The organism is Ornithinibacillus scapharcae TW25 (genome assembly GCF_000190475.1).
GTDB classification, from domain to species: domain Bacteria; phylum Bacillota; class Bacilli; order Bacillales; family Amphibacillaceae; genus Ornithinibacillus; species Ornithinibacillus scapharcae.
Genome location: NZ_AEWH01000012.1, coordinates 1 through 57671, shown reverse-complemented (window position 1 = coordinate 57671; position 57671 = coordinate 1). Strand labels below are relative to the sequence as shown.

Genomic DNA, 57671 nt, shown 5'->3' with positions numbered 1-57671 from the left:
CCATTATTAAGTTGGAGGGAGCCATCATTTAATCGGGCAACGCCAAGTTTCATTTCGTCCATTTTATCTGCAAACAGCTGCATATTGGTATACCAATCATTTTGCCCGTTTCCGACTTGAATTGCTCCAGCATTTATTTCGTGTAATCCATTAGTTAGAATACTTATCCCGTTTTGTACATCTAATTGACCACTATTAATGATAGATAGACCATTAGCTAAATTGTTAAATACGGGATCGGTGGAATCAGCAATTTGCTTTTCCATATTGCTATCTGATAACTGTTTAGTTAATTCCTTTTGGTATTGATCAAATCCTCTATCAATACTTTGGGTGGATTCAGCAACTCCTGCAGCAACTCCCGCTCTGATACTTGGTTGTAGCGATTGATATAAATCATCCGTCAATTCCTCTTTAGAAGTTGTGTTAGTTGCAAAAGCGGATAAGATAGCTTCTTTTTCTTCTACTTCATAAGAAGTTAATAGCTGATCTAGTTGTTCCAGTTGTTGTTGTTGACTACTTAAAATGTTACCAGCAATTTGTTCCGCAGTACCTTGCGCAAGTCCTTCAGATAAATTAGGAACTAGCTCATCAGATAGTCCAGAAGTAATGTTAGCATGTAGTTGATTGATGCCCGCGCTCATTTCTCCAGAGCTACCTGCTAATTGTTCACTTATACCACTTGCAAGTTCAGTAGGAAGTGATGCTTGAAACTGTTTTAAACCTTCTAGGACTTCCTCCGTACCTACTATAAGCTGTGGAATATTTTCATTAAGTGTTACCGCACCACTTGTAGCATCAGCGAGTCCGTCTACTAAAGAATTGGTACCATTATTTAGTTTTGCTGACCCACTTAATAATTGTCCACTGGCATCCGTTAATTGTCCTACACCTGTTAAAAGCTCTTCTGTACCATTGGTTAAATCACTCATACCAACCTGAGCCGTACTAATCCCATTTTGGAATTCAATGGACTTCGATGCCAATATCTCTAGATTATCTCTAATTTCAGTTGCTCCACCTTTTAAATCAATTGCACCATCGTTTAATTGCTTCGATCCATCACTAGCTTCCTTAAACCCATCAGACATTTCGGTTACTTTAGAAAATAACGTTTCGGCATATGTCTTGGAAACTTCATGTGACATGGTGGACTGTATTTGACTAATGGCTGTTTCACCAATTTGACTAGCTAAAAAATTATAGCTGTCATTAGAAATGTACTCTAATTGAAGCTTTTGTGGATCCTGGTCCAGCAATGTTGTTGCATTTTGTGAAAAATTCTCTGGAATCTTGATAACCATATAATAAGTTAAATCATCCAAGCCTTTCATCGCTTCCTTGTCCGAAATAAAATGAAAGTCAAAAGCTTCACTTTCTTCCAGACTGTTGACTAACTCATTACCAAGGTGGAGACTGATATCTTCCATCATTGCACCTTCATCATTATTAACTACCGCTACTGGTAGCTCATCCATCTTTGCATACGGGTCTAAGAAAGACCAAAGGAACATTCCAGCATAGATTAATGGTACTAATAAGATGGCAATGATTGGGATAAATAATTTCTTGTCTTTTACAATACGTTGTAATTCCTTGCCGAATAATTTAACACCATTCATTCTAAATCCTCCTTACGGTATGAATAAGTGACCAAAACAGTATTTCGGTCAAATTGGTGGAAAATAATAGGATCATCTAATTTGATAATCCTGGTAGTTGCTTCTCAATAAAGCAATAATGATTTAAACACCATTATCTTTTAAAGACAAACCTTCAAAAATGTATATTTTTAGTAGTTCAGCAATTTCTTCTTTGGAAAGAGAAGGATTATTTCTCTCCCAATCAAAAATTAATGCAATATACATTTTTAAAATAATAAATGCGGTAATTTTTGAATTGCACGGAACGATATAGCCTTTACGAATAGCGTCATCTAGAATATGACTAATATAATTTATAATGGCATCTTCAAAGAAATTTAATGCTTCCACTACTTCTGGTGTACCTAGTTTTCCTTCTTCAAATAGTTTTATGGCTAATTGATGCTCTAGTCGATACTCCAACATTTTGTAAATAGCACGATGGACATATTCCTGAAAAGACAAGTTTTCTTCATAAGTCTCTTCTGCCGCAATCTTCATTTCCCTAATTAAATCTTCCATAATTAATCGGAAAAGCTCTTCTTTATTTTTAAAGAAAGTATAGATTGTCCCTTTACCGACATTAGCTATTTTGGCGATTTGTTCCATCGTAGTAGCTTTATAGCCAAATAAAGCAAAGGATTGTGTAGCAGCCTCAACAATTTTCTTCTTTCGATCAATCTCCATTTACTCACCACCTATTTGACCGTTTGAATAAATTGGTCATTTAGTTCATTGAATAGAGTACTACGTTTGTTTTGCTATGTCAAGTTATTACTTCGATTTACACTTCATTGTGCTTCTATGCCAAATACTTTACCATAATAGAACCGATATTTACTAGAAAGTGAAGTAGAAATTGAACAATACAAATACTAGAAGAAGAGCCCTAAAAAACTAAAAAGAGGGACCATTAAGGTCACCTCTAATTGTTACTGTGCTAACAAAATATCAATTGACTCAGTCCCGAAGAAACCTGTTTGCGCTCTTAAGACAGTCTTCGATAGGTCAACATCAGCCGCTACTTCGAACACTACTTTACCAGTTTTGTCTAGGTTTGGATTAATTTGTTCTAGAAAGAATTCGGATGCTGCATCTCCGAGAGCCATCGTCACCTCAACACTTGTTGACGGGTCATACTCTACACCATCATCTGTCACTATTTTAAAGAAGCTTGAATTTATTGTGATTGCCTCGCTTTTACCATTTTTGACATTCACATCGACAATAACGAATTTTCCTGAAGTAGTTGCATTCTCAATAAATTGATTATCAGATTTGATTTCTGTTGCTTCCTCAACTCCGTTGACAGTAAAGGTTACATCGCCAGTTGTAGCTGGTTCACCAATTTTAGCTGTCTTGGTTCCTGTATCTTCTTCAACCGCTTCATCATTATTACCTTCTTCTGTTCCCTCGTCAACAGCGTCGTTTGTATCCTCGTTTTTATCTTCGGTTGTTTCGGTATTGGTGTCATTAGTATTGTCGGCTGTACCGTCCTCATCATCTCCACCACTAGTTGCAATGATAATAACCACAATAATAACTAATAACCAGAACCAGAACTTTTTGTAAAAAGGTTTTTTTTCATTACTCAACCTAAAATCCCTCCTGAAAAAACTTGATGTTCATGACTACAAAATGTCGTCTTCCTTAGTAATTGCAGAAATGCAGATCTTTATTCAGAGGATTTCTCATGCCAATTCCTTATTTGTAGTATAAACTTTATAAAAAATAGAAGATGATGTAGGGAATGAGTATAAGGTTGCATGAGGTTGGGAGGTTCTGAAGGAGATAATTCTCTCATGTCGTCCATTACAACAACAAAAGTGACAGATTCGGAAGCAACATATTTAACCATAACCCCAGTAGTAAGTCTCTACAAAATATTCAGTTACGATAGTGTAGAACGCACGATTAGTAGGGAGTTCGAACTAATAAAGGATCCATTTATGCTAGATCCAATTGTGGTTCCATTAAGGAAAGAAGATATAGGTAAATGTTATTGTCTAATGTAGGGATAGTAATTGAATTTTCATTACTATCCCTTCTTCACAGTTAAGTTATATTATTGTGAAAGCTATAACCCCTTCAACCTTTCCTTCGCCTCTTTATCCCCTTTTAAAGCTGCTTTTTGATACCAAGACTTTGCTTTTTTTATATTTACTGGTGTACCTATCCCATTTTCATAACATAATCCGAGATTAAATTCACCGTAGGAATCTCCACGCTCTGCGGCCATTCTGTACCAGGAAAGAGCTTCTTCTCCGTTTCCATCTTCTACTGCTTCATGACCTAGTCGATTGGCAGCAAATACATCGCCACTCTTAGCTGACTTGACGAACCATTCTCGAGAAACTTCTAAGTCTTTTTCTGTACCAACCCCATTCTGATACATATAACCAAGGGTATACATTGCCTCAGGCACCCCAAGTTCAGCTGCTTTCATAAACAATTCCAATGCTTTTTCTTCATCTTTCGGGACATATTCCCCTCGTAAGTACATATCAGCATAATTGTTCATCGCATCAGCATGTCCTTTTTCGGCAGCTTGTTTATAACAGTTGTAGGTTTTTTCTAGGTCTTGATCCACTACGGTACCGACAAAATAATAATTGCCTAACCAGTACAATGCATCAGAATTACCTGCCTGAGCCGCAACAAGGAACCATTCAAATGCCCAGTCATCATGTTCGATTGTTTTATAAAAGTGTGCGAGTTCGATTTGAGCTTCAAGATTTCCTGTTACTGCTTCCGTATATAGTGTAACTACTTGTGCAAGTTCATCGTCATCTATGTAAATAACAGCTAAATCATCGCTAGGATTTAAGGATTCTGTTAAAATACGTGCTATGTCACGTATGATGATGTATCTATAATCCTTATGAAAGCTCGTCACACCATTAAGTTGTCTATATAAAATATATATATCATCAGGTAATTCGTCAGAACGAACACATTCGTCCATAACCAATAACAAGTCTTTTAATAACTGCTTACTGTTTTGTAATCCTTTTACAATTTCTTTTGATTTATAATACCCTTTTGTTGCTAATTCCATCGCTAAGTCCTGCAATTCCACCAAGAAGACACCTTCCATTAATTGTTTTTATAGAGTATCTCATATTTTCACGATTACCGCATTAAACAAAAAATTTAGGAAAAAACCCAAGTTCTTACAGCTAATGAAAATATAAAATGTGGAAATACTAGTACATATATCGCTTACATAAAAATGATTCGCCATTCTTACACTTTTTAGAAGAATTCTACTTTTGGATAACCCCTTTACGAGGAGTTTTATTTGTCCTAAAATGTCTAAGTTAGCTCCTTGAGAGTTTTCAGTTAATTTACTAAATTTAAAAAATCAGGAGGCTTTACACTACATGAAATCACATGATAAGGATGCCATCCTAAAAACGATACCTCAAAAAGGTTTCTTTGGTCATCCGAAGGGTTTATCAACACTATTTTTCACTGAGTTCTGGGAACGTTTCTCATATTATGGTATGCGAGCGATCCTTTTATTCTATATGTACTACGAGGTTTCCGATGGTGGTCTAGGTATTGACCAAACAACAGCGAACTCTATAATGGCGATTTATGGATCGCTTGTATATATGTCTGGAATCATCGGTGGATGGATTGCTGACCGAATCTTAGGTACAGCACGGACTGTATTCCATGGTGGAGTGCTCATCATGATTGGTCATATCATCTTAGCTTTACCAGCAGGAGCACCTGGATTATTTATTTCCATGTTCTTCATCATCATTGGTACAGGCTTATTAAAGCCAAACGTTGGTGGTATGGTAGGGGATCTCTACAGTAAAACAGACCCACGTCGTGACTCCGGTTTTAGTATTTATTATATGGGTATCAACATGGGGGCGTTTATTTCTCCATATATCGTTGGAACACTTGGTGAAGAAGTTAACTTCCACCTAGGTTTTGGTGTTGCAGCAGTTGGTATGTTAATTGGTTTAATCGTATTTGTTATCACTCGTAAAAAATATCTTGGACTAGCTGGTTCTTATGTACCGAATCCATTACAAAAAGAAGAAAAAGGACGTATCACAAGAATTGTTCTTCTTGCAGTAGTTGCACTTGGACTTATTGGTTGGTTAGGTGTTTCAGGTGGCTGGTTAACAGTTGAACGTGTAATTTTTGCAATTAGTATTCTAGGGGTAATTATCCCAACCGCATACTTTATCTTTATGTACCGCAGTCCAAAGACAACATCCGAGGAAAAGTCGCGTTTACTAGCTTATATTCCGTTATTCGTAGCGGCAATGATGTTCTGGGCAATTCAAGAACAAGGTTCTACTATCCTTGCAACATATGCGAATGAGCGTACAGACTTAAACTTCCTAGGAATTGAATTAAAAGCATCATGGTTCCAGTCCCTTAACCCGTTATTTATCATTATGCTAGCACCGTTATTCGCTGGTATGTGGGTTAAGCTTGGTGATAGACAACCTTCTGTTTCTCAGAAATTCTCATTTGGACTAGTATTTGCAGGACTATCATTTATCGTGATGATGATTCCAGCATACTTCAATGGAACAGAATCATTAGTTAGCCCAATGTGGTTAGTTCTAAGTTTCTTCCTTGTTGTATTAGGTGAATTACTACTATCACCAGTCGGTTTATCTGCATCAACAAAACTAGCACCAGCAGCATTTGCTGCACAAATGATGAGCTTATGGAACCTTTCTAACTCATCAGCACAAGCTATCAACGCACAGGTTGTTAAATTCTACTCAACCGAAACAGAAGTAATGTACTTCGGTGTAATCGGTGGTATTGCTATTGTACTTGGTATCATTCTGTATTTGGTATCACCTAAGTTGAAAGAATTCATGAAGGGCTTAAATTAAGTTGATGGAAAGTTGACTCCTTATTGGGGTCAGCTTTTTTAGTATGAGTGAGTGGAAGTGGCTATCAACTTCAAACGAGCTCCAATGTAGGCAGGAAATGCAGGTGATAGCAGTAATCAAAGGCAAAAGAGATTCAAAACAGGCAGAAAATGGAGTTGATAGCAGTTATCAAAGACAACGGAGGATCAAAACAGGCAGAAAATATGATGAGGATTAGTATCCCTAAACATCCGCTCCTTTAATAGCTCACTCAGTAATAATTATGTTAAAGTAATAATATGGAAAAAAGCAAGGAGAGAGAAAAATGCAACCAACAACACGATACACGAAAAACTATCATATTGATCTTGGTGATGTTGATTTTCAGAGAAAGTTAAAATTGAGTGCACTGTTTAGATATTTTCAAGATGCCGCCAATCTGGCAGCAGAAAATTTGGGAGTAGGTATTACGCAATTGTTCGAAAAATACGGTGTAGCCTTTGTTTTAATGCGGATACGGGTCGATATCATTCGTACGCCTATGCTGGATGAGGAAATAACCATTGAAACATGGCCATTAAAGCCAGGAAAGCTAGAGTTTGAGAGAGACTATATAGTACGTGACAAGAATGGGGAAGTTATTGCCAAAGCGGTTTCCGTATGGGTAATCATGGATTTAAACAAACGTCGCCTGAAACGTAGTGAATCGATCAACCTAGAGTATCCTGAATTAATTGAGGAACGTGCTATAGATGTGGCATTAGCAAAATTAAAGGCAACCGACGAACTTGAAACAGTGTATCATAAAACGATTGGTTATAGTGATATCGATTTTAATGGACATCTCAATAACTCAAAGTATATTGATTACATAATGGATTGTTTTGCCTTAGAGGAACATCAACGTTATCATACTAGTTCAATAGAAGTAAATTATCTAAATGAGGTCATGCCTGGCGATACGTTATTAATAAAGAAAGATGTATCTAAGTTAGAAGATAATTTTGTTCTTGTGGAAGGTATTCGTGAAGAGGACGGAAAAAGTGTGTTTCGATCTCAAGTTAGTTTAGAAGAAAATGCGTAACAAAAAGAATTGGTGAGCTATACTAGCTTTCCAATTCTTTTTTCTACGATGATAAAATTCTATGAAAAAAAACTAGAATCAGTTAGAATGATTTAGAAAACAACAGGGGGGTTTACGATGAAGAAAAAATTAACCGCTTTCATAGTATTGTACCTAGTCTTTAGTGTACCTGTAGCGATACAGGCAGAGGAGAAGAATACGTGGGAAGATGAGATTATTTATTTTATTATGATTGATCGCTTCAATAACGGCGATGCTTCCAATGATTTTGAAGTCGATATAAATGATCCAGCTGCCTATCATGGAGGGGACTTTCAGGGTATTATTGACAAGCTAGACTATATAAAAGAAATGGGTTTTACCGCAATCTGGCTGACTCCAATCGTGAAAAATGAACCGAAAGGCTATCACGGATATTGGACCGAAGATTTCTATGAGGTAGAAGAGCATTTTGGAACCCTAGAAGAATTTAAAACATTAGTAGAAAAAGCACATGAAAAAGATATCAAAATCATTCTGGACTTAGTAGTCAATCACACTGGTTATCAACATCCATGGTTGAATGACTCAGAGAAGCAGGATTGGTTCCATGAAGAACAGTCGATTATTAGTTGGGACAATCAAAAAAATGTGGAAGATGGACGATTAGCTGGTTTACCCGACTTAGCACAAGAAAATCCGGAGACCCGAAAATACTTACTTGATATGGCGAAATGGTGGATTGAGGAAACAGATATTGATGGCTACCGATTAGACACGGTTAAACATGTTCCAAAGGATTTTTGGGAGGAGTTTTCTCAAGAGGTAAAATCAGTGAAGGAGGATTTCTTTTTAATCGGAGAAGTTTGGCATAGTGATCCAACGTATGTAGCGGATTATGCGAAGACAGGCATTGATTCTTTTGTCGATTATCCATTCTTCAATGAAGCTACGAGGATATTTAGTAAGCCAGACCAACAAATTGGAAAATTTATGGATGGTATCTGGAAGCGTAATGTAAGTCTTTATGAAAATCCTTATATTTTAGGAAATTTTATTGATAATCATGATAATAAACGTTTTACTAGACTAGTAATTGAAAAGGATCAAGAACCTGTAAGTAGATTAAGACAAGCACTTACGTATATGTATACCGCACCAGGAATTCCAATTATCTACTATGGTACAGAAATTGCAATGGATGGTGGTAATGATCCGGATAACCGTAGAATGATGGAGTTTGAGGACCATGAATTAACGACTTATATCTCCAAATTAGCTGATATTCGGAACAAGCACTCGGCACTTACAAGTGGAGATGTTGAGTTGGTCTATGATCAAAATGGAATGACAGTTTTTAAACGTTCATCGGAGGGAGAACAACTACTTGTTGCAATCAACAACACAACAGAAGAACAAACGATTACATTGTCTCATGAGGTGCTAGAGGAAGGTCATGAGTTGCAGGCGCTGCTTGGTGAAGAAAGTGTAACCGGTCAATCAGATGGATATACCTTCACTATCCCTAGTGAAAAATCCGAAATTTATCAGATAAAATCGGGAAATGAGCAAACGATTGCACTACCTTGGATGATAGCTGGAGCCACTGTCATACTAGTTGCTGGAGTGATCTTTATTCTACTCAGGAAGAAGCGGTAAATGAAAAAACCGAACTAATTCGAATTAGTTCGGTTATTATTTGATTAAGTACATTCGTTAACACTATTAAAACTCAAATATACGGAAACCTAGAGCATCGACTTTAATAGTAGAATCAAGTGTCAATTCCTTCTTTGTATCATGTTGAATGTTCCATTCCTGAACCGTCACATTGCCAAGATCTTCATTTGAAATCTCAAGAGCCTTATTACTATTATTTACAATAAAACGAAGACGTTTTTCCGCGTTAAACTTATCATAAACAATATATCCTTTTTCACTATCCGCATGAATAAAGCGAATATCGGCATGATTTCCGAATACCGGCTCAGTTTTACGCCATTTTAATAGTGTTTGAACATATTGGAATAAATCTCTATCTTGCTTTGATTTATCCCACTCCATACAAGCACGACAGCCTGGATCTTGGCCACCTGCCATTCCAATTTCATCTCCATAATAGATACAAGGAGCACCAATGAAGCTTAATTGGAATAGATACAGTAGCTTCACACGATCACGATTTCCATTAGCAAGTGTTAAAATCCGCGGAGTATCATGACTATCTAATAAGTTAAAGGCAACTTCATTCACATTTTTAGGGTACATATGAAGAACCTTCACAATCGAATCCGTAAATGCTTCAGCAGAGATACTTTCTTTCGCAAAGAAATCAATTGCACCATTTGTGAAAGGATAGTTCATAACCGCATCGAATTGATCTCCTTGCAACCATGGCATAGAATCATGCCAGATTTCGCCTAATATATAGGCGTCCGGTTTAACCCCTTTGACAACTTTACGGAATTCTCTCCAAAAAGCATGGTCTACTTCATTTGCTACATCTAAACGCCAACCATCAATGTCAAATTCCTCAACCCAATAACGAGCAACATTTAATAAATATTCTTTTACCTCAGGGTTTTCTGTGTTCAGTTTCGGCATAGAAGAAACAAATCCAAACGCGTCATAGTTCGGTTTTGGTTCTGTCACAACTGGAAAGTCCCAAAGATGGAACCAATCTTTATACTTCGAATCTTCCTGTTTTTCCAATACATCCTGGAATGCGGGGAAGTAAAAACCGCTATGATTAAATACGGCATCTAACATGATACGAATGCCTCGTTTATGACATTCCTGTACTAATCGGCGAAATGTTTCTTTATCTCCAAACTGAGGGTCAATTTCCATATAATCAATGGTGTCATATTTATGGTTTGAGTATGCTTTGAAGATAGGAGTGAAATAGATTCCACTAATCCCTAACTCTACTAAGTGATCTAGATGATCCATGACACCTTGGAAGTCTCCACCAAAGAAGTTTGCTGGTGTAGGGTCAGCACTTCCCCATGGGAGAGTACCTTCTGGATTAATAGAAGGATCTCCATTACCAAATCGCTCAGGGAAAATTTGATACCATACTGTATCTTTTACCCATTCTGGCGCGCTAAAGACATCAATGTTATTGACAAATGGGAAGCAAAAATAATTCGCTATATCGGTTGGTGCACTAGAGAAGAAACCGCCTTCCATATAATAGAGAATTTCATTTCCATCCGATAATTCGAATCCGTAGCGCATACGATGAAATTCAGGCTCAACTGCTATCGTCCAATAGTCATAGAGTGATGTGGAACCAGATTTGACCATTGGTTTCGTCAGTGTTTGCCATGAATCATCTTTCCAGTCATACGGGTCTCCGAAAATGAGCTGAACACTAGTTAGGTCATCCTTTTTACTTTGAAGCATAATGTGCAATGTGTCCTTGTCATAGGCATAAGCGAAATTGTTTTTTGGTCTGTGGAAAATAGCTTCTTTTAACATGTAAAACCTCTCCTTTTTAACTGTTTTTAGCAAAACAACCCCGTTTACCAGAGAGTAAACGGGGTTGTTGTTTGAAACAAAGCATTGCCCTTAAATTTATACTTTTAATCTACTGGAACAAGATTCTAAAGTCAACTACCAAACTAGATAATATAATTTACCAAAAAATGTTTTTTAAAAAATGAGTGAAAACGATTGCACAAATATTAAAAAAGGGTTACAATTTCATTGTAAGGTTGCGCAAACGTTTTCATTACTGAAAATGTGAACTGTATAAAGGGGGCAATATATGGTTAGTGACATTTAGTCATGGAGTACCTTACTAGATTATGAGATTGCTAGATTCACTTTACATTAACCTTTTAGCTTACAAAGCTAAAACAGAAAGAGAGGAAGACAAATTATGAAACTTAATTGGAAAAAGCTTGCTTTTGCTGCAATTTTAGCTAGTTTACTAGTATTAGCTGCTTGTGGTGGCGATGATAAGGAAAAAGACAGCAAATCTGCTGACGGTGGAAAAGAAACCGCTGGAACACTTGAAATTGGTGTTGAAGCTGGATATATCGATTATGTAAAAGAACTTGTCCCTGGATTTGAAGAAGAAACTGGTATTAAAGTAACTGTAACGGAAAGAGATTTATTCGAAACTTTGGAAGCACTTCCATTAGATGGACCTGCTGGTATAGCTCCTGACGTTATGATTGCTCCTTACGATAGAGTTGGTAACCTAGGTCAACAAGGTCACTTAGCGGAATATACTTTCCCTGAAGATGGTCGTTATGATGATTTAGATAAACAACAAGTAACAATTGACGGTAAAACTTACGGTGCTCCATTCGTAATTGAATCACTAATTCTTTACTATAACAAAGATTTAATTGACCAAGCTCCTGAAACTTTCGAAGAATTAGAAGCATTAGCTGAAGATGATCGTTTCGCTTTCGAATCTGAAGAAGGAAGAAGCACAGCTTTCTTAGCTAACTGGTTAGATTTCTATAGCACATACGGATTACTTTCTGCTTACGGCGGATATGTATTCGGTTCAGACGGTACTGATCCATCTGACATTGGTTTAAATACTGAAGGTGCAATTGAAGGTATCGAATATGCTACAGAGTGGTTTAACAAATGGCCACAAGGTATGTTAGATTCAACAACTGCTGGTAACTTTATCGATGAGCAATTCACAACTGGTAAAGCAGCAGCTATCATTGGTGGACCATGGTCTGCTTCTAATTACAAAGATGCTGGTGTAAACTATGGCGTATCTATGATTCCTACATTACCAAATGGTGAAGAGTACCAACCATTCGCTGGTGGTAAAGCATGGATCGCAAGTAACTATGCAAAAGATAAAGACGCTGCAAAACAGTGGTTAGATTATGTAACAAACCAAGAAAATCAACAAAAACTTTATGATGACAAAGGTGAAGTTCCTGCTAACCAATTAACAAGAGTAACAGTTGCTGAGGCTGGAGATGAGCTAACAGCAGCAGTAATTAACCAATACAATACTGCAATTCCTATGCCAAACATTCCACAAATGGCAGAAGTTTGGACAGGTGCTGCAACACTAATGTTCGACGCGGCTTCTGGAAACAAAACAGCAGAAGAAGCAGCTAACGATGCAGTAAACGTTATTAGTGAAAACATCTCTCAAAAATACTAATAATGTAACGTTAAACTTTGGCAGAGATACGCTCTCTGCCTCAGTTTATTTATTAAGGGAGTGAGATACAGTGGAATACGTAGAAAAAGATGATAAACAACGAGTAAAGAAGGCAACATTGCTCTCTATCATTCCAGGTTTAGGTCAAATATATAATAAACAGATTTTCAAAGGTATTATCTTTCTATTAATTTTCGCTCTATTTATTATAGAGATGATCAACTTTGGTGCCGGTGCACTAGTAGGCTTAGTAACACTAGGAAGCACTCCTGGTCTGGACCATTCACTATTTATTTTAATTGAAGGTTCCTTACAACTATTAATTCTTCTATTATTTATACTTTTTTACGCGATTAATTTAAATGATGCTAGAAAAGTTGCTAAATTATGGGCGGAAGGTAAAAAAGTAAATACCTCGATGAAATCCGTTCTACTAAATGTGGCAGATCAAGGCTTTCCATACTTATTTACAATCCCTGCTTATGTAGCGATGATTTTTGCAATTGTATTTCCAGTATTAGTAACGATATTTATTGCATTTACGAATTATGATTTCTATCACATTCCACCAGCGAAACTGATTGACTGGGTAGGATTTTCAAACTTTACAGATGTATTTTTCTTAAGTTCTTATCGTGATACCTTCTTAGCGGTATTTGGTTGGACGTTAATTTGGACTGTAGCAGCAACAACACTTCAAATTGTAATCGGAATTTTTACAGCTCTAGTATTAAACCAGAAGTTTATTAAATTTAAACGTGTATTTGGAATCATCTTCCTTTTACCATGGGCAGTACCTGCGTTTATTACCATTATGAGTTTTTCAAATATGTTTAACGATAGTATTGGTGCGATTAACACACAAGTAATCCCACTAATTGATGCATTAATTCCTTTTGTAGATATCGGAAGTCTTCCATGGAAGACAGATCCATTCTGGACTAAAGTAGCAATTATTATGATTCAAGGGTGGCTAGGGTTTCCGTTTATATATGTGCTTGTATCTGGGATTCTACAATCTATTCCAGAAGAGCAATACGAGGCTGCAAGAATAGATGGTGCTGGTTTAATTCAGCGTTTCAGACATATTACAATGCCGGCTATCTTTGCCATCGCTGCACCTATTTTCATTACACAGTACACTGGTAACTTCAATAACTTTTCGATGATTTACCTATTTAATGAAGGTGGACCAGGAAGTATTGGAGCCGGAGCAGGTTCAACAGATATTCTTATATCTTGGATTTATAAACTGACAACAGGAACGTCACCACAGTATTCCATTGCTTCTGCCGTGACATTATTTATTTCCTTATTTGTCATTGCCATTTCGTTAATGGTATTTAAGAAAACGAAAGCATTTGAAATGGAGGATTAGTGATGAACAGAATAGTAAAATCTCAAAAAACCTCCCGGTTAATCAATAAAATATTTACGTATTTCTATCTATTATTATTGGCTGTAATCATTATCTATCCATTGTTGATTACAGCAAGCTCTGCATTTAAAGCAGGTAACGTTACTGCCTTTAACTTAAACTTTGATGCAGAATGGACTTTAAGTAACTTCCAACGATTATTTACCGAAACCTTATACGGTGATTGGTATATGAATACGTTAATCATTGCTTTGGTTACGATGATCGTACAAGTAACATTCATTACATTAGCAGGTTATGTATATAGTAGATATCGCTTTGTAGGTAGAAAGAAAAGCTTAATTTTCTTCCTAATCATTCAAATGGTACCAACTACAGCAGCTCTAACTGCATTCTATGTAATGGCATTGTTAATGGGAGCTTTAGACCAAAGCTGGTTCTTGATGTTCCTATACATTGGTGGTGGTATTCCGATGAATACATGGCTAATGAAAGGTTACTTCGATACGGTTCCATATGACTTGGATGAATCAGCAAAACTTGATGGAGCGGGTCACTTCCGTATCTTCATTCAGATTGTACTACCATTAGTAAAACCAATGATCGCAGTACAATCTTTATGGGCATTTATGACTCCGTTTGGAGAATACATGCTAGCAAAATTCTTACTACGTACACCGGAAAACTATACGGTAGCAATTGGTCTGCAAACATTTATTAACAACCCACAAAACCAAAAGGTTGCATTGTTTGCAGCGGGAGCAATTTTAATTGCTATTCCAATAACCGTATTATTCTTTATGCTACAAAAACATTTTGTAGCCGGTCTAACTTCAGGTGGTACAAAAGGGTAATAATAAGAAATGGATTTAATCTCAGAGAGAAATGAAGTGAACAACATGAAAAAAGATATATTTCCAATCAATTATTTCAAAAGCATCCTAACAATAAAGCGAGTATTTACTGGGAGAAAGCAATTAAACTGGTTCCAGCTTATCATCGTACTCCTATTTATTAATGGTTTGATGATGGTTCCACTTTCCGTAAATATGGCTAAGATCGATTCTTATCCAGTAGAAGAGACGTATCCGAATGCGTTTGCTTTACTTGATGAGTCTGTTGTAGATGAGCTTGAAAGTGTTGAGTATTCTGAAGGGAAACTATCGTTACCAGACAGCTTCTACTTAGAAACAGAAGATGGCATAGTTGGGGGAAATATATCTTCCTCTAAAGAGGAACAAGCATTAGAGGCTGAAAATGCATTAATTTTTCAAGAGAATGAATTTGTGATAAAAGATCAGGATAATGCGGTATCAACTGTACGCTATACGAACGACTTTTCGATTGAAAGCATCACAACAGTTGAACAATTACAGGATGAATTATCTAGACAATGGTTTATTCAAAATAAAGGCTTTATTGTCGGAAGTTTATTAGTTTCTATTTTTATTCTATTGCTAGTTAGCATTGTCGTTATCAGCTTAGGATCCTCGTTCTTTGTATATCTGACGAAAAGAGGACAAATCTCTACAATTCAAACATACAAAGAATCGGTTAATTTAGTTGTCAACGCGATGGGGTTACCTACTCTAATAGCGATGGTCATCGGCCTAGTCCAATTCAATATCATTACAATGATCATGATTCAATCATTCGGATTCATCATCCTGCTATTACTAGTATTTACAAAGACCAGATTCAGCGATGATGTGCTTGAAGAAGAAGAGAATCGAAAACGATAGATTATAAATGAATGAAAAATTAGAGGTGATTGTTAAGAAGGTATCTTATCAATCGTATGAATAAATAATGAGGTCGGGATAATAAAATTTCCAACTAGCAAAATACGTGTAATTAGAGTTTAGTGTAGAACCCCGCTCCGGAAATATACTTCGCTTTCCGCGGGCGGCTGGTGAGCCTCCTCGTGCTAACGCACTGTGGGGTCTCACCTATGCCTATCCTCCCGCAGGAGTCTTCGTATATTTCCGGAGCTGATTTTGCGCTTTGACCGTCTTTCTAGTTGAGAAGGGGATTTATCCCAACCTCATCCCATGCACCTAGAATAATGATGAGCAAGGAGAATTGTTATGAAACAAGTATGGTGGAAAGAAGCTGTGGCTTACCAAGTATATCCACGTAGCTTTATGGATTCAAATGGAGATGGCATTGGTGATATCCAAGGTGTTATCTCTAAGCTAGATTATTTGAAGGATCTCGGAATTGATGTCATTTGGATGAGTCCAATCTATAAATCTCCTAATGATGATAATGGATACGATATCAGTGATTACCAAGACATTATGGATGAATTCGGTACTATGGAAGACTTTGATTTACTACTTGCTGAGGTTCATCAGAGAGGCATGAAATTAATCATGGATTTAGTTATTAATCATACTTCAGACGAGCATCCATGGTTTATTGAATCTCGTAGTTCTAAAGATAATCCTTACAGAGACTATTATATTTGGCACCCAGGAAAAGATGGTAAAGAACCAAATAACTGGGAATCTATATTTAGCGGCTCAGCATGGCAATTCGATGAGCATACGAAAGAATACTATATGCATGTATTCTCGACCAAACAACCAGATTTAAATTGGGAAAACCCGAAAGTTCGAAATGAACTTTATGAAATGGTGAATTGGTGGCTAGATAAAGGAATTGATGGCTTCCGTGTCGATGCAATATCTCATATTAAAAAAGTACCTGGATTTCCGGATATGCCAAATCCAGATAATTTAAAGTATGTGCCGTCCTATGAAGGACATATGAATCGAGATGGAATTCATGTGTTTTTAGAAGAATTAAAACAAAAAACATTTGCTAAATATGACATTATGACAGTTGGAGAAGCGAATGGTGTAAGTTTAGAACAAGCTGATGATTGGGTTGGAGAGAAGAACGGTAAGTTCGATATGATCTTCCAATTTGAACATTTAGGCCTTTGGGGTAAAGATACTGATAATGGTATCGATTTACCGGCATTAAAGAAAACATTGACTAAGTGGCAGGTTGGTTTAGAGGGAATAGGCTGGAATGCATTATTCCTTGAAAACCACGACCAACCACGATCAGTATCAACATGGGGTAATGATAAGGAATATCGAGTGGAATCAGCTAAATCTTTAGCAACCATGTATTTCCTGATGCAAGGTACACCATTCATTTATCAAGGCCAAGAAATTGGCATGACCAATGTTCAGTTCCCATCTATCGATGATTATGATGATGTAGGAATGAGAAATTACTATCATGAGGAAATCGCTAAAGGAACACCTGTACAAGAAATAATGGAAGTAATTTGGAAAACAGGCCGTGATAATTCAAGAACACCAATGCAGTGGAATACAGAAAAGAACGGTGGCTTCTCAACAGGTAATCCTTGGATGAAAGTTAATCCGAACTATACAGAAATCAATGTAGAAGCTGAATTAAAAGATCCAAATTCCATTTATCATTATTACAAAAAGCTAATTGAAATTCGCAAAGAACATCAAGTATTTATCTATGGAAGCTACCACCTTATTCTAGAAAATCATGATAAGGTATACGCTTATACTAGAAGATCAGGAGATGAAATGGCATTAGTCATTACAAACCTCTACCCAGAAGAAACCGAAATAACATTGCCTTCAGAATTAAAAGGCAAAAATAAAGAACTTCTTCTAAGCAACTATGAAAATTCAGTTGAAAAAGTACTTAAACCATATGAAGCAAGAGTGTATAAATTAGTTTAATAGTGAAATCCACTTAGGCAATGCCAGCCTAAGTGGAATTTTAACATTAATAGGTTAAATTAACGGACAATATTGGATTTATAGGGGGTATATCATGTTAGGAGATACGAGCTTTGCAATACATCCGGGTAAAGAAAAAAAAGATGGAGCAGTTATCTACCGGGATATCGGCGATCTAATTGATTTTAACAAAGAAGGAATGACATACAACTTCCTTTGTTCCAATGGAAACGTAGCAGTTCAATTCTATACGGAATCGATTGTTCGAGTAACCATGAATCCTAAAAAGAATCCAGTGTTAAACCAATCAAAAGCAGTGATTGTGAATCCACAATCTGTAGCAGTTAAAGAAGAGGATACGGAAAGAAAACTATCACTTAAGTCTTCGGAAATAACGATTCACATTCAAAAATCACCATTTCGCATTATGATATCAGATTCGAATGGTAGAGTAATCGTTTCAGAAGATAAGCATGGAATGGCATACCGAGAAAATGGGGAAGTAATTGCATTTAAACAGATGTATGATCAAGACCATTTTTATGGATTTGGTGAAAAATCTGGTCACCTAAATAAACGTGGTGAGAAGCTAGAGATGTGGAATACCGACGTGTATGCACCGCATAACCCAGAAACAAATGCACTCTATGAATCGATACCGTACTTCATGACATTGCGAAATGGAAAAGCACATGGAATTTTCTTTGATAATACGTTCCGAACATTTTTTGATATGAAATCATCGGAGGAAAATTACTCCTTCTCTGCTGAAGGTGGTCAACTAGATTATTATGTGATGGCAGGTCCACATCCGAAAATGGTGTTGGAACAATATACGTATTTAACAGGCAGAATGCCATTACCACCGAAATGGTCTCTTGGTTATCACCAATCTCGTTATAGTTATGAGACAGAAGCAGAAGTAAGAGAACTGGCAAACAACTTTATTGAAAAGGATATCCCTATTGATGTAATTCATCTAGATATCCACTATATGAATGGTTACCGTGTCTTCACATTTGATAAGGAACGCTTCCCAAATCCAGAAAAGTTAATCGCTGACCTAAAGGAAATGGGGATTCGGGTTGTTCCTATTGTAGACCCTGGGGTGAAAAAGGATTCCGAATATCCTATCTATCAAGAAGGTGTTCTAGAGGATAATTTCTGTAAATATATCGAAGGCGATATTTATTATGGAGATGTTTGGCCAGGTAGTAGTGCCTTCCCTGATTTTACAGAAGAAAAGGTTCGTAAATGGTGGGGCGATAAACATGCATTCTATACAGACCTTGGAATTGAAGGTATTTGGAATGATATGAATGAGCCAGCCGTTTTTAACGAGACGAAAACAATGGATGTTGACGTCATGCATCGTAATGATGGGAATCCAACAACACACCGCGAATTGCATAATGTGTACGGACTTTTAATGGGGAAAGCAACGTATGAAGGAATGAAAGAAAACCTAAATGGGAAACGTCCATTCCTATTGACACGTGCAGGATATGCTGGAGTTCAGCGTTATGGTTCGGTATGGACAGGGGATAATCGTAGCTTCTGGGAGCATCTACAAATGTCCTTGCCTATGGTGATGAACTTAGGCTTATCCGGTGTAGCTTTTACAGGTCCAGATGTTGGAGGTTTTGCACATGATACGAATGCAGAACTATTAACGAGATGGACACAAGTCGGTGCATTTACACCATTCTTTCGCAATCACTCAGCAATTGGATTCCGTTATCAAGAGCCATGGCAATTTGGGGAAAAATATGAAGCTATCATGAAGAAATATATTCAGATGCGTTACGAATGGATGCCACAATTGTATTCGTTATTTTATCAAGCTAGTAAGCAAGGTTTACCGGTAATGCGTCCATTATTAATGGAATATCCAGATGATGTAAAAACGTATAACTTGAATGACCAGTTTATGCTTGGAGATAACATCATTATGGCACCAATATTACAGCCTTCCGTAACAGACCGAGTTGTATACCTACCTGATGGGGAATGGGTTGAATATACAACAGGCCAAAGTTTTGAAGGTAACCATGTACATCTTGTACATGCGGAATTAGAAGATTTACCTATCTTTGTTCGTAAAGGTTCCGTATTGATGCAAGGAGAATGGAACTCTAACCAACAGAAAGAAACGAAGAAGCTCACCATGAAAGTATTCGCGTCTGAGAAGGAAGAAACATATCGATTTACCTTCTATGATGACAACGGGGAAACATTTGATTATGATAATGGAGAGTATGTAAAATTAGAATTGGAAGTTCATTCAACTGGCGAAACAGTAAATATACAAGTAACGAAAGAAGGAAACTTCCTTCCGGCATATCATGAAATCAAAATTGAAGTAGTTGGGGCAGAAAAGAGCGTATTCGTAAACGGCAACGTTAGCTCTGTCATTAATCTATTGAACTAGAGTAAAGTAGAGGGTGAGTTAAATGGTAACAATTAAAGATGTCGCAAAAGCAAGTGGGGTTTCACCCTCTACAGTTTCTAGGGTTATAGCGAATAACCCTAGAATAAGTCAGGATACGAAGAAAAAAGTTCGGAAGGCTATGAAGGATCTAGGCTATCATCCAAACATAAACGCGAGAAATCTAGTAGCGAAATCTACTAAAGCAATTGGTGTCATTATGCCATCTTCCGCAAATAAAGCACTACAAAATCCATTCTTTCCTGAAATCCTTCGAGGAATTGGGTCTGTAATCCATGACTTAGAATATTCTATGTATCTATCTACAGGTGAAACAGAGAAAGAAATTTTAAGTGAAGTGCAGCGAATGGTCTATGGTAGTTATGTGGATGGTGTCATTCTTCTATATTCTCGTATCGATGACAAGGTAACTAGCTTTTTAATGGAATTAGATTTTCCATTTGTTATTGTTGGAAAGCCATATGAAAATGAAAACGTCATCACACATGTGGATAATGATAATTATAAAGCTGGAAAAGAAATTACCGAACATCTAATTCAGATGGGCCATAGACGTATAGGCTTTATAGGGGGATCAAGGGATTTATTTGTGACTCGTGATCGTGAAAATGGTTATCTAGCTGCTTTAGAAGAAGCTGGGATTGAAGATAATAATTCCTACAAGATTCATACTGAATTCCTTGAGTCTGGAGGAAGAGAAGCAGTAGAGCATCTCTTATCCTTAACAACAAAGCCTACAGGGCTCGTAGTTAGTGATGACCTTATCAGTCTTGGAATTCTTAGTATGCTAGATAAAAATGGAATACGTATTCCACAGGATATATCTATCGTAAGTTTTAATAATGTTTATCTATCTGAAATAACAAGACCAGCTCTTACAACAGTTGATATTCAAATACAAGAACTGGGTGCCCAATCCGCAAAAGCAATCATAGAAAAAGCACAAAATAGAAATGAACCATGTAAACGGATTATCATTCCGCATAAAATCGTTTATCGTGATTCCGTAAGCAAGCTATCTTAGAAGGAAAACCTTCTGAGGTAGCTTTTTTGTTAACATGAAGAAAGGATGTATTTTATATAATTAATAATATATATGAAACAAATGGTTTATGGACAGTTTGGGGATAGTGCGCATAAAGATGGAGAATCGCGCGAAAAGATGATAAAGATACGCGGGAATGCCCCCAGGTCGCTCGAGTTAACCTGACCCCGCGCGAAGTCTCCCAAAAGAGGCGCGAGGCACAGGAAAAGTCGCGCGCAATTAGCCTGAAGGCGTAACTAAGATAGGGCTTCGCTCGACTTTGTATTATGCTTGCGTGAGAATAGACTTTCGTCGCGTGGAAATTCCTACGGGTCGCTTGATTCTCCAAAAAATTCGTGCGTCCTGCTACAAACCAACATATCCCAACGTCAACATTCCTAATTCAAAAGAGGAAAGGAGACAGCCAATGAAACTCGGTTTAGAGGTCTTCTTAGAAGCTCATACCCATCCATACAAGAAAGCAAGAATTGGATTATTAACTAATTTAACCGGAGTTAATCATAACTTGGATACTACTATCGATTTATTTTATCATCATCCAGATATTCATCTAACTGCTCTATTTGGTCCTGAACATGGAATTCGGGGAGAAGTACATGAAGGGAAGTTAATTAAATCAGGTATGGATAGCTACACTGGGGTTCCAATCTATAGTCTTTATAATGGGGACAAAAAGCCGAATACTGAAATGCTTGAAAATGTAGATGTTGTCTTCTGTGACTTACAAGATATTGGCTCTCGTTATTATACCTTTATTTATACGTTAGCTAATATGATGAAACAATGTGGACAAGAGGGAAAGAAGGTAGTTGTTCTTGATCGGCCTAACCCTATAAACGGTGTAACGATAGAAGGAAATCTAGTTCAAGAAGGATTCCGCTCTTTTGTAGGGCAGTTTCCAATTCCAGTACGTCACGGGATGACAATTGGTGAACTGGCACTCCTGTTTAAAAATGAGTTTCATATTGACTGTGAATTAGAAGTTATTCCGATGGAGGGCTGGGAAAGAAAGGCGTATTTCGATCAAACGGATCTCTTTTGGGTATCTCCTACTCCAAACACAACGACGATGGATATGTGTATTCTTTATCCAGGTACTTGTTTGATAGAGGGCACGAATTTATCAGAAGGCAGAGGAACGACTAAGCCGTTTGAAGTGATTGGTGCACCGTTTGTGAATGGGAGGGAATTAGCGAATGAGATGAATTCGTACAGAATCAAAGGCGTGCGTTTCCGGCCGACAGTCTTTCGACCAATGTATCAGAAGCATAAAGGGGAAGCTTGTGAAGGCATTCAAATCCATGTTTCCGACCGGAATTCGTTACAATCCTTTAAACTAGGACTTCAGCTACTTGAATCACTCTATAAACTTTATCCGGGGCAACTTGCATTTATTAAACCCGGTAGGCATTATTTCTTGGATTTATTAATGGGAACAGATCAATTCCGGTTACAAATAGAACAAGGAGACACAACAGGTTTCCATAGCAGACTACAAAAGGAACTCATAGAATTTCAGACTATTAGAAGTAACTACTTATTATATTAAGGTGGGATTCGGGTGAAGTATTTTATTGGGATCGATGGTGGTGGAACCATGACGCAAGTTGCCATAGCAGACACAGAAGGAAATATTCTATTCAATCATATTTATGGTAGTACGAACCCGAATGGAGTTTCCAAGGAGAAATTAGAATCAACATTTAATACTATTTTTCGTAATATAGAAAAAAAATTTCCCCTTCAACGAGTTAAAAGTGTTTTTGCTGGGATAGCAGGAGCCGGAAGCAAGAAAACAGAGTTATTTCTTAAAAATAAAATTACTAATTACTTCACTACTGATACGAAAATAACCGTTACGGTTGATACTATTAACGCTCTTTTTTCGGGTACATATGGTAAACCTGGGATTGTTCAAATCTGTGGAACTGGCTCCATTACATATGGTATAAACCAGAACAAACAACATGGAAGGGTTGGCGGTTGGGGGTATCTTTTAGGTGATGAGGGGAGCGGCTATGATGTAGGAAAAAGAGGGATTTCGGAAGCGCTCAAATTTGCCGATGGGCGAAACGCTGAAACAATATTATTGCACTTATTACTTCAGCGTTTTAAGGTGAATGATACTCGAGAGTTAATCGATTACATCTACCAATCTCCTAATCCGAAAAGAGTCATCTCTGAAACTACGCTACTAGTATTTAAAGCTTACGAAGAAAACGATCCGATAGCTGTGAAAATTTTAAGAGATGTTTCTAAAGAAATTGGAAAAAACATTCGAGCATTGGATAAAAAGCTCTTTCATGAGCAGGAACAGGTGGACGTGATTTTATGTGGGGGACTATTTAACAATCGAAATATCTTGCCAAAACTTCTTAAGAAAGAGTTAGCAAACAATCTAGACAAATATAGACTAGTGTTACCAGATATACCACCAGTTGCTGGTTCGGTAATTGGAGCATTTCTTGAACATCATATGCTAAAAGATATGGTCAAAGAAAATATAATAAAAGGGATGAAAGAGGCTGCAATGTAGCAGCCTCTTCCGTTTTAGTACCGTTCTTCTAATGTAATCCCCTGATAATAGTGTTTTAGGATTTCATCATAGGTGTGCCCTTTTACAGCCATTCCCATTGCACCAGTTTGTGCTAGACCAACCCCATGCCCCCAGCCTCCACCATATGCCTTAAAGCCAGAGAGTTGCTTGGTTTTCTTATCGACTACAGGTTCGAGGTAGAACAAGGTACTTAATAGCACACTCTGTCCGCCATCAGCGTTGATATATTTGAGTGCCCAGCGAATACGATCTTTATATTCATAAAAAGTACCGTTTTCAGTTACAAATTCAATTTCTAGAGCTCTACCAGAGTTCGCTCGTTCTAACACGTTGATTTCATAGACCTCTCCAACATCTGTACTATAATATTCACTTAATACATCACTGATTTCTTCCTTAGTCCATTCAAAATACCAACGATGATATTTCGACCAATCTGCTTCGAAATCGCCTTTCCGTTGTGCTCGAAGTGATTTTGGATTCGCGTGATTTTTAAACACTTCTAAACTAGGTACATTATCCTTCCCTTTTCCTAGTTGGGAATCTGGTACACCTCTTAAATATGGTATTGGATCAGAGTTCCAAACATCCTCGTTATTAGCAGTGAACCCGCCACTAGTAGAATGGTAGACAGCATCGATTAACTTTCCATTGTATGTGGCTACCACCCCTTCTGTTTCTTGAACAGCTTGCGTAGAAATTGGGTGTTCGGCATCATATCCACCATACACTTGATCTGATGTGGTTGGAAGTAAGTCATAGCCGTCATCGCTCCGTTTTCCAAGCCCAGATATGGCGTAGGTCCTTGCCGCAACCGATTGGGATTTCTGTGCTTCTAATTCCCCGTAGGGTACTGGAGGTAACTCTCTCGGTACAACGCCATATAAATATTCTTCTAACGGAAGCTCATTTATGCCTGCTAGGGTACCGGTACTATTAAAACCGACCTCTCCTATTCCTCGATACTGACTCCCGTTAATTTTGATAACACCACTTGCAGAGCTAATTTGCACAGCATTTGGAATGATTGCCTCATAATCATCAGCAATTAAACGAATTTCAGCATCTTCCGAGGAGACTGTAATAACTCTCCAATAGGAGTCACTACTTGCAAAACCTTCTGCAATCATTTGTTGGCGGAATGCTTCTCGCTCACCCCACGGAGCATCCTGTGGGAACTTTCCGATAAGTAAACGCCAGCCACCATTATAATCCTCAACGTACGTTTCATAACCTGCAGATTCTGCCCTGTTTAACCAATCCTGCATATAGGGCACACTTGTTGTCCATGATGTCTGTAATCGATAATTTGTTTCAATAGCTGCTGTAGAAGAGAGTTCAACAACAACCTCTCCAGCTTCTCCGCTAAAGAGTACTTCACCAGTCTCTTTATTTGTAATGGTGAAATCATCAGCACTCCCTAACCGGACTGACTCTGCAGTTGGTACAACCCCAATCCGAATCATTGGTGTCTCTGTTTCTGCAAAACTCATACTACCTCCTGTTAGAATACTTGCAAAAGCTACTAAACTAGTGAAAAAAATTAAGCAAACTTTTCTCATTCTCTACACCTCCATAAAAGTTATATGCAAAAGATTTATTCCCCCCTAAAAACAAAATCGTTAGAAGCTGCGCTTGAAATTTGATAACAGATATTTATATAAATTTATGAATTACTATTTCATTTCTGTAATAGTATTTTATAGTAATAGCGTTTTAATTATTCTGAAAAAATAACACATTAGCATTGAATAGGATAACAGTTACATAGAGAGGTGTGACTTATGAATCATAAATACCATGTCATGGTTATTGGAGCGCATTGTGGTGATGCGGAAATACAAGCAGGTGCAATTGCCCTTAAATATGCGAAAGCAGGTCATGAAGTAACCTTCTTACATTTGACTGCTGGAGAGAAAGGAAATCCATCCCATGTAACAGTGGAAGCATATCGAAAACAAAAAGTGAAGGAATCCAAAGAGGCAGCAAAGATTTTAGGTGGAAAAAGTATCACATTAGATTTTCGGGACGCTGAACTCAAACTAGATGAGGAAACCGTCACAGCTGTGTCAAAGATATTTCGTGAGTTAAGGCCAAATGTCGTGATAACACATTGGGAAAAAAGTATCCATCCAGATCATGCACTTTGTCCTAAGATTGTGCAATCGGCATGGCTAAAAGCCGCATTAACGGGTTTTGAAATAGAAGGATTAGCCCCACACTCCATAACAAGAATGTTTCATAGTGAAAATTGGGAAGATATGGAGGACTATGTTCCCGATATATTTGTCGATGTTTCAGAGGAATTTGAAACGTACCTCAGAGCACTTTCTCAATATGATTTCATTATGAATTCTAGTGATTTCCGCTACTTTGATTATTATCAAGCACTTGGGACTGTAAGAGGATGTATCGCTAGAACAACCTATGCCCAAACATTGAAATTCCCAGTTGGAATGAATACGAGAAAAGGAATGTCCATTCCAGGATTTGAATTATAGAGAAAAAACGGTGGTGTATATGACATGAGTAATACGACAAAGGAAAAAATTGGCCAATTAATGGTATTTGGTTTCAAAGGCAAGAAGGCTTCGCCAGAAATTATAAAGCTTATCCGAGAGCATCATATTGGCGGAGTGATTTTGTTTGGAAGAAATATTGGTACGCCAGAGGAAGTTCTTGAACTAACAACGGAATTACAACGAACTGCAAAAGAGGCAGGACATGAGCGACCATTACTAATATGTATTGATCAGGAAAATGGAGTAGTTCGCCGCTTAGGCGAAGGAACAACTATTCTCCCTGGAGCGATGTTACTAGGGGCAACAGGCCGTAGTGAGAATGCATACATAACAGGACTTTTAACGGGAAGGGAATTAAAAGCGCTAGGGATTAATTGGAACTTAGCCCCAGTATTGGATGTGAATAATAACCCTGATAACCCAGTAATCGGCGTTCGTTCTTATGGGGAATCGGCAGACATGGTCGCTAATTTTGGAAAACAAGCTGTCAAAGGATTGCAAGATGCAGGTATTATCACAACATTGAAGCATTTCCCAGGTCATGGGGATACAGATATCGATTCCCATCTCGACTTACCGGTCATTTCCCATGATATTGAACGTCTACAAGAAGTCGAATTAAGACCGTTCCGTGATGTGATAGAACAAGGGGCGGATACCATCATGTCTGCCCATGTATATTTTCCAGCAATAGAAGAAAGGGAAAATGTACCTGCAACCATATCCAAGAAAGTTATTACTGGATTGCTTCGTGAAGAATTAGGATTCCAAGGTGTCGTAACAACAGATTGTATGGAAATGAACGCTATCTCAGAGGGAATAGGAACAGCTGAAGGTGCTATTGAGGCATTAAAAGCAGGCGTAGATCTAATTATGGTTTCTCATTTGCAAACCAGACAATACGAAACATTGTTCCAAGTCGAAGAGGCGATACATACAGGTGAAATCGCGGAAGAGACAATTCTTCAGGCCTATCAAAGAGTAGCGGATCTTAAAGATAAGTATTTGAGTTGGGATGATATTACGCTAGATAGTCCATTACATGTTTCCAAAGATGTCGGTTCTAAACACCATGAGCTAGAAGCGTATGAATTTTATAAACAAGGTATTACCATTGTTCACAATGATAATATGTTACCACTTACGTTAAAGGAATCGGATCCCTTGTTAGTGGTTTACCCCAGAGATAGTTACGCACTACAAGTAAAGGATAAACGCTATGCTACATTTGCTTTGGAAAAAGCTGTTCAAGATATGCATGATTGTTTAGAAGTTTTTCAGGTGTCTAATCCACCAATCAATGATGAAATAGCAAACCTGAAAGAAATAGCCAATCAATATCAAGCTATCATCATCGGGACTTTATCAATTAAGGAAAACGACCAGCAAGTAACATTAGTCGAAACACTCTTAAAGGAAAATAGAAATGTCATTGTAGTGGCAACAAGAAACCCATATGACATCGCCTATTTACCGGAGGTCTCTGCATACATAGCAACTTATGAATTTACGGCACCTGCATTAAAGACGGCAGTTGAAGCGATTTTTGGAAAGGTGAAGGTAAAAGGCAAGTTACCTGTAAGTCTTCCAAGAAGAAGGAGTGACAATCTGGAATGAAATTGGTTAATCATGCAGTTGGTATGATGTCTGGGACTTCTTTAGATGGGATTGATGTGGCAATAGTTGAAATAGTGGAAGAAGACGGGGACATTGAACTTCGCTTGAAGTATTTTGATATGGTTACCTATCATGATGCAGTCAAGCAGGAATTACTGAAGCTATGTGACCCAAGTAAGGCTACCATTCAAATGATTTCTACGATGAATATGTTATTTGGCACGCTTTTTGCTGAAGCGGCAAATCAAGTGATAAAGGAAGCTGGCTTACGTAATGAAGATATTGATTTCATCAGCTCTCACGGCCAAACCATATTTCACCAGCCGGAAAAAGTGAATATTGCAGGACATCCTGTTACATCCACTTTACAAATTGGGGATATTAGTGTGATAGCTGAGCAAACTGGAATCACTACTGTAGGAGACTTTCGAACAAGAGATATGGCAGTTGGTGGTCAAGGAGCACCACTTGCACCCTATGCTGATTATCTATTATTTCGAGATAAAGAGAAAGGGAGAGTGCTAGTCAATATTGGAGGAATATCCAATATGTCCATTCTGCCAAAGGATTGTGACGAAAATGATGTCGTTGCCTATGACACGGGGCCAGGTAATATGATTATAGACTATTTTGCCCAACAAATCAGTAATGGAAAAATATCCTATGATGTTGATGGCAAACTAGCAGCTAAAGGGAACGTAAGAGAAGAATGGCTAAAACGATTACTAGATAATCCGTATTATGCAGAACAACCACCTAAATCAACCGGTAGAGAGCACTTTGGAGAGCGATATGCAAAGAAATTGTGGGATGAAGCGGAAGATATGTCAATTTATCCATATGACCGTATCGCAACAGTGACCAAGTTAACCGCAATCACTATAACGAATGAAATTAATCGTTACATCGTTAAAAGTGGGATAAGGGAAGTTTTTATTAGTGGTGGTGGAAGTTACAATCCTGTATTAATGCAAGCAATTAGCAATGGATTACCTCCAAAAGTTGTTGTAAGAAAGCTAGATGAAATTGGTATGCCAGCTGATGCTAAAGAGGCGATGGTATTCGCACTGTTGGGTTATCAGTATTTAAATAAAAGAACGAACAATTTACCAAAAGCTACTGGTGCCAAACAAAAAGTGATGATGGGCAAAGTAGCATGGGGGAAGGGAAGGAGGTGAACCAGTCTTTAGCACTTATTCTTTGATTTATATAGAACGAATATCACGATGTAAGGGGGAAGTAAATCATGAAAAGGAAATGGAAATTAATTTTGATGATGATGATGGCCATAGCTACAATGATAGTTCTAGCCGCATGTGGGGACGATTCAGATGGGTCGACAGATGAAGATGGCAACTGGACTGGAACCATTACTATTTGGGATGGCCCTCGCTGGGCAAAAGAAGGAGATACATCTGGTGAAGAAGGGAAAGGAAATCAGTATTTCTGGTTAGAAGAGAAGATAGCAGAATTTGAAAAATCTCATCCAGGGGTGAAGATTGAACTTGTAAAAGTACCCTGGGCAGAAATGCCAGATAAGCTAGGAGTCAATATTGCTGGGCAATCATGGCCAGATATTGCACCAGTAGACATAAGTGGTAGTGCGGTAAGCATTGATCACATTGAACAAGGTGTCATAGAGTCGTTAAATGACTTTTTCACAGAAGAGGAATTAGGAGATTTCTATGAAAATGCATTAAACGCCTATACGTATGATGGGAAACTGTATGGAATACCGAACTCTCTAACCGTTCATACCATGTTACTTAACTTAGATTTATTCGAGGAAGCAGGTGTTGAGCCACCTGAAAATGGCGAGTGGACATGGGATGAATTCGTTGAAACAGCAGAAAAGTTAACTTTTGACCGAGATGGTGACGGGGAAATAGATGTCTATGGTTTCTCTACGTATATTCTACCTGGTTACTACGAAGCATGGCCATTCTTCTATATAAATGGTGGAAAGCCTTTAAGTGATGACTTATCTGAGTTTACATTTGACTCCCCAGAAGCAATTGAAGCTATTCAAGCATTAGCAGATTTAAAACTAGTAAATGAAGCTGCACCTGTCTCCATGGGGGGAGCTGATGTCGGCGGTACTTTCCAAGCATGGGCGAACGAAGAACAACGTACAGTTGCAATGGAACCTTGGGCAACTTGGGCCATTACTTCAGCGCAAACAGCAAACCCAACAAACTTCATGGTAGCAAACTACCCAACTGGATCAACTGGAGAACCAATCACGATTGGTGGTGTTGGTGGTTGGACAATGTTTAAGCAAGACAGTGATGCAAAGAAAAAGGTAGTTGCAGAATTTATGAAATCTATCTCTGACACAGATGAGCAATACCTAATGTCTCAATCCTATGGGATCTTCCCTGCACGAATTAGTGCCGCAGAAAAAGAACCATTCGCAGACAACCCCGAAATGGCAAGGGCCCAAGAAATGTCTTCACAAGTCGCCATGCTACCACGTCATCCAGAATGGAAGAAAATTGATGAGATCATTCAGCGTGAACTACAACTAGTGTTCAATGGTGAGAAAACTGCTGAAGAAGCAATGGCAACCGCCAAACCAGAGGTGGAAGCACTTTTAGGAGAGTAATAAATCAGTCCGGTGGGCTCTCGTTGGGTCCACTGGGGATTTGGACTTAAGAAGGTGAATGTAGGAGGTGCCATCACGTTCTTCAGTTCCATGGCTGTTTGATAAGGTGCTGAAAGAGCGTGTTATTACCTTCTATCTTTTAAAAGTTAATTTGATAAAAAGTTAAATTTGTAAAGTGACTGACGGCTAAAGTTTACATAAACATTAATACAGTAGGGAGGGAGAATGTTGGAATTATCGCTTGTGTTAAAAAATGCAGGAAAGAGTTTGAAAAAGACCGGGAAGCAGATGCGAAAAAACTATGCGGCATACTTATTTTTACTCCCGAAGCTGATTTTATTTACGTTGTTTATCGCAATTCCTGTAGTGTGGGCATTTGTTTTATCCTTTCAGGAATATCGAATTACCGAAGCAAATTTATTTGCTGGTTTAGATAATTATAAGCAAGTTTTCGAAAGTGAAGCCTTTAGGAAGGCACTGATCAATACGACAATCTACACCGTTGTAACGGTTCCTTTTAATGTTATAACAGCACTAATTGCTGCTTCGTTCATTCATACACTTGGAAGATTTGCACAGAATTTTTTCCGTGCTGCTTTTTATTTACCGACGGTTACCTCCATGGTAATCATTGCAATGGTATGGCGCTGGATGTATAACTATGAATTTGGACTATTTAATCATGTAGTTGGTTGGTTTGGTATGGAAAAGATCAATTGGCTAGGACAAACCGATTCCGCATTATCCGCAATTATTATCATGCAAATGCTGATTCCGTTTGGGGTTGGAATCATTTTGTATATGGCTTCCATGAGTTCGATTTCTGACTCTTTGTATGAAGCGGCAACAATTGATGGTGCAAATGCATTTCAAAAGTGGTTTAAAATTACGGTTCCGATGTTGACACCATCTACCATATATTTAACCCTATTAAGCACTATTGGTTCTTTCCAAGTTTTCACACAAATTATTTTAATGACTGGTGGTGGTCCAGGATACGCAACGGAAACTTTAGTCCACTTAATCTATAAAACTGGTTTTAGAGATTTTGAATTTGGATTAGCCGCTGCACAGTCTGTTGTTTTATTTTTTATTATCTTTGTTATCTCTGTGCTCCAGTATAGAGTACTAAACCGAAAAGGGTAGGGGGGGATATGATGAAGAAACGTTTTACATGGAGTAAAGCATTGATTTATATCGTGTTATCGGTGGCGGCCGTTATATCCCTTTTACCACTTTATTGGGTGTTTAGTACTTCATTGCAATTAAGCAGTTATCAGGATGAAGAGCTGGACCGCCCGACGTCTTATGTCAATGCCAATCCGCCTAAAATGTATCCGATTGGCATAACAGAGTATGTAGAACATTGGAAAAAGGCAAATGATGCAAAAAAAGCTGGGGATATAAAGGAAGAAGCTTATCATCGTGATATTATGGACCAAATTATAGCTGATACCTTTTCTAGTTTTAAGGCTTTATTTCAGCAAAATAAAATGGGGCTATGGTTCTTGAATAGTCTCTACATTGGAATCGTAGTAACCATAGGGATACTCCTACTAGATTCGATGGCGGGCTATGTACTTGCTAAAAAGAGATTCCCAGGTCGAAATTTTATCTTTTGGTTGATCATTTCCACCATGATGATCCCCTCTCAGGTAACACTTGTACCAATGTTTATTATGGTCCGAGACTTGAATTTGATGGATACGCATTGGGCATTGATTCTACCAGATTTGTCCATGGTGTTTGGGGTATTTTTGATGCGGCAATTTATGCTTTCTATCCCAGATGAATTAATAGAAGCAGCGAAAATTGATGGTGCAAGTGAATGGAAAACCTATTGGAAAATTGTCATACCACTCGCCAAGCCTGGCCTTGCAGCACTCGGAATTTTCACATTTATGAATGTCTGGAATTCATTCTTGTGGCCAATTATTGTATTAAACAATTCTGATTTATTTACATTACCAGTTGGTTTAAAAACGTTACAGGACGCAAACCTAGCGGACTTCAAATTATTAATGAGTGGTGCAGCAATTGCTGCAATACCGATGATTATTGTATTTATCTTATTCCAACGTCACTTTGTGAAAGGATTGACATTGGGGGGCGTGAAGGAGTAGGGAGATTGATTCCATGCTGGGAAAATATAAAACTACCTTATAGTCCGACCTGCGGAGTACATTGTCCCTTCCCGGCAGAACATAGTCCCACTCGCGATGGATATAGTCCCTGCCCAGCAGAACATAGTCCCTCACCGGGAGAAACTAGATTCAACAGGAGCATATAACTTTTACAGACTCAATAACCCAAGCTACAACCAAATAAATACAAAAGTTAAAAATAGGATGGATGGTATGCGAATGAATAAGTTATCAGCTTTGATTACAGAAATGAGAAATGAGCATTCGACGAATATAGATATGATGACGACATCGGAAATATTGAATGTAATACATGAGGAAGATCGGAAGGTTGCCAATAAGATTCAAGCTGTTTTGCCACAGGTGGAGATGGCAGTTGATTCAATTTATCATGCACTGAAAAATGGTGGTAGATTGTTTTATGTCGGAGCCGGAACCAGTGGGAGACTTGGGATTCTAGATGCGGTAGAATGCCCACCAACCTTTAGTACACCACCTGAGTTGGTGCAAGCTGTTATTGCAGGTGGTACCGGTGCAATCGAAAAGGCGGTAGAGGGTGCTGAAGATAGTGAATATCTTGGAGAGCAAGATTTGAAGAAACGAGGATTAATAGAAATTGATGTTGTTGTTGGAATAGCAGCTAGTGGCCGGACTCCTTATGTTGTTGGGGCTCTCCGATATGCCAAATCGATTGGAGCATCAACTATCAGTTTATCCAGTAATAAAAATGCGGTAATCAGTAAAATTGCAGATGTCCCGATTGAGGTCATTACAGGACCTGAGGTTATTACGGGATCGACAAGAATGAAGGCTGCAACTGCTCATAAATTAATCCTCAATATGCTAACCACTACTACAATGATTAAATTGGGGAAAGTGTACGAAAATCTGATGGTTGATGTAAAAGTCAGCAATGAAAAGTTAAAGGAGCGGGCGATTACGATTGTCTCATTTATTACAGGGGTATCGCATGAAAAAGCGAGTGATATTTTGAAAATAACAGATAACGAGGTTAAACCTGCAATAGTCATGATCAAAGCTGGTGTGTCCTTGGACGAAGCAAAAGATGCAATCCAATCTGCAAATGGATTTGTTCGCAAGGCAGTTGATATCGCTCTAGCAAAAGGGGGAGCCTAATTGATTACGTATCATACCTATCTGCCTGGAGATGAGGTGGAAATTGTGAAACTTTGGAATAATTGCTTGCCAAAGGATCCGATTACATCAAGTCGTTTTCGCCATCTAATTTTACTCGACGCGAACTTTGACCCGGAAGGTCTCAGCTTAGCTTTTCATGGAGAAGAATTAATTGGCTGTATGTATGGAGTACGAAGATTATTACCGATGGTGGGAACAGAGTTAGAGGAGGAAAATGGTTGGATTACATTTTTCTGTGTAGACCCAGCATTCCAGCAGCAAGGTGTCGGAACAGAACTTCTTAATCAACTAGTTAGCTTTTTCAAAAAGTATAATCGAAAGCATATTTTCTTTTCTTCCTATGCACCGAATTATATTTTGCCAGGAATAGATGAGGAAACCTATGCTGGGGGATTTCAATTTTTAGCCAAGCATGGTTTTCAAAAACTATATTCACCCGTTGCAATGGATAGAAACCTAGTTCATTTTTGCATTCCAAGTGAGATAGAGGAATTAAAGAAAGTAAGATTAACAGAAGGGTATTCTATCAACCAAGCAAAGGATAGGGACTTATATGAGGTTATCCAGTTTACGAATCAAAACATTAATTCAGACTGGGGAAGGGCAATTCGTGAAGGGATACTGCAAGGATTGCCTCTTGAAAGAATTCTTATTGCTAGGCAGTATAATCAATTGGTAGGATTTTGTTTGTATGGTTGTTATGAGGGTGTGCCAGAAAGGTTTGGACCTTTTGGGGTTACCCCCGAACAACAAGGCAAAGGGATTGGAAAACTCCTGCTCCATGAATGTTTGGTTCATATGAAGGCAGAAGGGCTGCACCATGCTTGGTTTTTATGGACGGGTGAAAAAAGTGCTGCAGGTCATCTATACGTAAAGTCAGGCTTCCAGATTACTAGAAGATTTCATGTTATGAAAAAGGATTTGGAATAGAAAGAGAGTGGATCGCATGTCCTATATGACTGGAGGGCTGACGATGCTTTCCGAGATGTTACCAACTTTACCTCCTTCCGAGAAAAAGATAGCACATTATATACTCGATTATCCTGACGAGGCGATTAAATTGACGGCTCAAGAACTTGGTAAAAGGAGTAATACTAGTGGAGCTGCAGTAACGAGACTTTGCAAATCACTGGATGTAAAGGGGTTCCAAGATTTGAAGTTCCGAATCGCAGGAGATTTACAAAAAACGTCTATACCTGAAGGATTTCGAGATATTAAACCACATGAGGAGTTACAGGCTATTATCAATAAAATGACGACAAATAGTATTCTAGCAATTAAGGAAACTGCAGAATTAATCCAATTAGAAGAACTAGAAAAAGCAGCTAGTCTTTTAAACCATGCAAACAATATTCACTTTATTGGAGTTGGTGCATCGGGGATTATTGCACAGGATGCTCAGCAAAAATTTCTACGAATCAACAAAACAGTATATGCATTTTCCGATATTCATATGGCTGCGACTATGGTAGCAAATGGGGATAGGGATGATGTAGTAGTAGGAATTTCCTTTTCAGGAGAAACCGGGGAAGTTGCAAAAATACTGGAACTAGCTCAACAAAAGAACATGAAGACGATTAGTCTCACTCGTTACGGAAACTCTATAGTAACGGAACAGGCAAATGTTCGGTTGTATACATCTGCTACAAGAGAGCCTACATTTCGAAGCGGAGCAACCTCATCACGTATAGGTCAACTACAATTGATCGATATTTTATTCATGCGTGTTGCGACATTAAAATACGATGAAACAGTAAAATATATTGATGTTACAAGAGATGCAATTGATTTCATAAGCAAGAATAAGAAAAATACAATCTAAAAGCTGACTCAGAAGGGTTAGCTTATTTTGTTTACGATAAAGCTATTGGAGGGACGTAAATGAAAGAACAGATTATCCGACTTTTACAGAAAGAAGTGGAATTAAACCATATTCCCGGTGCAGTCATACATGTTTCATATCAAGGGAGTGTGATTCTTCAGGAAGCGATAGGTAATCGGGTCGTATTTCCTGAAAAGGCACCAATGCAACTCGACACGGTGTTTGATCTAGCTTCCTTAACAAAGGTTGTTGCTACGCTGCCAGCGGTTTTGAAGTTAATGGATGATGGGGAAGTCCGACTGGATGATCGAATTTCTTTCTTTCTACCAGACTTCGGACAGAATGGAAAAGATGAGATTACGATTAGGCATTTGTTAACTCATACATCAGGACTTCCAGCGCATAAAGAATATTTTAAGGAAAATTTGAATACGAAATCAATTTTATCTCGTATATATAAACAAGCCCTGGAATATCCCGTTGGTACAAAGGTGGTCTATAGTGACTTAGGACTTATTGTCTTATATAAGATAATTGAAAAAATTACTGGGGAAACGTTTCGTGATTTTATTCAGCGTGAATTTTTTATTCCATTAGCGATGAAAGAGACAGGATTTAATCCAACCTTCTCAACAGAAAAATACGCTGTAACCGAGTATAGCGTCAAACTAGGAAGCTATAAGTCTGGTATAGTCCATGATGAAAATACCGAATCCATGGGTGGGATTAGTGGTCATGCGGGATTGTTTTCGCCCATTAAAGATTTAGTCAATTTCTCGACCATGATTGAGAATCATGGTGCTTATAACGGCAAGCAGATTCTTTCTGAGCGGGCGCTACATCTATCTCGAAGAAACCATACATTATTTGATTCTGAATATAGAGGGCTAGGGTGGATTTTAAATAGTCCCACCTATGCTTCTTGTGGTGATTATTTTTCAGATAAATCCTATGGGCACACAGGATATACCGGAACAAGTATATGGTTCGATCCAGAAATAGAACTATATGTTATTTTGTTAACGAATCGAGTTCATTTTGGTAGAACCCCCCCAATCCTAAGATTACGGCCACGATTACATAATATTATTCGTTCCAATTTTTAAGGAGAGAGATTTGCTATGGTAAAAAGGAGATATGGAGACCGTTCAAATTGGCCCCGTATTATCGAACGGCAATACGCGCAAGCTAATCTGGACGAGGAGCAATTTAAAGGGAATATAACACTAATTGAAATGGTAAAGGTAAAGAAAGCCCTAATGGTCACCTATGGGGAAAACGAAATTTGTATTGTGCATGATGGGTATAGGTGGCTGTTGCAATTTCCGCATGGTCAACATCACGCTATTACCACTACCTTTGATAAAGAAGGGAATATTGTCCAATGGTACATTGATATTTGTGTTGAAAATGGGGTGGAGGATGGAGTTCCCTACACAGACGACTTGTATTTAGATATCGTTGTGTTACCAACTGGCGAGGTTTTTGTATTAGATGAGGAGGAATTAGAAGAGGCCTTAGCCACAGGAACAATCAATCAGGAACTCTATGATTTAGCTTGGTCAGAGACCAAGCGTTTATTGGATGGAATTTATAGAAAAGAACTAGAATTGTTATCTCTAGCGCATATACATAGGAAACGGTTAGAAAAGGAATTAAGAGCCCAAGTGTGATTCCTAGTTAATAATTTTTTTAATATTCTATTATAAATATGTTACGATAAAATATAGAAACAAGTGAAGAAAAGGAGGAAGAAATTTGGCAAAAGTAGTCGGATTTGAAATAAGCTCTCAAGACCCAGAAAAGGCAGTTCAATTTTATGAAAGTGTATTTGGTTGGAAGTTTTCTGAACCAAACTGGGATTACTGGCCAGTGTCACAGCAAAACGAAGATAACTCTCCAAGTCTTAAAGGCGGAGTTAGTAAGGGGCCGCATGACTATCCTCATGGCACTCGAATACAAATAGAGGTAGAGTCCATAGACAATACGATTTCAAAAGCAAAGAACTTCGGTGCATTGATTGTAAGAGAAAAAATGGAGTTTGATGATTTTTACTTAGCCTATTTAGTGGATCCTACAGGGGTTGGGTTCGGATTAGTTGAGAGGAAATAAATGCAACAAGAGGGAGGGCGTTACATAAAGAAATTGATTGTAATTTTTTGGCTCTTCCTGGTAGTTTTTGTACTAACTGCTTGCAGCAATCTTTCTAAAAATACTATTAGTGAAGTAGAGATTATACAAGACGACAATAGTATCCATACATTTACGAAAGAGGGCCATTCAAAAGAACTATCCATTCTTATAAAAGCTGCAAATAAAGTTAAAAACCAACGTGGGGAAGTTGATATGCCACCGAGTGATTACAGTTTAGAATTTAAGATTCAAAATGGAGAAACTCAGATTTATTCATTATGGTTAGATAGTGATTCAGCTTTCCTCTTAGAAAACACCACCTCAGATTATGTTCAGTTATCTTCTTCGTATGCTGAAAATTTAATTCAAATTGTTACAGAACATCATGCTAATGGAATTACTACCTTTAATGTTTATTTTCTCGTCGCTGGAATTCCAATCCTAATTCTACTTCTCATGTTAGTAGATATGTTTGGAACAGGAACAAGAAAAAGCCGTAGTGATAAAGCTTGAAAGGAGAATTCACTTTGGCAGATATTATGAAGATGTTAACACCTATCTTCATCGTGGGAATTATCTTATTTTACTTTTACTTAAAACGAAAATACCGATAAAGGAAGCCATTTCTGCTTAGATGCAGGAATGGTTTTTTCGTGCCGATTTCTAGCATTTACCTGAAAGGGTTTACATATATTTTTAATAGAAAGAAGTAAGTTTTAAAGATTTCTTTCTGGATGCTAAAAAGGGGGGCAATACATGAAATTAAAATGGTTATTCGCTTTAATGTTGATGGTCGTATTGATAATCGTGTTAGCTGCTTGTTCCGATGATGAAAAAGATTCTGGTTCGAATGTCGGCAAGGATGGCGAAATCGCTGGGGACCTGGAGATTCAATATTTCGTTGGCGGATATGGTGATTCCTGGTGGAAGGAAGTAATTGCTGATTTTAAAAAAGCCTATCCAGATGTGAATGTAATAGAACATGCAGGCCCGAATATTAACGAGGAAATGCGCTCCAGATGGGTATCAAATGATCCGCCAGATGTAGTTTATATCGATGGAGCAGGATCAAGTGAAACACAAATGGTTGAAGATGGTCAGCTAATGAAATTAACAGAGTGGCTCTCAGGTATTGAATTAGAAGGTGGGGATAAGCTTCAGGATAGCTTTATCGTAAAACCAGCAACATACGATGGAGAAATCTATTCGTTACCACTTGTATTTGATACGTGGGGGACTTGGTATGATAAGGCGCTATTTAACGAGAAGGGATATACCGTTCCGAATAATTTTGATGAGTTTATGGAATCAATGAAGGAGATTAAACAAGGAGAAGGCATTGATCCATTTGTAACATCAGGTCAACATCCATATTACTTCCTACGCGGAATGCTGTACCCTGCATTCGCTGCTGCAGGTGGGGAAGAACTCTTAGCTGATGTCATAACAGGGAAAGAAGGAGCATGGTCTAGCGAGCCGGTTCTTGAAATCATGAAACGTGTGGAACAGATGGTAGAGGAGGGAATGTTTGATTCAGGACTTGGTGCATTGAATCATACGCAATCTCAAATGAATTTCCTACTTCATGAGAATGCATTTATCCCTGTTGGCTTCTGGCTTCCAAATGAAATGAAGAATGATATTCCGGATGGCTTTGAATTTGGTTTTATCCCATCACCAATGAATGCTGCGGATGAAACCTATGCCATTGTACCAGATTTACGTCCTCTAGCCATTGCAGAAGAGGCAGAAAACCCTGACGCAGCAAAAGCCTTTGTTGAATTTGTTTTTACTAGAGAATATGCTAGCTCCTTCTCCGAGCATACAGGAGCAATTATGAACTTGAACGGTGTTGACCTATCGCAAAATGAGAATGTTCCTGACTATTTAATGGAGGCAAATGCGATGATTAACAATCCAGAAGTTGTCCAAATCTATGAAAAACCACATCCGATGAGTGCTGATTTAGAAACCCCAGTAGGAAACGCATTGATTTCTCTCATGCTAGGTAATATGACAGCGGAAGAATTTGTTGCAGAAGCGGAGAAAGCAGCGGCAGATTACCGTGCGGGATTAGAGTAGGAATTTACTATGAACCGGGATGGCTTTTGAGATAGAAGTCATCCCTTAAGAAATGAGTGATTATATGGTACAGCCTAAAAAACAAAAATACCTGTTTTTAGCTTTTTGCTTAGTACCGGCATTTATTCTCTTTGCCATTTTTACTTTATATCCGTTATTTAGCGGATTATATTACTCGTTTTTTGACTGGTCAGGATCATCAAGCAATAAAGAATTCATTGGTTTCGATAATTACATAAAGCTATTCCAAGATTCCATCATCCCCGATACGATTAAGCACGATTATTTTTTAGTGGTCACAAAAATAATTGGAATTATGGTGCTTGCCATGTTTTTTGCAGTAGCACTGACACAATTAAAAATTAAAGAGGCACCATTCTACCGAATTGTGTTCTTCTTTCCAAATATCATGTCTGTAGTGGTAATCGGTATTTTGTGGACATTTCTCTATAATCCTAGCTTAGGACTGATTAATTCAGGATTGGGATATTTAGGACTGGAAGAATGGGCTAAGCCATGGTTAGGGGATGAAAAATGGGCATTGCCAAGTATCGTTCTTCCGGCAGTGTGGGCAGGAATTGGACTTTTCATGTTGATGCTGATGGGCGGTATTGCTAATATTTCAAAAAGCTATTATGAAGCGGCAAAAATTGATGGGGCGAGTGAATGGCAGCAGTTCTGGAAAATTACCCTTCCACTTGTCTGGCCACAGATTAAGGTTTCCATTTTATATATCGTTATTACCACACTAAATGGCTCCTTTATCCTTGTACAAGTCATGACCGGTGGCGGACCGAATAACGCTACACATGTGATGGGGTCTTATTTATACCAGCAAGCATTCAAGCAGTATAACTTTGGCTATGGGGCAACAATTGGTGTGATGATCTTAATCTTATCCCTAATAACGGTCCTGTTTTTACAGTTTTTAATGCGCAGAGAAAAGATTGAATACTGATCTAGGCGAAGGAGGGGTGTGGATGAAACGCAGTGTTGGACAAATAATGGGAAGAACCGGGATTCGAATACCGTTAATTTTATGGACCGTCGCCGTATTGTACCCAATATTTTGGATGTTTTTAGGTTCTTTTAAATCCAATGCGGAGATTTATCGTAATCCATGGGGATTGCCGGAATCATTTAGTTTAGAAAATTTTAACCAAGCATGGACGAATTATAATATTGATGTCAGCGTGTTCAATAGTTTGATTGTAACCGTGATAGGTGCGATTTTAACATTAGTATTAGCGATTCCAACTGCCTACGCGATTGAAAGAATTAATTTTAGAGGGAGTAAAATTCTGTTTACCGTTTATATTTCTGCCATGATGATACCAATGGTACTGGGATGGATTCCATTGTTTTTCCTACTAGCAGAATTAAACTTACTAGATAGTATCCTTGGACTATCTATTGTTTATGCAGTAAGTCAGCTCCCATTTAGTATTTTTGTCCTGACTAGCTTTATTAGTACCATACCGAAATCGTTAGAGGAGTCTGCTGCGATCGATGGACTATCTCCTTATGGAATCCTGTTTAAAATTGTAACCCCTCTAACAATGTCAGGTATTATTACAGTTACGATTATGAACTGTATTCAATTCTGGAATGAATACTTCATGGCTCTAATCTTCCTGCAAACCGAAACAAATTATACGCTTGCACTTGCAATTGATTATATTAGTAATGAAGCACAGTATACGAATGCTTGGGGGACATTGTTTGCTAGTCTTGTTATTGCGATTGTCCCAGTGATTATCTTGTATATTATTTTTCAGCGTAGGATTGCAAAAGGGATGACAGAAGGTGCGATTAAGGGGTGAAGCGAGGGAGTGTTTGTTCGTATTTATTTAGTGGGAATGTTATAATAGTACTTAGTAATTACATAAGCATGGTGGGCGGTTGATCATCTCCTTTGAAAGGAGGTGGTAGAATGACGATATTCGAAGCGTTAAGCTTCATTGATTGCAGCTATAACCTTGATTGTATCGATAATCGTCATAACAAAAAGAAAGTAACCGCCCCCCATTGACCAGTGCGTGGACGGTTACTTCCTTGAATATAATTCTTATCATTGGTCAACCGCTCTTTATGCGGTTTGTAATCTCAACTACCGGGTGGTTAGCGCCACTCGGTTTTCTTATTATCATTATAGCACAATCTTGAGATATTATTACAGAAAATAATTATAGAACGATAGGTAATAATACTATAGTAATCTCGTTTTCAAACTCAATTCCACTCAACTACTAACCCCCAATTTCATTTTTTAAAACAAAATACAAAAAAACTATTGAATTACGAAACAAAAACTGCTATATTTTTTTTAGCATAAATCGACTTTCTATAAATAACTTAAAAGAGTGATATGTGCTAGTAGCTTTACATACATTAATGGGGAAAGGACAGAAAGCCTCTTTTCTAGAGAATTTTTTGTTTATCGTATATTAGTAAATTTATATAGTTTTACCGAACAGTACGCACCCAACGGGGAAGGATAACAGCGTTTTGGCGCTCCTTTACCTGGTAGAGAAGGGTGTATTTTTAATGCCAAAAATTATGACTGATTGTCATTCTTTCCCAAAATATGTAAAAAAACATCTTAGAATCTTCCTTTTATCCTATCAACTGAATAGTAATAGGCTAGAAGGAAAAAGTAACTATTACGGTAATGATTCGTGTATCTGGGGGACGTTCCCCCCTAAGAAAGAAGGAGGGATGTAAGTTGGGTGTTCAAATGGTGCAGTTAGAGCATGTAACGAAAGAGTTTGATGACACGAATGTAGTGGATGACTTGAACTTAGATATTAAGGCAGGGGAATTCCTTACTTTGCTTGGACCATCTGGATGTGGGAAGACAACAACACTTAGAATGATAGCCGGTTTTGAAAAGCCAACATCAGGAAAGATACTTCTAAATGGTCAGCAAGTAGATGAGATGGAACCTTATAAACGTGAAGTAAACACGGTCTTTCAAAGTTACTCCCTATTTCCACATATGAATGTATTTGATAATGTGGCATTTGGTTTGAAAATGAAAAAAGTAGGAAAAGAAGAAATAAAAGAGCGTGTAACAAAGGCACTGAAGCTTGTTCAGTTAGAGGAATATGGCAACCGTAAGCCAAAGCAATTAAGTGGTGGACAGCAACAACGTATCGCCATTGCTCGTGCAATTGTGAACAATCCTAAGGTACTACTTTTAGATGAACCACTTGGAGCACTGGACTTGAAACTACGTAAGCAGATGCAGCTAGAATTGAAACACCTTCAACAAACGTTGAATATAACGTTTATCTATGTAACCCATGATCAGGAAGAGGCGTTAACCATGTCTGATCGTATCGTGGTAATGAACAAAGGGAAAATCGAGCAGATTGGTCTGCCTGTTGATATATATGAAAGACCACAAACCCGATTTGTGGCTGACTTTATTGGTCAAACTAATATTTTAGAAGGTAGTGTAACTGAAATAGAAGGCGACATGGCTAGAATGGAATTTTCAGGTCAAACGATTGATATTCCAAAAACAAACGAAGTAACCCAAGGGGAAGAAGTGTATATTTCTGTTCGTCCAGAAAAGATGAAAGTTAGTAGCACTCCATTTGATAGTTCTATCAATTTAAAAGCTACCTTCAAAGAAAAAATCTATGTGGGATCAGTTACGAAAATTGTCGTGACGATGTCAAATGGCAAAGAGCTTACGATTAATGAATTTCCTGATAAAATTGAAGATTTTACAGAAACTAGTGATATCTATGTAAACTGGAGCCCTAATAATTCGGTGGTTCTTAAAAAATAATATATAACTCAAATAAAAGATTGGAGATGGGAAAGATTGAAAAAGGTATTTGTATTTGCACTTGTTAGTTTGTTCATTGTTTTTCTAGCAGCTTGTGGTTCTGATAAGAAGGAATCTGAGAATGCTGGTGGAGATAAAGAATTAAGTGATGAGTTAATCGTTTTTAACTGGAGTGAATATATTCCACAGAATGTTATTGATGATTTTGAGAAAGAGTTTGGTGTAGAGGTAGTATATTCTACATACAATTCCAACCATGAGATGTTAACAAAAGTACAGAGTGGAACAGTCGCTTATGACCTAGTGTTTCCATCTGATTACTATGTAAAACAAATGGTGGATAATGATCTACTTCTTGAGATTGATTTTGATAATATTCCTAATTACAAAAACATCGCAAATGCATGGCAAAATATGCCGTTTGACCCTGAGAATAAATACTCCGTTCCATTTATGTATGGATATGACGGGATTGCATATAACAAAGAATTCATAAAAGAACCACCTACAAGCTGGGAAGATTTATGGAATCCAGAATACGCTGGAAAGGTTCTATTACTAGAAGAATCAAAAGAAGTTTCTAATATGCTTCAACAGCTACTTGGTAATGATATGAATGACCCAACTGAAGAACAGTTACAAGAAGGATTCGATAAATTAAAAGAACTAGTTCCAAATGTATTAGCATTTGATGGAACACCATCTGATCGTCTAGTTAGTGGCGAAGCTTGGATTGCTCATGGTTATTCTGGAGCGGCTGCAACTGCTTGGTTAGAAAATGAAAATATTGACTTCGTTCTACCTGAAGAGGGTGGAGTGGTTTGGTTAGATGCAATGGTAATTCCAAAAACATCGAAGAACAAATATACAGCTGAAGTATTCATTGATTATCTGCTTCGTCCTGAAGTGAGTAAGCAGCTTTCTGAGTTCATTCCTTATGGAAATCCGAATGAAGCAGCTGTAGAGATTTTACCTGATAATATTAAAAATAGCCCTGGAATTAACTTCCCTGAAGAAGTGATTAAACGTGCTGAGTGGAATTTACCACTTGATGCGGATCGTACTCAATTTATGAACCGTTTGTTCCAGGAAACAAAGGTTGAATAGTTAAGAATTTCATAGAGAGGCTGTTTCTGGGTTGTGGGATTTATCCATGCCTTGGGACATCCTCTTCTAATATGTCTGGATTTGCGAAAGCTGGCTGCATGCATATTCAACGATAGAAATCAAAGTTGAATTTGGTATGGCGTATAACCCCGCTCCGGAAATATACTTCGCTTTCCACTTCCAGTACAGGGGCGACATCTGCTCGACAAAACCGTCGCAGTGTCTACCTTGCGTGGTCGGCTGGTGAGCCTCCTCGTGCTGGCGCACAGCGGGGTCTCGCCGATGCCTATCCTCCTGCTGGAGTCTACGTATATTTCCGGAGCTGAATTGGATATGACTTCCATAGTAAATTGTAAGAAGTCATTTAGTTTGTCCCAACCTCTACGTTGTTTTATATCATGGAAGGTAGGTGGAAAATGTGAGACCTAGAACGAAGAAATTATTATTTTCGTTTTCCCTACTCGTCTTTTTATTCTTTTATATTCCTATATTATTTGTGGTTATCTATTCATTTAATGATTCGAAGCTAGGTACGGTATGGACTGGCTTTACACTGGAATGGTATGGCTCACTGTTTCAAAATAGCCAACTAATCAGTGCCACCATGAATAGCTTGTATTTAGCAGTAATCACAACCATTATTTCAACAATACTCGGAACGCTAGCAGCACTTGCACTTCATCGTTACACCTTTATCGGAAAGAAATCTGTGGAGTTTCTATTCTATATTCCCGTAGTTATCCCCGATATAGTCGTTGCTGTAGCATTGCTAGCAATTTATGGAATACTAAATATGTCATTAGGTTTGAATACCGCAGTGCCTGGGCACGTGGCGATAACTATATCCTATGTGATGCTCGTTGTATTAGCGAGACTATCTTCCTTTGACAGCTCACTAGAAGAGGCTGCGAAGGATCTGGGAGCAAATGAATGGAAAACTTTCTGGAAAGTCACATTTCCACTCATTCTTCCAGGGGTTATTGCCGGTGCACTACTAGCGTTCACGATTTCTCTTGATGAATTTGTTATTTCATTCTTCACCTTAGGTCCTGGCGATAATACGTTACCAGTTCTTGTGTATTCGATGGTTCGTCTCGGTGTATCACCTGAAGTGAATGTACTTTCTACCATTATAATCGCTATTATGTTCATCGTTGTATTAGTAGTAGGATTAAGGATGAGAAAAAGGGGAGAGGTTAAATGAGGAAAAATTTTGAGAAGGCTTATTTACTTTTGTCCCCAAGTTTATTTTGGTTAACACTTTTCTTAGTGATTCCGGTTCTATTTATTGCCGTTATCAGCTTTACTACCAATGGAGACTTCGGTGCAATCATTTATGAGTTTAGTACAGATGCTTACTCTGCTGCATTTAGTTCACTATACGCGAAGGTAATCTGGCAATCCATTTGGTGGGCACTAATTGCAACTATTGTTTGTTTAGTTGTTGCCTATCCATTTGCATACTTTATTGCTAATTCTGGAAAATGGAAGAACCTTTTACTTCTATTAGTAATGGTACCATTTTGGACGAACTTATTAATTCGTCTGTATGCATGGATCATCTTAATGAATAATCAAGGTGTTATTAATAATGTGCTAATGGACTGGGGATTCATTAAAGAACCGTTAGCACTTATGTATTCACCAGGCGGAGTTATTCTAGGACTTGTTTACGGATTTCTTCCATTTATGATACTGCCAATTTACTCTTCCATTGAGCAATTGGATAAAACATACTTGGAAGCCTCTGAAGATCTAGGTGCTGGACCAGTTAGGACATTCTTACATGTTACCCTGCCTCTGACATTTCCAGGAATTCTAGCAGGATTTATTATTACTTTTGTTCCAGCAATTAGTGTCTTCGTTGTAACAGACCTATTTACTGGTGGCAAGTTATTAATGGTAGGTAATGTTATCCGAGATGCATTCCTAGTTGAAATGAACTGGCAGTTAGGAGCAGCACTATCTCTATTGTTAATGATATTGGTATTACTGTCCCTAATGATATTCATGCGATTTACAAGTCGTAAGGATCGAAAACTATTAGTATAGAAGAAAAAGGTTAAAAAGCATGCTTCCGGCATGCTTTTTTATTACGTCGGATATAGGACTTTAGAATCAAATTTGAAGAAAGTGGATAAAAATAAGATATTTTTACGGAATTTTGTCGAATTGTGGAAAAACTTTTAGTATAATAGTACTAGTTATCGAGGTTTTACGAAAAAGGCAAACTTATCGAAAGGTAAGGACGCAAAGCCAAAGGGCCTAATACATCACTGTAATGGCAGCCTAGCTACCGAAGAAAACTGGGACTTTAGTGCATGGAGACCAAGTTCTTATGGATCTCCTATTTGACGTAATGGTAGACCTAGTGGTTGTTTTCGAAAACCCAATTAAATAGAGTGAGGAGGTTTAGAAAGTGGATTATAAGGTTTGGATGTATATTTTGTTAGCTGTTGTTTTCCTACTATTATTGTCTTTATATTATATTTTACGAAAACCAACACATCACCACCATCATGAAAATACAGCTTTCAAAGAGAACAAAGACTATCCTGTCATCCCTTCATTTAAAGGCAACAACCATCGTGATACCTTCCGAATGCCTGTAGATGATCTCGCATGCTTTGTAGAATTTATCGATGTCGATAATGAGGCCTTAAATCCAAAGTTCTTTAATGGTATATTAAAGAATATTAGTGTGGGCGGTGTAAAATTCGTCTGCGAGCATGAATATCCAATTGAGGATGAAGTAGTTATCAAGATTAGGTTCTCGTTAAGGGATAATAGATTCATAGTCAGAGGGAAACTAGTAAGGAAGGAACTGTATCCGGAAAAAGAAAAGTTTGGTTATGGTGTTCAGTTTACCAATATACTAGAAGAAGATCGAGAGCTGTTGTATCAAATCTTGAATCGAATGATGTTTGAAAAGAAGCGAAAGATGGTACCTGCGAGTAACTTGGTGGGTGAGAAGTCTATGGTGTGATCACTATAGGCTTTTTTTGTCGCCGAAAACCCTTATTTTATAAGGGTTTAACAACATTCTACAAAATCTATTAATTTTTTTTCAAAAAACATTAAACATATTTTTATTCTGCCGATATAAATAGTACAACATCAGATGATGTAAAAAATGTTTTGGCCAAACATTTAAAACAACTTTGGTAATAACTCTAATAGAGTTGTTATAGATGCGGGACATATGGATGTGACTCGCAAAAAATAAAAAACACAATTACATGGAGGTAAGTAAATTATGATTATCAATCACAATATTTCTGCGTTAAACGCACACCGTCAACTAGGTGTTAACACTGGTGCAACTCAAAACTCTTTAGAAAAACTATCTTCTGGTCTTCGTATCAACAAAGCTGGAGATGACGCTGCAGGTCTAGCAATCTCTGAAAAAATGCGTGGACAAATCCGCGGTTTAGAAATGGCTTCTAAAAACGCTCAAGATGGTATTTCTTTAATCCAAACTGCTGAAGGTGCATTGAACGAAACTCATTCAATCCTTCAACGTATGCGTGAACTAACTGTTCAAGCTGGTAACACTGGTACACAAGAAACTGAAGATCTAGAAGCTATCCAAAGTGAAATCGATGCTCTAATCGAAGAACTTGGTGGAGAAACTGGATCTAAAGGTATTTCTGACCGAACTGAATTCAATGGTAAAGCTCTATTAGATGGTACTTTCACTGGTACTTTCCAAATCGGAGCTAATGAAGGACAACAACTATCTGTTACTATCGATGATATGTCTGCAGAAAATCTAGGAGTTAATGGAATTGATGTAACTGATTTCACAACAGAAACATTTGATCAACAATTAGCTTCTATTGATACTGCTATCAATACTGTATCAACTCAACGTTCTGACCTGGGTGCTGTTCAAAACCGTTTAGAGCACACTATCAACAACCTAGGTGCTTCTGCAGAGAACTTAACTGCTGCAGAATCACGTATTCGTGACGTTGATATGGCTAAAGAAATGATGGAATTCACTAAGAATAACATCCTTACTCAAGCTGCTCAAAGTATGCTAGCACAAGCTAACCAACAACCACAAGGTGTTCTACAATTATTACGTTAATCATCGTAAATAAAAAAGCTATCGAGAAACCCTCGATAGCTTTTTTTGTTGTTTAGAATACATAAACTAAGTAATGGTCGAGTTTTTAAATAGTGAACTCAGATGTTAGATTTCGGATTGCTTAGAAGGTAAAAGATATAATTAAATACAGTGAAAAATGATTATTGATAAAGATGTGGGGTTATAAAGGCAGATTTAGTAGGTGAAAAGATAAGCATGGTGCTTATGAAAATTGAAGTCATTGTGTATGCTGAACGCCACAATTAGAGAAGTATATCCCACAGATGCCCGATATTTACTTCGCACGCAATAAATGCACTATAGAGCTGAGCTATTGAATTAAGAACCTCTCTTGTTAGATCAAGCTTAAGATTTTCGTTCCATCGTAAAAGGGTTTAATTACTTAGAAATGATGCTAAGGCTACCAAACATAATAAAACGCTGTATATCTAATTCGTTCATTAATTGAATGAATTTATAGTATAATTCCTATACTATTGATTCTTAAAGAAATAGTTCATGGTAAGTGTTTGTAAATAAAAAATAGCTTCCCATAGAAATCAGATTATATTATCTGAACTTATGGGAAGCACTAAGGTTATTATTTTTATTTATTTTGCTTAATTACTTCTAAAGCTTGGTCTAGTATACATCTAGTATATTTCTTCATATCGTAAGGTGTACTAGGACCATCTGGATTTACGTCAATGATGCTCAGTTGTTCATTAAAACCAAAAATAATGTTCAACTCTGTTATAAAGTTATACTGGTCCTTTAAAGTCGTAGCTATCAATATGGCATCTGAAGTTATCTTTTCTATTACATCTTCTGAGTAAGAATCCCCAAGCACCTCTAAAAGTTTTATTTCAGTTGATGGGTATTCTAGGTTATTAGGGTAAATATTAACCAGTTTCCATTCGTTATCTACATAAATTAAGTGTGCACTAATAGCGTATGGTATATTATCTTTTGGACTTGTGAATCTAGAATCTGCTTGAACAATATTAATTTTTTTCAGTTATCTGTTCTTTTAACTTATTCATTAATTGTAATTCACTGTATTCTTTTACTAACTTTGCATTCGTAATTTGATATTTTCCATTGCTATTCTTTTGAATAAACTGTAATGCTGAGTATCCAATCTCGGGATTCAAGATCACCTTTCCATACTCTTCTAGATACTTAAATATATCTCTAGTTTTATTGACTTTATCATACGGTGCGAAGGATATTTGATTATTATTATCCAATTGACTAATTAGAGATGAATATATATCTGAACGGTTATATAGTCGAGATGACCATTTGTTTGTGAATGGAATATCTTCAAATTCTTCGTATATCCAATTTCCATTATGATCATTCCTTAGTTTAATGTGATCGATAATAATATCAGGATATTTTGCTAGTTTAGCTACCCATTTTCCATCCTCGAAAAAGTACCCTCTAATCAACATTTCTTCATAATCGATGTCTAATGGCTTAAACGCAAATAAATTAATATTTGCATTAGTAACTTCTGATGCAAACGAATCTAGCAAGTTATTTTCTTCTATTTTGTCGGTTAGGATACCGATAGTTGGCAGGTTATTTAGAGAGGCATACTCTAAATTGGAGTTTCTAGAAAGAAACATTCCTGCTGCAGATTTTATGAAATAATCTGTATGGAAGATACCATTTTTAGCTATATATTTTGCGTAGGCTATTGTATTCTTTGCTCGCTTCTCTTCATGGAATGCAGTTTGCGGACCATTATTAGCTTCGTGCATCCATATTCTCCCATTATCATCAATTGCAAAGTCAATACCTAATTCATCAATGCCCAAATCATATAGTTTATCAATATGGTGGGCTAAGTCTATTGACAGTTTTAATATCTTTTGCTCATAGGTTGTGCCAGTTTGTTCACCGTATTCCTTAATAAGAAATGAATGGAAATCTTCAATTCGTCCTTCAGTTGCAACGTTACTTAGATTACTCTTTTTGTTACCAATACGCGGATAAATATGTGTTAATACCCATTGTCCTTCTCCATTTTTTTGTACGTGAGCTCTAATATGGTATGGTTCTCCGCTTTTAGTACGGGTGTGAATATACTTCTGTACGATAAAACTTTCCGGTTCCTTTAAAATAACACTCTCTACCCATGAATCGAATGTTTCTTGGCTAAGAATGCGTTCCTTCTTATGCTCTAATAATATATATCTATTCCCTTTTTTTGTTACGAAAAAGATATTTTCTCCACGGTTACTATTAAGGTATTTAAATACTACTTTATTATTCTTATCAAGGAAGTGATTAATTTTCGCCTTGTTAGAACACAGAATAAATGGTACTAGTAACTCAGCATAAGTACGATATTGAACAATTCTCTTAGGTAATGATACTTTGTTCCCAACGAAAAAGCTGGTAAAAGGTAAAACTCTACGTAGTTTTCTCTCTGTATGCGAACTTATTACGCCACCTACATTATTTATGACATCAGGAAACGGAACGGTTTGACGCACCCATTTTCCAGAATCATAGATATCAGCAATTACTGTTTTGTTTTCAAAGTCAACATCATTTTTTGAGAAAAATAGAAGTTTGGAATTTTGTTTTATACTCTCTTGAATTAGGGCATTTAAGCGATCCTCGGGATAGATATTTCGAGGATTTGTAGCGGAAGAAAATACACCTATTGTAATAGTTTTACTTTCCTCGTTTACTCCTAAATCTTTGAATACTGTATCACTCATCTTTTTAAGTTGAGGAAGTAAAGAAAACTGCAGTATTTCACTTACTTTAACTAGATTTGCATTTTCAAGTTGTTGAGCAATATTGAGAAAATAATTCTCAACTTTTAATTTATAGTTTTCCCAATCACTGTTTTCAAAAGGATAATCAACCTTACTTATTGCTCCAAATCCATCAACAATGGAACTAAAAATATAGATGCTTTGGTTAAACTCTTTTTCTTTTACTAAGCCATGAAAATGCTCAGTAGCTTCTATTAATGTATTTAGTATATTATTAACTTGAACAAGTTGTTTACTAGACATATGTTACACCCTTCAATATAATTATTAGTTATTCTACATAGTATATATCGGTATAAATATGGATATTATTAAGGGGAACCAATGATTATTTTAAATTACCATTATTATAGTTGTTTTTACTTAGATTCACTCTAAAGGTAAAGGTGGGTTGAGATATAACTCTTAACCCACCTTTTTAATTACTTCTGGTATTTCTGTTTACCTAAGATAAGATAATGTAATTCATCTTCGGGAATAACTTTCAATTCATTTCTCTTAATAAGATAGAAGATTATTCCTAAAATAATCCAAATTAATAGTGAGATTCTAGATTCAATTCCTAGGAATGCAGGTGATCCTGGTATTAATAGAAGGCAAAGGAAAATAATACTAACGATAGAACCTAAAAGTGCAAATAACTTTTTAGATGGTGAAATCTCATTTATAGTAGGGTTGAAGTCACTATCCATGTTCCACTTAAATAACTTGTAAGCAGTAAAACAAGTATAAAAATAAGCAATTGTAACCCCAATAGAAGACATATCAACTACCCATGTTAAGGCTTGGCGTCCAAACCAAGGGGCTAGTAATGAAATTATTATTGTGAATATAATACTTACATATGGTGTATTGTATTTTGGATGTAATTTTGAGAAAGCCTCGGGTATAAATTTCGCTCGTGACATTGCAAATAATAAACGACTAGATGATACAATAAATCCATTTATCCCAGTAAAAATCCCCATAGAAACTGCAATTACTAAAATTAGTAATCCGAAATTACCTATTAGATTACTAACTACCGTACCAGTTCCCCATAACAAATTTTGATCGACCAACTGTTCCCATGGATGAGCCATAGCAGTTGCTAAAATCATTATTATATATAGGAAAGCTGCGAATATTAAAGCGATGATAATTAGATTAAACGCCTTTTTAGAAGAAAAGTTAAACTCTTCGGCTAACTGTGGAACATTATCAAATCCTACATATGCCCAAGGTGCGATAGCAACAATTGCTATAATTGCAGCAAGTGCTGTCTTTTCTGGAGGAAATAATGGTTGGACATTATTAAATCCCGCTTCGGGTTGTACACCGATTAGTAAGGCTAAGGCTAGTACACTAACTACCATTACCACACAGAAAATAAATTGAATTCTACCGGAAAAGCCATTGCCTCTAACATTTAAATAACCAAATAATAGTAATGCTAACGAAGCTAAGATTATTTCTGTGGCATATACATTCCAACCAGCTATTTCATATAGATGCAAATGTTCTATAAAACTAGGAAATACAAATTTGAACATTAATGCAAATGCTGAAGCATTGAGTGCAACGATACAAATATAACCAAGTGTTAAAAACCAACCGCAAATAAATGCGTGTGTTCTACCTAAACCAATAAAGGCATAAGCAAATTCCCCACCTGATACAGGAAAGCTCTTTATCAGGAAGCCATAGCTTACTGCTATTACCATCATGAGTAACGCACCGATTCCGAAGCCAATGATAGACCCGAGTGGACCAGCGGTGGCTATCCAATTAGTAGGCTGTACAAATGCCCCCCAACCAATAGATGAGCCAAGAGCAATTGCCCAAACCCATTGTGGTTTAAAAGATTTTTTCAAAGTTGTTCTTTGTTCCATTTTAATTCCTCCGACAATAATGTATAAATTTCGACATTATTATCATAGGTATTAATGCATATATATTGCAATATGGTTATAACGTCCGTACCAGTATAGGTTGGCAAGCTATAATCCTTTTCGAGATAAATTAATCTTAAATGAATACATATCAGAACGATAATAAGCAAGCTCGAATTCAACAAATTCATTGTTAATATCAGTAATTTTTCTCTCCGCAATTAAGATACTAGAATCAGGTTCGATATTTAGGAGTTTAGCATCGCTTTTATTTATTTTCCCTGCTTTGATAAATTGTTCACATTCAAAAGGATTTACACCGAGTTCTCTTTCCAACAAATCATAGAAAGCTTCTTTATTTAAATCATAGTTTACTAATTTTTCACCAAAATGGATTGGATAGTAATGTCTTTCAATACCAATCGGTATATTATTAGCATAACGTACTCTTTTAAAGTGATAGATCTCATTAATTCCGATTCGCTCACTTAGCTCTTTATTTACTGTTTTAATTTCTGCTTTTATTAATTTTGCTCCAGGTTGCATTCCCATTCTTTCAATGACTTCAGAAGTACTACTTAAACTCCCTAACCAATCATTAATAGGTTTTAAAGCAATAAATGTACCTTTTCCTGGTTTTTTAATTAATATGCCGTCACTCACTAATTGATTGATACTTTGCCTTACTGTACTTCTACTTACATAATATTCATCCATTAATTCTCGTTCGCTCGGTATTTTATCTTTATATAGCCCATTATATATTTTCTTTTCAAGTTCCACTTTTAATTGAACGTGTAGTGGAATAGAATTTGTATAGTCAAGAGTCATCAGTTCCTCCAACATCTAACTTTATAATTTATGTAAAATATACTACCAATAAAAAAACTTTGCAAACTGATGTTGTTCAAGCTATTGCGAACGATAATCATTAACTTATATAAAGATTAACCAGTTTTTTCTGAATAGTAAATATAAATACTTTTGTTTTTTAAGAACCTTATAGCAATCGAAAGAAGGATCACCATGTACATAAACGCAAGCCATCTATCCAAGATACTCTCCAATAAAACAAAGGAAAAGTAATCCAATCTTCAAAAGTCATTGGAGAGATTAACAAGCGGAAAAAAGATAAATTCCGCGACAGACGATGCAGCTGGGCTTGCCGATAGTCATAAATTAAGAGCGTTAGAAATAGGTACGAGACAAGCTATTCGAAATGTTTGGATGCAAGCTCATTATTGCAAAACAGATATTGCCATGCAGGAAATGTCTGATATCGTAATTTATATTTGAATTTAAACAAAATGGAGTAGAATATATCAATACAAAAATGAATCTAGGCAACGACGATACTGGTGCTATCGGTGTTTTAGATGCAGATGGTGGCCCTGAAAGGACTAATGAAACTGTAATAAATGATACTTCCAATCCTTTAGCGACCCACTTACTTACTTTAATGAAGTATGGCCGATTTAAATGACAACTCAAACACAAGGGAAAATTAGTGTATGAGTTCTTTTGAAAATAAGTAAGACCTACTACTAATAATTAGTAATAAAATTATGTTTATTATATTCAGAATCTTTGGTATTATTTATTAGAGCGAGTTAATTTTAAAGGAGGAGTTAAACATGGATGTAAGTGGAATTTTACAGGTGGTTGAAAATAGCAAGCTAGTATATCCGAATGAAGAAAAATCCCGTGCAACTTCAATTGGCTCAACAGAAGCTTTTCAAAAACTATTGAAACAATCCCAGGAAGATCCTACTAGTTTCTGGAACAGTGTTGCAAAAGATCTTGTTTGGTTTGAACCTTGGAAAGAAACAATCACAGGACAACTCCCCGATTTTCGCTTTTTTGAAGGCGGAATTAGCAATCCTTGCATTAACTTATTAGATCGCCATATTGAAAACGGCGCTGGAAATAGAACCGCCCTTATTTGGGAAGGGGAAAATGGCGACACCAAATTCTTTACATATAGTATGTTATTAGCTGAAGTAAACCGTTTTGCTAATGCATTGCGTTCACTGGGTGTCAATAAGGGTGATGGGGTAGCGATTTTTCTTCCAAACTTAGCGGAAGCTTTTATAACTGTGCTTGCTTGTTTTCGTATAGGTGCAGTCTACAATGCTATCTTTTCTGGTTACTCGGAAAAGTCCTTAAATGATCGATTAGTAGCTTTTGAACCAAAAGTAATAGTGACAGCAGATGCCACACAACGTCGTGGTAAGAAAATCTTTTTAAAAGAAAAAGTAGATATCGTTATTCCGACTGTTCCTTCTGTTGAAGCAGTAATTGTAGTAAACCGATTTGGAGCAGAAGTTACGATGGAACCTGGTCGAGATTATTGGTGGGAAGATTTAAGAGCAAAAATGAGTATGACATGCGAGCCAGAACGAATGGAAGCTAATGAACCAGGAATTGTTTTCTATACAAGTGGAACAACTGGGAAACCAAAGGGCGTCGTCCATTCCGGCATGGCATTTGTTGTACAAAACTATATTTATGCAAAATATCATATGGATCACAAAGATGATGATGTGTTTTGGTGTTCGGCGGACATTGGATGGCTAACCATGCATATATGGGGAATAGTGGGGTCCTTAGCTAACGGTGTAACCACAGTTGTATATGAAGGTGCACCTGACTACCCTACAAAGGATCGCTTCTATCAAATTATGGAAAAATATCGTGTGAACAAGCTCTTTACAGCACCTACAGCATTACGTATGTTAAAGAGTCTAGGGGATAAGGTTCTGGAAAACTTCGACCTAAGTTGTCTCGATGTCATTTCATTAGTTGGCGAACCATTTGATGCAGAAACGTGGAATTGGACATATGAAGTACTTGGGAAAAAGAAAATAGCAGTTAATAATACTTGGGGACAAACGGAAACTGCTGGTTGTCCAATCGCGGGTGCCTCATGGCTCACTCCAATGAAACCAGGTTCAGCCGGTATGCAATTCTTAGGTGCGGATGTTGCAGTAGTGGACGATGAAGGGAAACCAGTTGGCCCCAATACACTAGGGAATCTTGTGATAAGAAAGCCATTTCCAATGCTTTGTAGGACTTTGTGGAAGGAACCAGAACGATACTATAACGCATATTTTAGCCAAGTGGAAGGTTGCTATTTTGCATCTGATTTAGCACTTATGGACCAAGATGGTTACATATGGGTTGTTGGTCGTTCCGATGATGCATTCAATGTCGCAGGTCACAGACTAAGTACAATGGAAATGGAAAGTGCCGTTCTAGAGGTACCGGGAGTTTCTGAAGCAGCAGTTATTGGCGTGCCAGACGCTATTAAGGGTGAGGTACCTGTTGTGTTTGTCCGACTAGCAGAAGGGTATGTAGAGTCAGATGGTATGTTACGTAATATAAATTCCAGTATAATGGATCAAATTGGAGCCATTGCAAGACCGAAACAAATCATTGTAACTGAAGTACTGCCAAAAACCGTAAGTGGAAAGATTATGCGTAGATTATTGAAAGAAATACTAATAGATGGAACAGTGGTGGGGGATGTGACTGGTTTGGAAGACCCAGGTACTGTTACGAGTATTCTGGATGCAGTTAATTCTCGTACAAATACATAATTAATAGATTAAGTGGAACAGTCAAGTACTGTTCCACTTGTATGTCGTTATATAGAATACGAGACGATAGGTTATAATCACTTCAATAATTGAAAGTGTTTAGTAGCTCAGATTCAATTTGAGTAGATTTTTATTTCTATTAAATTTAATCATGATTCAATTATAGTTATGGATTCTTTAATTGTACTAGTGGGTATTAATTTGGCCTGTGTTGATAAGTTGATAACTAGAAAGGTGTGTAATTGGGAAATTGTATGGAATAAATTGGATGCTATTTAGTCTTGCAATTATATTCCATACGTGATAAATTATATATCTACCGCACAAAACTATGAAATTACTTTTTGAAACAAAATTTCTTTTAAAAAATGATTGACTTCATAGTTTGGAATGTGGTAAGATATTTTTTGTCGCTAAAAAGCGCATAAATGATTTTGC

The 57671-nt window shown here is 37.3% G+C and carries 48 protein-coding genes, 1 pseudogene and 1 riboswitch (1 of these 50 running past the window's edge); of the genes and pseudogenes, 39 read left to right on the top strand and 10 right to left on the bottom strand.

The window, feature by feature from the left end; all coding sequences use genetic code 11:
* The 3 genes from G5W_RS0103465 to G5W_RS0103455 all read right to left on the bottom strand — a co-directional run.
* Positions 1–1622: the 5' portion of a YhgE/Pip domain-containing protein gene (locus G5W_RS0103465; RefSeq protein WP_010094273.1), read on the bottom strand. Its footprint begins 841 nt before the window's first position; the window shows 1622 of its 2463 coding nt (coding positions 1–1622); the start codon lies at positions 1620–1622; its stop codon lies beyond the left edge, outside the window.
* Between the two features lie 123 nt (positions 1623–1745).
* A complete protein-coding gene (locus tag G5W_RS0103460; RefSeq protein WP_010094272.1) occupies positions 1746–2330 on the bottom strand; it encodes a TetR/AcrR family transcriptional regulator in 585 nt (194 codons plus the stop codon).
* Positions 2331–2575: 245 nt separating this feature from the next.
* Positions 2576–3238, bottom strand: coding sequence for a DUF4352 domain-containing protein (locus G5W_RS0103455; protein WP_010094271.1), 663 nt, complete (start codon positions 3236–3238; stop codon positions 2576–2578).
* A gap of 207 nt (positions 3239–3445) precedes the next feature.
* Between G5W_RS0103455 and G5W_RS0103450 the strand changes: the two genes are divergently transcribed.
* Complete coding sequence (locus G5W_RS0103450) at positions 3446–3658, top strand: hypothetical protein (protein WP_010094270.1); 213 nt, start codon at positions 3446–3448, stop codon at positions 3656–3658.
* Between the two features lie 62 nt (positions 3659–3720).
* Here the strand turns inward: G5W_RS0103450 and G5W_RS0103445 are convergent, their stop codons facing one another.
* Positions 3721–4722, bottom strand: a complete 1002-nt coding sequence (locus tag G5W_RS0103445; protein ID WP_010094268.1) for a tetratricopeptide repeat protein — start codon at positions 4720–4722, stop codon at positions 3721–3723.
* 304 nt (positions 4723–5026) lie between these two features.
* Between G5W_RS0103445 and G5W_RS0103440 the strand changes: the two genes are divergently transcribed.
* From G5W_RS0103440 to G5W_RS0103425, 4 genes are all read left to right on the top strand, one after another.
* Positions 5027–6520 (top strand): peptide MFS transporter, encoded by a 1494-nt coding sequence (locus G5W_RS0103440; protein WP_010094267.1) that lies wholly within the window; start codon positions 5027–5029, stop codon positions 6518–6520.
* A gap of 43 nt (positions 6521–6563) precedes the next feature.
* Positions 6564–6737: a hypothetical protein gene (locus G5W_RS23700; RefSeq protein WP_010094266.1), complete on the top strand. Its 174-nt coding sequence runs from the start codon at positions 6564–6566 to the stop codon at positions 6735–6737.
* Between the two features lie 87 nt (positions 6738–6824).
* Positions 6825–7583, top strand: coding sequence for an acyl-[acyl-carrier-protein] thioesterase (locus tag G5W_RS0103430; RefSeq protein ID WP_010094265.1), 759 nt, complete (start codon positions 6825–6827; stop codon positions 7581–7583).
* Between the two features lie 117 nt (positions 7584–7700).
* A complete protein-coding gene (locus tag G5W_RS0103425; RefSeq protein WP_010094264.1) occupies positions 7701–9221 on the top strand; it encodes an alpha-amylase family glycosyl hydrolase in 1521 nt (506 codons plus the stop codon).
* 66 nt (positions 9222–9287) lie between these two features.
* Here G5W_RS0103425 and G5W_RS0103420 read toward each other — a convergent pair whose 3' ends face one another.
* Positions 9288–11045 carry a glycoside hydrolase family 13 protein gene (locus G5W_RS0103420; protein ID WP_010094263.1) on the bottom strand — a complete coding sequence of 586 codons (1758 nt, stop codon included), beginning with the start codon at positions 11043–11045 and terminating at the stop codon, positions 9288–9290.
* 403 nt (positions 11046–11448) lie between these two features.
* Between G5W_RS0103420 and G5W_RS0103415 the strand changes: the two genes are divergently transcribed.
* The 9 genes from G5W_RS0103415 (at position 11449) to G5W_RS0103375 (ending at position 23862) form a co-directional block, all read left to right on the top strand.
* A complete protein-coding gene (locus G5W_RS0103415) occupies positions 11449–12714 on the top strand; it encodes an extracellular solute-binding protein (RefSeq protein WP_010094261.1) in 1266 nt (421 codons plus the stop codon).
* A gap of 70 nt (positions 12715–12784) precedes the next feature.
* Complete coding sequence (locus G5W_RS0103410; RefSeq protein WP_010094259.1) at positions 12785–14092, top strand: carbohydrate ABC transporter permease; 1308 nt, start codon at positions 12785–12787, stop codon at positions 14090–14092.
* Positions 14093–14094: 2 nt separating this feature from the next.
* Positions 14095–14946, top strand: a complete 852-nt coding sequence (locus tag G5W_RS0103405) for a sugar ABC transporter permease (RefSeq protein WP_010094257.1) — start codon at positions 14095–14097, stop codon at positions 14944–14946.
* A 45-nt stretch (positions 14947–14991) separates the two neighbouring features.
* Positions 14992–15834, top strand: a complete 843-nt coding sequence (locus G5W_RS0103400; protein ID WP_138918960.1) for a DUF1189 family protein — start codon at positions 14992–14994, stop codon at positions 15832–15834.
* A 345-nt stretch (positions 15835–16179) separates the two neighbouring features.
* Positions 16180–17832: a glycoside hydrolase family 13 protein gene (locus G5W_RS0103395; protein WP_010094253.1), complete on the top strand. Its 1653-nt coding sequence runs from the start codon at positions 16180–16182 to the stop codon at positions 17830–17832.
* Between the two features lie 94 nt (positions 17833–17926).
* Positions 17927–20263, top strand: a complete 2337-nt coding sequence (locus G5W_RS0103390) for a glycoside hydrolase family 31 protein (protein ID WP_010094251.1) — start codon at positions 17927–17929, stop codon at positions 20261–20263.
* Between the two features lie 22 nt (positions 20264–20285).
* Positions 20286–21305: a LacI family DNA-binding transcriptional regulator gene (locus G5W_RS0103385; RefSeq protein WP_010094249.1), complete on the top strand. Its 1020-nt coding sequence runs from the start codon at positions 20286–20288 to the stop codon at positions 21303–21305.
* 427 nt (positions 21306–21732) lie between these two features.
* Positions 21733–22875, top strand: coding sequence for an exo-beta-N-acetylmuramidase NamZ family protein (locus G5W_RS0103380; RefSeq protein WP_010094247.1), 1143 nt, complete (start codon positions 21733–21735; stop codon positions 22873–22875).
* Positions 22876–22887: 12 nt separating this feature from the next.
* Positions 22888–23862 carry an N-acetylglucosamine kinase gene (locus G5W_RS0103375; RefSeq protein ID WP_010094245.1) on the top strand — a complete coding sequence of 325 codons (975 nt, stop codon included), beginning with the start codon at positions 22888–22890 and terminating at the stop codon, positions 23860–23862.
* Positions 23863–23876: 14 nt separating this feature from the next.
* Here G5W_RS0103375 and G5W_RS0103370 read toward each other — a convergent pair whose 3' ends face one another.
* On the bottom strand, positions 23877–25445 hold the full coding sequence (locus tag G5W_RS0103370) for a SpoIID/LytB domain-containing protein (protein WP_010094243.1): 1569 nt from the start codon (positions 25443–25445) through the stop codon (positions 23877–23879).
* A gap of 222 nt (positions 25446–25667) precedes the next feature.
* On the opposite strand from G5W_RS0103370, the gene G5W_RS0103365 reads away from it, so the two are divergent.
* The 22 genes from G5W_RS0103365 to hag all read left to right on the top strand — a co-directional run bounded on the left by G5W_RS0103365 (position 25668) and on the right by hag (position 48965).
* Positions 25668–26384, top strand: a complete 717-nt coding sequence (locus G5W_RS0103365; protein ID WP_010094241.1) for a PIG-L deacetylase family protein — start codon at positions 25668–25670, stop codon at positions 26382–26384.
* Positions 26385–26408: 24 nt separating this feature from the next.
* On the top strand, positions 26409–28022 hold the full coding sequence (gene nagZ, locus G5W_RS0103360; protein WP_010094239.1) for a beta-N-acetylhexosaminidase: 1614 nt from the start codon (positions 26409–26411) through the stop codon (positions 28020–28022).
* Positions 28019–29200 carry an anhydro-N-acetylmuramic acid kinase gene (locus G5W_RS0103355; RefSeq protein ID WP_010094237.1) on the top strand — a complete coding sequence of 394 codons (1182 nt, stop codon included), beginning with the start codon at positions 28019–28021 and terminating at the stop codon, positions 29198–29200. Before nagZ ends, G5W_RS0103355 begins: the two co-directional genes overlap by 4 nt.
* Positions 29201–29268: 68 nt before the next feature.
* Positions 29269–30627, top strand: coding sequence for an extracellular solute-binding protein (locus G5W_RS0103350; protein ID WP_010094235.1), 1359 nt, complete (start codon positions 29269–29271; stop codon positions 30625–30627).
* A gap of 225 nt (positions 30628–30852) precedes the next feature.
* Positions 30853–31773: a carbohydrate ABC transporter permease gene (locus tag G5W_RS0103345; RefSeq protein WP_138918957.1), complete on the top strand. Its 921-nt coding sequence runs from the start codon at positions 30853–30855 to the stop codon at positions 31771–31773.
* 11 nt (positions 31774–31784) lie between these two features.
* Positions 31785–32750 carry a carbohydrate ABC transporter permease gene (locus G5W_RS0103340; protein WP_010094231.1) on the top strand — a complete coding sequence of 322 codons (966 nt, stop codon included), beginning with the start codon at positions 31785–31787 and terminating at the stop codon, positions 32748–32750.
* A 234-nt stretch (positions 32751–32984) separates the two neighbouring features.
* Positions 32985–33908 (top strand): N-acetylmuramic acid 6-phosphate etherase, encoded by a 924-nt coding sequence (gene murQ / locus G5W_RS0103335; protein ID WP_010094230.1) that lies wholly within the window; start codon positions 32985–32987, stop codon positions 33906–33908.
* Positions 33909–34859, top strand: a complete 951-nt coding sequence (locus G5W_RS0103330; protein WP_010094228.1) for a GNAT family N-acetyltransferase — start codon at positions 33909–33911, stop codon at positions 34857–34859.
* A 16-nt stretch (positions 34860–34875) separates the two neighbouring features.
* On the top strand, positions 34876–35751 hold the full coding sequence (locus G5W_RS0103325; protein WP_029190993.1) for a MurR/RpiR family transcriptional regulator: 876 nt from the start codon (positions 34876–34878) through the stop codon (positions 35749–35751).
* A gap of 59 nt (positions 35752–35810) precedes the next feature.
* Positions 35811–36857, top strand: coding sequence for a serine hydrolase domain-containing protein (locus G5W_RS0103320; RefSeq protein ID WP_010094224.1), 1047 nt, complete (start codon positions 35811–35813; stop codon positions 36855–36857).
* 15 nt (positions 36858–36872) lie between these two features.
* On the top strand, positions 36873–37424 hold the full coding sequence (locus G5W_RS0103315; protein WP_010094222.1) for a ribonuclease FAU-1 family protein: 552 nt from the start codon (positions 36873–36875) through the stop codon (positions 37422–37424).
* A gap of 85 nt (positions 37425–37509) precedes the next feature.
* The gene (locus tag G5W_RS0103310) at positions 37510–37863 is read left to right on the top strand and encodes a VOC family protein (protein ID WP_010094220.1); all 354 of its coding nucleotides are present in this window, start codon (positions 37510–37512) and stop codon (positions 37861–37863) included.
* A complete protein-coding gene (locus G5W_RS0103305; protein WP_010094218.1) occupies positions 37864–38397 on the top strand; it encodes a YhfM domain-containing protein in 534 nt (177 codons plus the stop codon).
* Positions 38398–38640: 243 nt separating this feature from the next.
* Positions 38641–39966: an ABC transporter substrate-binding protein gene (locus G5W_RS0103300; protein ID WP_010094216.1), complete on the top strand. Its 1326-nt coding sequence runs from the start codon at positions 38641–38643 to the stop codon at positions 39964–39966.
* Positions 39967–40030: 64 nt separating this feature from the next.
* Complete coding sequence (locus G5W_RS0103295) at positions 40031–40924, top strand: carbohydrate ABC transporter permease (protein ID WP_029190992.1); 894 nt, start codon at positions 40031–40033, stop codon at positions 40922–40924.
* A 22-nt stretch (positions 40925–40946) separates the two neighbouring features.
* Positions 40947–41789 (top strand): carbohydrate ABC transporter permease, encoded by an 843-nt coding sequence (locus tag G5W_RS0103290; RefSeq protein ID WP_010094214.1) that lies wholly within the window; start codon positions 40947–40949, stop codon positions 41787–41789.
* Positions 41790–42703: 914 nt separating this feature from the next.
* Positions 42704–43765: an ABC transporter ATP-binding protein gene (locus G5W_RS0103275; protein ID WP_033445555.1), complete on the top strand. Its 1062-nt coding sequence runs from the start codon at positions 42704–42706 to the stop codon at positions 43763–43765.
* A 36-nt stretch (positions 43766–43801) separates the two neighbouring features.
* A complete protein-coding gene (locus G5W_RS0103270; RefSeq protein ID WP_010094208.1) occupies positions 43802–44872 on the top strand; it encodes an ABC transporter substrate-binding protein in 1071 nt (356 codons plus the stop codon).
* 418 nt (positions 44873–45290) lie between these two features.
* A complete protein-coding gene (locus G5W_RS0103265; protein ID WP_010094206.1) occupies positions 45291–46076 on the top strand; it encodes an ABC transporter permease in 786 nt (261 codons plus the stop codon).
* A complete protein-coding gene (locus tag G5W_RS0103260) occupies positions 46073–46924 on the top strand; it encodes an ABC transporter permease (RefSeq protein WP_010094205.1) in 852 nt (283 codons plus the stop codon). Before G5W_RS0103265 ends, G5W_RS0103260 begins: the two co-directional genes overlap by 4 nt.
* A gap of 163 nt (positions 46925–47087) precedes the next feature.
* Positions 47088–47173, top strand: a riboswitch (cyclic di-GMP riboswitch).
* Positions 47174–47291: 118 nt separating this feature from the next.
* Complete coding sequence (locus G5W_RS0103255) at positions 47292–47858, top strand: PilZ domain-containing protein (protein ID WP_010094204.1); 567 nt, start codon at positions 47292–47294, stop codon at positions 47856–47858.
* 270 nt (positions 47859–48128) lie between these two features.
* Positions 48129–48965, top strand: a complete 837-nt coding sequence (gene hag / locus G5W_RS0103250; protein WP_010094203.1) for a flagellin Hag — start codon at positions 48129–48131, stop codon at positions 48963–48965.
* A 607-nt stretch (positions 48966–49572) separates the two neighbouring features.
* On the opposite strand, the gene G5W_RS23505 is transcribed toward hag, so the two are convergent.
* The 4 genes from G5W_RS23505 to G5W_RS0103235 form a co-directional block, all read right to left on the bottom strand.
* A complete protein-coding gene (locus G5W_RS23505) occupies positions 49573–49815 on the bottom strand; it encodes a hypothetical protein (RefSeq protein WP_010094202.1) in 243 nt (80 codons plus the stop codon).
* Between the two features lie 154 nt (positions 49816–49969).
* The gene (locus G5W_RS0103245; RefSeq protein ID WP_010094201.1) at positions 49970–52006 is read right to left on the bottom strand and encodes a YheC/YheD family protein; all 2037 of its coding nucleotides are present in this window, start codon (positions 52004–52006) and stop codon (positions 49970–49972) included.
* 179 nt (positions 52007–52185) lie between these two features.
* Positions 52186–53634: an APC family permease gene (locus G5W_RS0103240; protein WP_010094200.1), complete on the bottom strand. Its 1449-nt coding sequence runs from the start codon at positions 53632–53634 to the stop codon at positions 52186–52188.
* Between the two features lie 108 nt (positions 53635–53742).
* A complete protein-coding gene (locus tag G5W_RS0103235; RefSeq protein WP_010094198.1) occupies positions 53743–54465 on the bottom strand; it encodes a GntR family transcriptional regulator in 723 nt (240 codons plus the stop codon).
* A 270-nt stretch (positions 54466–54735) separates the two neighbouring features.
* Here G5W_RS0103235 and G5W_RS0103230 point away from each other — a divergent pair.
* From G5W_RS0103230 to G5W_RS0103220, 3 genes and pseudogenes are all read left to right on the top strand, one after another.
* Positions 54736–54930 (top strand): annotated as a pseudogene (locus G5W_RS0103230) (flagellin N-terminal helical domain-containing protein); the annotation flags it as partial.
* Between the two features lie 37 nt (positions 54931–54967).
* Positions 54968–55117 (top strand): hypothetical protein, encoded by a 150-nt coding sequence (locus G5W_RS23695; RefSeq protein ID WP_010094194.1) that lies wholly within the window; start codon positions 54968–54970, stop codon positions 55115–55117.
* Positions 55118–55268: 151 nt separating this feature from the next.
* Complete coding sequence (locus G5W_RS0103220; protein ID WP_010094193.1) at positions 55269–57233, top strand: acetate--CoA ligase; 1965 nt, start codon at positions 55269–55271, stop codon at positions 57231–57233.
* Positions 57234–57671 lie beyond the last annotated feature (438 nt).

What these genes read in the sequence shown, in the direction of transcription:
- G5W_RS0103460 (WP_010094272.1), bottom strand. Translation starts at nt 2,330, where the DNA reads ATGGAGATTGATCGAAAGAAGAAAATTGTTGAGGCTGCTACACAATCC.
- G5W_RS0103450 (WP_010094270.1), top strand. Translation starts at nt 3,446, where the DNA reads ATGTCGTCCATTACAACAACAAAAGTGACAGATTCGGAAGCAACATAT.
- G5W_RS0103440 (WP_010094267.1), top strand. Translation starts at nt 5,027, where the DNA reads ATGAAATCACATGATAAGGATGCCATCCTAAAAACGATACCTCAAAAA.
- G5W_RS23700 (WP_010094266.1), top strand. Translation starts at nt 6,564, where the DNA reads ATGAGTGAGTGGAAGTGGCTATCAACTTCAAACGAGCTCCAATGTAGG.
- G5W_RS0103430 (WP_010094265.1), top strand. Translation starts at nt 6,825, where the DNA reads ATGCAACCAACAACACGATACACGAAAAACTATCATATTGATCTTGGT.
- G5W_RS0103425 (WP_010094264.1), top strand. Translation starts at nt 7,701, where the DNA reads ATGAAGAAAAAATTAACCGCTTTCATAGTATTGTACCTAGTCTTTAGT.
- G5W_RS0103420 (WP_010094263.1), bottom strand. Translation starts at nt 11,045, where the DNA reads ATGTTAAAAGAAGCTATTTTCCACAGACCAAAAAACAATTTCGCTTAT.
- G5W_RS0103415 (WP_010094261.1), top strand. Translation starts at nt 11,449, where the DNA reads ATGAAACTTAATTGGAAAAAGCTTGCTTTTGCTGCAATTTTAGCTAGT.
- G5W_RS0103405 (WP_010094257.1), top strand. Translation starts at nt 14,095, where the DNA reads ATGAACAGAATAGTAAAATCTCAAAAAACCTCCCGGTTAATCAATAAA.
- G5W_RS0103400 (WP_138918960.1), top strand. Translation starts at nt 14,992, where the DNA reads ATGAAAAAAGATATATTTCCAATCAATTATTTCAAAAGCATCCTAACA.
- G5W_RS0103395 (WP_010094253.1), top strand. Translation starts at nt 16,180, where the DNA reads ATGAAACAAGTATGGTGGAAAGAAGCTGTGGCTTACCAAGTATATCCA.
- G5W_RS0103390 (WP_010094251.1), top strand. Translation starts at nt 17,927, where the DNA reads ATGTTAGGAGATACGAGCTTTGCAATACATCCGGGTAAAGAAAAAAAA.
- G5W_RS0103385 (WP_010094249.1), top strand. Translation starts at nt 20,286, where the DNA reads ATGGTAACAATTAAAGATGTCGCAAAAGCAAGTGGGGTTTCACCCTCT.
- G5W_RS0103380 (WP_010094247.1), top strand. Translation starts at nt 21,733, where the DNA reads ATGAAACTCGGTTTAGAGGTCTTCTTAGAAGCTCATACCCATCCATAC.
- G5W_RS0103370 (WP_010094243.1), bottom strand. Translation starts at nt 25,445, where the DNA reads ATGAGAAAAGTTTGCTTAATTTTTTTCACTAGTTTAGTAGCTTTTGCA.
- G5W_RS0103365 (WP_010094241.1), top strand. Translation starts at nt 25,668, where the DNA reads ATGAATCATAAATACCATGTCATGGTTATTGGAGCGCATTGTGGTGAT.
- nagZ (WP_010094239.1), top strand. Translation starts at nt 26,409, where the DNA reads ATGAGTAATACGACAAAGGAAAAAATTGGCCAATTAATGGTATTTGGT.
- G5W_RS0103355 (WP_010094237.1), top strand. Translation starts at nt 28,019, where the DNA reads ATGAAATTGGTTAATCATGCAGTTGGTATGATGTCTGGGACTTCTTTA.
- G5W_RS0103350 (WP_010094235.1), top strand. Translation starts at nt 29,269, where the DNA reads ATGAAAAGGAAATGGAAATTAATTTTGATGATGATGATGGCCATAGCT.
- G5W_RS0103345 (WP_138918957.1), top strand. Translation starts at nt 30,853, where the DNA reads ATGTTGGAATTATCGCTTGTGTTAAAAAATGCAGGAAAGAGTTTGAAA.
- G5W_RS0103340 (WP_010094231.1), top strand. Translation starts at nt 31,785, where the DNA reads ATGAAGAAACGTTTTACATGGAGTAAAGCATTGATTTATATCGTGTTA.
- murQ (WP_010094230.1), top strand. Translation starts at nt 32,985, where the DNA reads ATGCGAATGAATAAGTTATCAGCTTTGATTACAGAAATGAGAAATGAG.
- G5W_RS0103325 (WP_029190993.1), top strand. Translation starts at nt 34,876, where the DNA reads ATGTCCTATATGACTGGAGGGCTGACGATGCTTTCCGAGATGTTACCA.
- G5W_RS0103320 (WP_010094224.1), top strand. Translation starts at nt 35,811, where the DNA reads ATGAAAGAACAGATTATCCGACTTTTACAGAAAGAAGTGGAATTAAAC.
- G5W_RS0103315 (WP_010094222.1), top strand. Translation starts at nt 36,873, where the DNA reads ATGGTAAAAAGGAGATATGGAGACCGTTCAAATTGGCCCCGTATTATC.
- G5W_RS0103305 (WP_010094218.1), top strand. Translation starts at nt 37,864, where the DNA reads ATGCAACAAGAGGGAGGGCGTTACATAAAGAAATTGATTGTAATTTTT.
- G5W_RS0103300 (WP_010094216.1), top strand. Translation starts at nt 38,641, where the DNA reads ATGAAATTAAAATGGTTATTCGCTTTAATGTTGATGGTCGTATTGATA.
- G5W_RS0103295 (WP_029190992.1), top strand. Translation starts at nt 40,031, where the DNA reads ATGGTACAGCCTAAAAAACAAAAATACCTGTTTTTAGCTTTTTGCTTA.
- G5W_RS0103290 (WP_010094214.1), top strand. Translation starts at nt 40,947, where the DNA reads ATGAAACGCAGTGTTGGACAAATAATGGGAAGAACCGGGATTCGAATA.
- G5W_RS0103275 (WP_033445555.1), top strand. Translation starts at nt 42,704, where the DNA reads ATGGTGCAGTTAGAGCATGTAACGAAAGAGTTTGATGACACGAATGTA.
- G5W_RS0103260 (WP_010094205.1), top strand. Translation starts at nt 46,073, where the DNA reads ATGAGGAAAAATTTTGAGAAGGCTTATTTACTTTTGTCCCCAAGTTTA.
- hag (WP_010094203.1), top strand. Translation starts at nt 48,129, where the DNA reads ATGATTATCAATCACAATATTTCTGCGTTAAACGCACACCGTCAACTA.
- G5W_RS0103245 (WP_010094201.1), bottom strand. Translation starts at nt 52,006, where the DNA reads ATGTCTAGTAAACAACTTGTTCAAGTTAATAATATACTAAATACATTA.
- G5W_RS0103240 (WP_010094200.1), bottom strand. Translation starts at nt 53,634, where the DNA reads ATGGAACAAAGAACAACTTTGAAAAAATCTTTTAAACCACAATGGGTT.
- G5W_RS0103235 (WP_010094198.1), bottom strand. Translation starts at nt 54,465, where the DNA reads ATGACTCTTGACTATACAAATTCTATTCCACTACACGTTCAATTAAAA.
- G5W_RS23695 (WP_010094194.1), top strand. Translation starts at nt 54,968, where the DNA reads ATGAATCTAGGCAACGACGATACTGGTGCTATCGGTGTTTTAGATGCA.
- G5W_RS0103220 (WP_010094193.1), top strand. Translation starts at nt 55,269, where the DNA reads ATGGATGTAAGTGGAATTTTACAGGTGGTTGAAAATAGCAAGCTAGTA.